Source organism: Nocardia sp. NPDC046473, assembly GCF_040645995.1.
In the GTDB taxonomy this organism is placed as follows: Bacteria; Actinomycetota; Actinomycetes; order Mycobacteriales; family Mycobacteriaceae; genus Nocardia.
Genome location: NZ_JBEYZJ010000006.1, coordinates 690,475 through 748,145 on the forward strand (window position 1 = coordinate 690,475; position 57,671 = coordinate 748,145).

Sequence of the window (57,671 nt, forward strand, 5' to 3'; positions counted from 1 at the left end):
GCCGGTGCTCGACCACGTTCGTGACGGCGCCGCCGAGCGGCTGCCGTCCTACATGGTGCCGTCGGCATTGGTGCGGCTCGAGTGGATTCCGTTGACGGTCAACGGAAAGCTCGATCGCCGTGCGCTGCCCGCGCCCGCCGTGCAGTCCCGCGCGTTCCGCGCGCCGGTCACCCCGGTGCAGGAGACGGTGGCCGCGGTGTTCGCCGAGGTGCTGGATCTGCCCCGGGTCGGCGTCGACGACGACTTCTTCGATCTCGGCGGCAACTCGCTCATCGCCACCCGGGTCGTCTCTCGCATCGGTGCCGCGCTCGGCACCACCGTCGCGGTGCGCGCGCTGTTCGAGGCGCCCACCGTGGCCGCCCTGGCCGCACGGGTGGAATCGCATGCCGACGGTGCCGCGCGGGCCAGGCTGGTCGCCCGGCCGCGCAAGGCCGACGAACTGGTACCGCTGTCGTTCGCGCAGCAGCGCATGTGGTTCCTCAACAAGTACGACACCTCCTCGGCGGCCTACAACCTGCCGGTCGCCATCCGCCTGACCGGCGCGCTCGACGTGGCCGCACTGCGGCTCGCGGTGGCCGACGTGGTGCGCAGGCACGAGTCGCTGCGCACCCGCTACCCCGAGCACGGCGGTACCCCGGTCCAGGTGATCGTGCCCGCCGAGAACATCGCCCTCGACCTGCATCCGGTGCAGGTGGATCCGGCCGAGCTGACCGCTGTGGTGACCGACTTCGTCACCACCGGATTCGATGTGGCCGAACAGGTTCCGCTGCGCACCAGGCTCTACAGCGCGGGCCCGAACGAGCACGTGCTCGTCGTCGTGGTGCACCACATCGCGGCGGACGGCTTCTCGATGGGGCCGCTGACCCGCGACGTGATGCTCGCCTACTCGGCGCGCACGCAGGACAGCGCGCCCGGCTGGGCGCCGCTGGCCGTGCAGTACGCCGACTTCGCCGTCTGGCAGCGCGAAGTCCTCGGCGCCGAAGACGATCCGGACTCGCTGATGGCGCGTCAGGTGGCGCACTGGCAGCAGGTCCTCGCCGGCGTCCCGGACGAGCTGACGCTGCCCGCGGACCGGCCGCGTCCGGCGATCGCCTCGTTCCGCGGCGCGACGCTGCACCGCGAGCTGCCCGGCGACCTGATCGCCGCGCTGGAAGACATTGCGCGCCAACGCGGTGCGTCGCTGTTCATGGTGATGCACGGCGCGCTGACGGTGCTGCTGTCGCGGCTGTCCGGCGCGGACGACATCGCGGTCGGCACGCCGATCGCGGGCCGCGGCGAGCAGGCCCTCGACGATCTGGTCGGCATGTTCGTCAACACCCTGGTGCTGCGCACCGGCATCGACGCCGCCGAATCGTTCACCGAACTGGTCGATCGGGTGCGGCGTACCGACCTCGATGCGTACGGCAATGCCGATGTGCCGTTCGAGCGACTGGTGGAACTGCTCGCACCGGAACGTTCGCAGGCGCGCAACCCGCTGTTCCAGGTGATGCTGGCCTTCCAGAACCTGGACCGCACCAGCCTCGAACTGCCCGGGCTCTCGGTGTCCGCGCTCGATCTCGAAGAGAACGTGGCGCGCTTCGACCTGCAGTTCACGCTGTCTGAGCTGGGTGAACCAGGCACGGCCGGAATGGCTTTGGCGCTCACCTACGCCACCGAACTGTTCGACGAGTCGACCGCCGCGGAGATCGCGCAGCGCTGGCAGCGGGTCCTGGAAGCCATCGCCGCGAACCCGACGATCGCGGTCGGTCAGATCGACGTACTCGATGCGGCAGAGCGGGCGGACCTGACTGCGCGCACCGGCCCGGAGGCCACGGTCGCGCGGACACTGCCCGACCTGATCGCCGAGGCCGCCGCCATCGACCCGACCGCACCCGCGGTCGTGTTCCAGGGGCGCAGTCTGTCTTACGGCGAACTCGATGAACGCTCGAACCGCTTGGCCCGCTTGCTGATCGAGCGTGGCCTCGGCACCGAGGATCTGGTCGCGGTCGCCGTGCCGCGCTCGGACGACTCCTACTTCGCCGAATGGGCGGTCGCCAAGTCCGGTGCCGCGTTCGTGCCGATCGACCCGACCTACCCGGCCGACCGCATCGCGCACATGGTCACCGACTCGGGCTCACCGGTCGGCCTGACCGTGACGTCGGTGCGCGGCGACCTGCCGGACTCGGTCGAATGGCTCGTCCTCGACGAGCTGGACCTGACCGGCGTCGACGCGGCCGCGATCACCGATGCCGAGCGCGTGCGCCCGGTACGTCCGGAACACCCGGCCTACGTCATCTACACCTCCGGTTCCACCGGCGTCCCCAAGGGCGTCGTGGTCACCCACACCGGTCTCGCCAACTTCCGAGACGAGCAGAACGCCCGTTACGACGTCGACTCATCCACGCGCGCACTGCATTTCGCGTCGCCGAGCTTCGACGCGTCGATCCTCGAGTTCCTGCTGGCGATCGGTCGCGGCGGCACCCTGGTGGTCTGCCCGCCCGGCGTGTACGGCGGCGATGAGCTGGCCGAGCTGATCCGCACCGAGCGCGTCACGCACGCGTTCATCACCCCGTCCGTGCTCGCCTCGCTGGATCCGGCCGCGCTGGCCGGCATGCGGGTGATCGTGGCCGGCGGCGAGGCGGTTCCGGCCGACCTGGTCACCAAGTGGGGTGGCGCGCCGGACGGTTCGGGCCGTCGCTTCCACAACGGTTACGGTCCGACCGAGACCACCATCATGACCAACATCAGCGACGCGCTGACGCCGGGCGATCTGGTCACCATCGGCGGCCCGACCCGCGGCATGCAGTCGCTGATCCTGGACGCCCAGCTCCGGCCCGTGCCGGTGGGTGTCGCGGGTGAGCTCTATCTGTCGGGCATTCAGCTGGCCCGCGGCTACCACGCGCGTGCCGGGTTGTCCGCGGACCGGTTCGTGGCGAATCCGTATGTCGCCGGTGCGCGGATGTACCGCACGGGTGACGTGGTCCGCTGGACGCGTACCGGCGAGGTCGAATACGTCGGCCGGTCCGACTTCCAGGTCAAGGTGCGCGGGTTCCGCATCGAGCTCGGCGAGATCGACGCGGCACTGGCCGCGCACGAGAACGTCGACTTCGCGGTCACCGTCGGGCACAAGGGATCCGCCGGCGCCACCTCGCTGGTGGCCTATGTCGTTGCGGCACCGGGCCGGACGATCGATGTGGCGGCGCTGACCGCGCACGTCGAGGACCGGTTGCCCGCGTACATGGTGCCGTCGTCGATCATGGTGATCGACCGGGTGCCGCTCACTCCGGTCGGCAAGCTGGACCGAAAGGCGTTGCCGGAGCCGGTATTCGCGACCGAGGTCGTGTTCCGGGCCCCGCGCACGCCGATCGAGCAGGCCATCGCCGAGGTCTTCGCCGAGGTGCTCGGTGTGGAGCGGGTCGGCGTCGACGATTCGTTCTTCGCGCTCGGTGGCGACAGCATCGTCTCGATTCAGCTGGTGTCGCGGGCCAAGGCGCGTGGCGTGGTGTTCACCCCGCGCAACGTCTTCGAGCAGCGCACCGTGGCCGGGCTGGCCGCGGTCGCAGGCACCGCCGACGCCGCAGCGGCCTCGGCCGTCGTGCTCGCCGAGCTGCCCGGTGGTGGCGTCGGCACGATGCCGCTGACCCCGGTCGTGCGGTTCATGGCGCAGCGGCGCGGCTCGTTCGGCCGGTTCAACCAGACCCTCGCGCTGGAGCTGCCGGTCGGTATCGACCGGGCGGGCATCGTCGCGACCGTCGGTGCGGTCATCGACCGGCACGACATGCTGCGGGCGAGCCTGCGGCAGGTGGACGGCGAGTGGATTCTCGAAACCGCCGCTGCCGGAACGGTCGACGTGGACGCGTTGGTCGATCACCGCACCTTCGACGCCGGTGTCGATGATGCCGAGCTGGTCGAGATCGCTTCCGCCGCACTGGATTCCTCGCTGGATCTGCTGGATCCCGCAGCGGGCGTTGTGGTTCGGTTCGTCTGGCTCGAACCGTCGAGCAGCGAACGCGCCGGACGGCTGATCGTGGTCGGTCATCACCTGGTGGTCGACGGTGTCTCCTGGCGCATCCTGGTGCCGGACTTCGTCGCGGCCTGGGGCCAGCGCACCGCCGGTCAGCAGCCCGAGCTGGTCGCGCCGGCCACCTCGATGCGGGCCTGGGCACACGGGCTCGAACGCGAGGCGCGCAGTGCCGAGCGGGTCGCCGAACTCGAGCACTGGCGCTCGGTGGTCGACGCGGCCGATCCGCTGCTCACCGAGCGGCCGATGGACCCGGCGATCGACACCTCGGGCGTCATCGAGAAGCTGCAGGTCGAGGTGTCCGCCGAGGTCACCAAGGCGCTGTTGACCACGGTGCCCGCGCTGTTCCACGGCGGCGTGAACGACGGCCTGCTCACCGCGCTCGCGCTGGCGACCGCGAAGTGGCGGGCGCGCCGGGCGGGTGCCCGCGGCGATTCGCTGCTGATCCGCCTGGAGGGCCACGGCCGCGAAGAGGACATCGTGCCCGGCGCGGACCTGTCCCGCACCGTCGGCTGGTTCACCGCGATCTTCCCGGTCCGCTTCGACCTGTCCGGCATCGACATCGATGCCGCGCTGGCCGGCGGACCCGCGCTCGGCCAGGCCGTCAAGGCGATCAAGGAACAGCTGCTCGCGGTGCCCGACAAGGGCGTCGGCTACGGCCTGCTGCGCTACCTGAACCCGGAGACCGCCGCCGAGCTGCCCGTCGAGTTGCCGGGCCAGGTGAGCTTCAACTACCTGGGCCGCGTCGCCGAGGGGGATGTGCCCGAGTCGCTGCGCGGCTTCGGCTGGATCCCGGCCGCCGAATTGGGCGCGCTGGGTGGGGCTTACGACGCGGACATGCCCGCGATGGCACCCCTGGACATCAACGCGATCGTCACCGGCGACAAGCTGACCGCGAATATCGGCTACCCGTCGACGCTGCTCGATGCCGCCGCCGTCCGCGAGTTCGGCGAGCTGTGGACGACCGCGCTGGAAGCGGTTGCCCGGCACGCCAATTCGACCGGCGCCGGTGGGCACACGCCGTCCGACTTCGCGCTGGTGCGCAGTACACAGGGCGATATCGACGGCTGGGAGCGGCGCTTCCCGAACCTCGCCGATATCTGGCCGCTGTCCGCGCTGCAGTCGGGTCTGCTGTTCCACGCCAGGCTCGCAGCCTCGTCGGTGGATGTGTACACCGCGCAGGCGGTGCTCACCCTTACCGGCCGGGTCGACGCGGCCCGGTTGCGTTCGGCCGCACAGGCTTTGGTGGACCGCTACGAGAACCTGCGCACCGCGTTCGTCACCGATCGGGACGGCAGCCCGGTGCAGGTGGTGCTGGACAGCGTCCGGGTCGCCTGGTCCGAGCACGACCGGATCGAGCAGGGCGACGGCGACGATCTGATCGCCGCGGACCGCACCAAGCGCTTCGATCTGACCGAGCCGCCGCTGATCCGCTTCACGCTGATCCAGGTGGCGCGCGACCGCTGGCAGTTCGTGGTGGCCAACCACCACATCCTGCTCGACGGCTGGTCCATGCCGCTGCTCATGCAGGACCTGCTGGTGCTCTATGCGGCACACGCCGACACCAGCGTGCTGCCCGCCGTGCGGTCCTACCGGCACTTCCTGGAATGGACTGCGCAGCAGGATCATTCGGCCTCGGTCGCGGTGTGGACGAACGCGCTGCGCGGGGTCACCGAGCCGACGCTGCTGGCTCGGCCGGACGCGGGGCGCGAAATCACCTCGCTCTCGGGCGAATACTTCTTCGAGCTCGACGAGACGGCGACTTCGCGGCTCACCGCGCTGGCCGGTTCGCTCGGCGTCACGCCGAACACCGTGCTGCAGACCGCGTGGGGCATCCTGGTCGGCCGGATGACCGGTCGCGACGACGTGCTGTTCGGCACCACGGTGTCCGGCCGTCCCGCGGACCTGTCCGGCGTGGAGTCGATGGTCGGCCTGTTCATCAACACCGTGCCGGTGCGGGTGCGCTTCGACCCGGCGGAGTCCGCGCAGCAGCTGCTCGCCCGCACCCAGGGGGAGCAGGCGGATCTGCTCGATCACCACTATGTCGGTCTCGCGGACATCCAGTCCGCCGCCGGCATCGGTGGCCTGTTCGACACGCTCGTGGTGTTCGAGTCCTACCCGGTCGATGCCGAGGGGCTGCAGGCGCAGGCGGCGGACATCGACGGCATGGCGGTTGTCGGCCTCGACGCGGCCGATGCCACGCACTACCCGTTGACGCTGATCGCTCAGCTCGACCGGAGCGAGGGGGAATCGGACACCGCGCGGCTGCGGATTCGCGCGGGCTACCTGCGGGATCTGTTCGACGAACAGGCCGTGCGGCGGATCGCCGATCGCCTGATCCGCGTGCTGACCGCGATCACCGTCGAACCCACTGTGCCGGTGGGTGATATCGAGCTGCTCGACACCGCTGAGCGCGAGCTCGTGGTGTCCGGCTGGAACGACACCGCGCACGAGGTGGATTCGGCCGCGACGCTCGTTTCGAAGTTCTACGAGCAGGTCGCGAGCACGCCCGACGCGACCGCGCTCTCGTTCGAGGGGACAACTCTGTCCTACGACGAGTTCGCGAGTCGAGTGAACCAGCTGGCCCGCTGGCTGATCGCTCGCGGTGTCGGCGCGGAATCGTATGTGGCGCTTGGCATGCGGCGCTCGATCGATCTCGTCGTCGGTATGTACGCGGTCACCGTCGCCGGTGGCGCGTACGTGCCGCTGGATCCGGATCACCCGGCCGAGCGCACGGAATACATTCTGGCCACGGCCGATCCGGTCTGCGTGCTGACCTCAGGTACCGATCTCGACATCGATACCGCGCAGGTGCGCATCGATCTGCTCGATCTGAGCGGACTGTCCGAAGCGGCGATCACCGACGCGGATCGCCGGGCGCCGTTGCGTCCGTCGAACACCGCGTACGTCATCTTCACCTCCGGTTCCACCGGTCGCCCCAAGGGTGTCGGCGTCTCGCACGCGGCGATCGTCAACCGCCTGGTGTGGATGCAGTCCGCGTACGAGCTGAACGCCGCGGACGCCGTGTTGCAGAAGACTCCGGCCACCTTCGACGTGTCGGTGTGGGAGTTCTTCTGGCCCTTGCAGATCGGCGCGCGGCTGGTCGTCGCGAAGCCCGATGGTCATCGGGACCCGGCGTACCTGGCCGAGATCATCAGTGCCGAGCGGATCACCGTCACTCACTTCGTGCCGTCGATGCTCGCGGTGTTCGTCGCCGATGCGGCTGCGGCGCAATGTGATTCGTTGCGGTTGGTGTTCGCCTCCGGTGAGGCGCTGCCGCCCAAGCCCGCCCATCGACTGCGCGAGCTGACCGGTGCGGCGTTGCACAACCTGTACGGCCCGACCGAAGCCGCGGTCGACGTCACCTTCCACGAGGTCGTCGAGACCGACACGGACACGGTGCCGATCGGTGCTCCGGTGTTCAACACCCAGGTGTACGTGCTGGATTCGCGGCTGCGCCCGGTTCCGGTGGGTGTCGCGGGTGAGCTGTATCTGGCGGGCACCCAGCTGGCCCGCGGGTACGTCGCGCGGCCGGATCTGACCAGTGACCGGTTCGTCGCGAACCCCTACGGTGCCACCGGTGAGCGGATGTACCGCACCGGTGACCTTGTGTCGTGGAGTTCGGCCGGTGAGCTGGAGTACTTGGGCCGCACCGACTTCCAGGTGAAGCTGCGTGGCCTGCGCATCGAGCTCGGCGAGATCGAGACGGCGCTGACCGCGCTGGACGAGGTCGCCCAGTCGGTCGTCGTGGTCCGCGGTGACCAGCACACCGGCGATCAGCTCGTCGCCTATGTCATTCCCGCGCCGAACGTCCGGGTGGACACCGAGCTGCTGCGCGAGGACCTGGCCGAGCGGTTGCCCGCGTACATGGTGCCGGCCGTGGTGCTGGTGCTCGACGAGTTCCCGCTCAACGCCTCCGGCAAGCTCGATCGCAAGGCGCTGCCCGCGCCGGTCTTCGAGGCCGCGGTGTTCCGCGCGCCGACGACGCCGGTGGAGGAGATCGTCGCGGCCACCTTCGCCGAGGTGCTCGGCGTGGAACGGGTCGGCCTGGACGACGACTTCTTCGCGCTCGGCGGCAACTCGCTGACCGCGACCCGGGTCGCCGCGCGGCTGTCCGCCGCGCTGGACGCCGATCTCGGTGTCCGGGAACTGTTCGAGGCGTCCACCGTGGTCGCGCTCGCGGCCCGCGCGGAGACGCACACCGGTGCCGGTGCCCGCGCGGCCCTGGCGCCGCAGCAGCGGCCCGAACTGGTGCCGCTGTCGCTGGCGCAGCAGCGGATGTGGTTCCTCAACCGCTTCGACCCGGACTCGGCCGTGGACAACATCCCGGCCGCGGTGCGGCTGTCCGGTCTGCTGGACCGGCAGGCGCTGCAGATCGCGGTCGCCGACGTGCTGGCCAGGCACGAGTCGCTGCGCACCTTCTACCCCGAGGTGGACGGCACCGCGCACCAGCAGACGGTGCCGACCGCCAAGGTGATTCCGGACCTCGCGCCCTTCGAGGTCACCGAAGCTCAACTGCCGCAACGGCTTTCCGAGCTGGTGCTGACCGCCTTCGACGTCACCACCGAGGTGCCGTTCCGGGCCAGGCTGTTCGAGGTCAGCCCGACCGAGCACGTGCTCGCCATTGTGGTGCACCACATCTCGGCCGATGGCTTCTCCATGGGCCCGTTGACCCGCGACGTGATGACCGCCTACGGCGCCCGCGTCGAGGGCGGCGAACCCGCCTGGCGGCCACTGGAAGTCCAGTACGCCGACTTCGCGCTGTGGCAGCGCGCGGTCCTCGGCGACGAGGACGATCCGGAATCGGTGATCGCCCAGCAGATCGCGTACTGGTCGAACTCGCTGGCCGGGCTGCCCGATCAGCTCGACCTGCCCACCGACCGGCCCCGCCCCGCCGTCGCCTCCGGTCGCGGCGCGACGCACACCTTCGAGATCGACGCCGAAACCCACGGCAGGCTCACCGAACTCGCCCGCACCAGGGGCGCGACGCTGTTCATGGTCACGCACACCGCGCTCGCGGTGCTGCTGGCTCGACTGTCCGGCGGGGACGACATCGCCATCGGCACCCCGGTCGCGGGCCGTGGCGAGCGGGCCCTCGACGACCTGATCGGCATGTTCGTCAACACCCTGGTGCTGCGGACTCCGATCGATAGCAGCGCGACGTTCACCGACCTGCTTCGTACGGTGCGCGCCACCGATATCGCGGCGTTCGGACATGCGGACCTGCCGTTCGAGCGGCTGGTCGAGATCCTGAACCCGGCGCGTTCGCAGGCACGGCACCCGCTGTTCCAGGTGCTGCTGTCGTTCCAGAACCTGGGCCAGAACAGTCTCGAGCTGCCCGGCCTGACGGTCAGCGGCGTCGAATTGCCGATCGACACGGCGAAATTCGACCTGCAGTTGACGCTGTCGGAGAAGAACGCCACTCCGGCGGCGAACGGCACGGCTGCCGCGCCGGCCGGTATCACTGCCGAATTCATCTACGCCACGGACCTTTTCGATCCCGAGACGATGGCGGAGCTCGGGCAGCGGTTCAACCGGCTGCTCGGCGCGCTTGCGGCGGAACCGGATCGGCCGATCGGCGATATCGCGCTGCTGGACGCGCGGGAGACCGAGCAGGCACTGCGCGGGTGGAACGACACCGAGCGTGACCTCGGCGCGCCGAGCACTCTGGTTGCCGAGTTCGCCGCTCAGGCACAGGCAACACCGGACGCCGTCGCTGTTGTCGATCCGGCCACCGGAAGCTCGCTCACCTACGCCGCGTTCGGTGCTCGCGTGCATCGGTTGGCGCGCAAGCTGATCGAGGCGGGCGTCGGCCCGGAGTCTTTGGTCGCCTTGGGTCTGCGGCGCTCGGTGGACCTGGTGGTTGCCGCGTACGCCGTGCACGAGGCCGGTGGCGGCTACGTGCCGCTCGACCTCGACCAGCCCGCCGACCGGGTGAACTACGTGCTCGACTCGGCCGATCCGGTGTGCGTGCTGACCACGTCCCGCGATGCGTTCGACGCGGGTCCGCGGACCACCTTGTCGATCGACGAGCTCGACCTGTCCGGCTACTCGGACGAGCCGGTGACCGACGCCGAACGCCTCGCGCCGCTGCGGCCGGAGCACCCGGCATACGTGATCTTCACGTCCGGTTCGACCGGTCGCCCGAAGGGCGTCGCGGTACCGCACGCCGCCGTGGTCAACCAGATCCGTTGGATCACAGGTGAATACGGCATCGGCGCCGATGATGTCGTGCTGTTCAAGACGCCTGCCACCTTCGACGTGTCGGTGTGGGAGCTGTTCGGTCCGATGACCACCGGCGGCCGCATCGTGGTGGCCAGTGCGGACGGTCATCGCGATCCGCAGTACCTCGCGGACGTGATCGCCGCCGAGCGCGTCACCATGACCTCGTTCGTGCCGTCGATGCTCACTGTCTTCGCCGGAAACGTCGACATCACCGAAGGCAGCGACGCGCTCGCCTCGCTGCGGACGCTGTTCATAGCCGGTGAGGCGTTCACCGCCGAAGCAGTAGACGCCATCCGCCGGGTCAGCTCGGCCGAGCTCTACAACCTATACGGCCCAACGGAATTCACCGTGCACGCCACGCACGGCCCGGTTGCCGACGACGTGACCGGCGCGGTGCCGATCGGCCTGCCGGTGTGGAACGCCCAGGCGTACGTGCTGGATGCCCGGCTCAAGCCGGTGCCGTCCGGTGTCGCAGGTGAGCTGTATCTCGCGGGCGCCCAGCTGGCGCGCGGCTACTTCGGCCGCACCGACCTGACCTCGGATCGCTTCGTGGCCAACCCGTTCGGTGCCGCGGGCGCCCGGATGTACCGCACCGGTGACCTCGTCACCCGCGACCACACCGGCGCCATCGTCTACATCGGCCGCACCGACTTCCAGGTGAAGCTGCGCGGCCTGCGCATCGAGCTCGGCGAGATCGAATCCGCGCTCGCCGCACACGATTCGGTGGCACAGTCGGTCGCCATGGTGCGCTCGGACGGGCACACCGGCGATCAGCTGGTCGGCTACGTGGTGCCGGTGAGCGGTGCGACGGTGGACGTCGACGAGCTCAGGACACACCTGGCCACCCGACTGCCGTCGTACATGGTGCCCGCCGCGCTCGTCGTGCTCGACGCCATGCCGCTCAACCCGAACGGCAAGCTGGATCGGCGCGCGCTGCCCGAACCCGCCTTCGAGGCAAGGGAATTCCGCGCACCCTCCACCCCGATCGAAGAGATCGTGGCCAACACCTTCGCCGAGGTGCTCGGCCTCATCGGCGCCGATGGCGAACGCGCCGTCGGCATCGACGACGACTTCTTCGAACTGGGCGGCAACTCGCTCATCGCCACCCAGGTGGTCGCCCGGCTCGGTGCCGCGCTCGACACCCGGGTCCCGGTGCGGATGCTGTTCGAGGCGCCGACAGTCGCCGCGCTGGCCGCGCGGATGGAAGCCCACCAGGGCACCGGACGTCGCCGCGAACTGGTCGCGGGACAGCGTCCGGCCCGGATTCCGTTGTCGCTGTCGCAGCAGCGGATGTGGTTCCTCAACCGGTTCGACACGGACTCGGCGGTCAACAACATTCCGCTGGCCGTCCGGCTCACCGGCTCGCTCGACACCGACGCACTGCGCCAGGCCGTCGCCGACGTGGTCGACCGGCACGAGGTGCTGCGCACCGTCTACCCGGAGACCGCCGACGGCCAAGGCGTCCAGGTGGTGCAGCCCGCCGGGCAGGAGACCATCGACCTGACCCCGATCGAGGTGTCCGAGACCGAAATCCAGGACCGCGTCAGCGAACTGGTGCTGACCGGCTTCGACGTCACCACCCAGGTGCCGGTCCGGGCCCAGCTGTTCCGGGTCGCCGGGTCGATGGACGGCTCACAACCGGACACCCACGTATTGGTCTTCGTGGTGCACCACATCTCCGGCGACGGCTGGTCGGTGCGCCCGTTGGCCCGCGACGTGATGATCGCCTACGCGGCCCGCTCGCGCGGCGACGCCCCGGCCTGGCCGCCACTGCCGGTGCAGTACGCCGACTACGCGCTGTGGCAGCGGGAAACCCTTGGCTCCGAAGACGATCCGACCTCGCTGATCGCCCAGCAGGTCGCCTACTGGTCCGGCAGCCTGGCCGGGCTGCCCGACCAGCTCGACCTGCCCTCGGACCGCTCGCGGCCCGCCGTCGCGTCGAATCGCGGTGGCGTGTACGAGTTCTCGCTCGACGCGCAGCTGCTGCACGATCTCAACGCGCTCGCCAGGGAACACGGTGCGAGCCTGTTCATGGTGGTGCACGCCGCGTTCGCCGCGCTGCTCGCCCGGTTGTCCGGCAGCGACGACATCGCGATCGGTACCGCGGTGGCCGGTCGTGGTGAGGCCGTGCTCGACGACGCCATCGGCATGTTCGTCAACACGCTCGTGCTGCGCAGCGAGGTCGACCCGGCCGCGCCGTTCACGGACCTGGTCGCGCACACCAAGGACCGCGACCTGGCCGCCTTCGGGCACGCGGACCTGCCGTTCGAGCGGCTGGTCGAGATCCTGAACCCGGCGCGCTCGCAGGCGCGGCATCCGCTGTTCCAGGTGATGCTGTCGTTCCAGAACACCGGGGAGGCCTCATTCGAGCTGCCCGGTCTCGAGGTCACCGGTGTTCCGCTGGACGTGGTGACGGCCAAGTTCGATCTGCACCTGAGCCTGTCCGACCGGATCGATGCCGACGGCTCCGCTGCCGGTATGACCGCGGAATTCGCTTACGCGACGGACATGTTCGATGCGGGCACCATCGCCGGAGTTGCGGATCGGCTCGTCCGGCTGTTGACCGCTGTGGTCGCGGATCCGTCCGTGGCGATCGGCGATGTCGAGCTGTTGGATTCGGTTGAACACGCGCAGGTTGTCGCGCGCTGGAACGACACCGCGCATGCGGTGGATGGTTCGGCGACGTTGGTGTCGATGTTCGAGGCGCAGGCTGTGCGGACGCCTGATGCGGTTGCGGTGACGTTCGAGGGGACGAGTCTGTCCTATGCCGAGTTCTCGGCGAGGGTGAATCGTCTTGCGCGTCATTTGATCTCGATGGGTGTCGGACCTGACTCGATGGTCGCGCTGGGTATGCGTCGGTCGATCGAATTGGTCGTCGGCATGTACGCGGTCAGCGTCGCTGGTGGTGCTTACGTGCCGCTGGATCCCGATCATCCGGCCGAGCGCACCCATTACGTGCTCGATACCGCGCGACCCGTTTGCGTGTTGACCACTGCGCGCGATGAGTTCGACGCAGGCAAGACACCCGCTGTCGAGATCGATCGCTTGAAGCTGTCGGACTACTCCGATGCACCAGTGACCGACGCGGATCGCCGTGCGCCACTGCGGCCTTCGAACACCGCGTACGTGATCTTCACGTCCGGTTCGACCGGTCGTCCGAAGGGTGTCGCGGTCAGCCACGGTTCGATCGTCAACCGTTTGGTGTGGATGCAGGCCGAGTACGGCCTGGAGCGCACCGACGTAGTGCTGCAGAAGACGCCCGCCACCTTCGACGTGTCGGTGTGGGAGTTCTTCTGGCCCTTGCAGATCGGTGCACGCCTGGTCGTCGCGAAGCCCGATGGGCATCGGGATCCGGCGTACCTGATCCAGGTGATCACCGAGGAAGACGTCACCACCGCGCACTTCGTGCCGTCGATGCTCTCGGTGTTCGTCGCCGAGCAGCGCGCGGACGAATGCACCAGCCTGGTCAACGTTTTCGCCTCCGGTGAGGCGCTGCCCGCAGCCACCGCGCAGCGGATGCAGGAACTCACCGGCGCCCGCCTGCACAACCTGTACGGCCCGACCGAGGCCGCCGTCGACGTCACCTTCCACGAGGTGGACGAGTCCGACGCGGTGTCCGTGCCGATCGGCGCCCCGGTGTTCAACACCCAGGTGTACGTGCTGGATTCGCGACTGCACCCGGTGCCGGTCGGTGTCGCGGGTGAGCTGTACCTCGCGGGTGTGCAATTGGCTCGCGGCTATGTCGCGCGTCCGGAGCTGACCGCGGATCGGTTCGTGGCCAACCCGTTCGGCACGGACGGCGAGCGCATGTACCGCACCGGTGACCTCGTCACCTGGACCGCGCGCGGCGAACTGGAGTACTTGGGCCGCACCGACTTCCAGGTGAAGCTGCGCGGCTTGCGCATAGAGCTCGGCGAGATCGAATCCGCGCTCACCGCACTGGATTCCATCGCGCAGGCCGTGGTGGTCGTGCGCTCGGACGATCGTCTCGGCGATCAGCTCGTCGGCTATGTCGTGCCGACCACCGGCCATGCCATCGACATCGACGGCGTGCGTGCCGAACTCGGCGGCGAACTGCCCGCGTACATGGTGCCCTCGGCGTTCGTGGTGCTGGAGGAGTTCCCGCTCAACGCCTCCGGCAAGCTCGACCGCAAGGCGCTGCCCGCGCCGGTGTTCGAGGCCAAGGTGTTCCGCGCACCGTCCACCCCGATCGAGGAGATCGTCGCGGGCACCTTCGGCGACGTGCTCGGCGTCGCCAGGGTCGGCCTGGACGACGACTTCTTCGAGCTCGGCGGCAACTCGCTGCTGGCCACCCAGGTGACCGCGCGACTCGGTGCCGCGCTGGACACCCGGCTGGCCGTCCGCGACCTGTTCGAGGCGTCCACGGTGTCCGCGCTGGCCACCCAGGTCGAGCGCAATGCCGGATCCGGCAGGCGGCGGCCGAAGCTGGAGACGGGGGAGCGTCCCGCGCGGATCCCGCTGTCGCCGGCCCAGCAGCGCTACTGGTTCCTCAACCAGTTCGACACGACCACTTCGGCGGTCGACAACATCCCCCTGGCCGTGCGGTTGTCGGGCGCCCTCGATGTCGCCGCGCTGGAGCAGGCGATCGGCGACGTGTTCGCTCGCCACGAGGTACTGCGCACCACCTACCCGCGTTCGGCGGAGGGCCCGCACCAGGTGATCCGGCCCGCGGCCCAGTCCGCGGCCGCGCTGACCCCGGTCGACGTCACCGAGGCCGATCTGCTCAACGCCGTCATCGCGTTCGCGCTGACCACCTTCGACGTCACCGTCGAGGTGCCGCTGGCGGTGGCGCTGTTCCGGATCGCGCCGGACGAGCACGTGCTCGCATTCACCGTGCACCACGTGGCTGCCGACGGCTCCTCGATGGGACCGCTGGCCCGCGACGTGATGGCCGCCTACGTGGCCCGCGTGCAAGGCGATGTGCCGCAGTGGCTTCCGCTGTCGGTGCAGTACGCCGACTACGCACTGTGGCAGCGCGCGGTGCTCGGCTCCGAAGAGGATCCGGAATCCCTTGCTGCCCAGCAGGTCTCCTATTGGCAGACCGCGCTGGCCGAGCTGCCCGATCAGCTGGAGCTGCCCGCCGACCGGCCGCGCCCGCCCGCGCAGTCGTTCCACGGCAAGGCGATTCGCTTCGAGATCTCCCCGGAGCGGCACGCCCGCCTGCACGAACTGGCGCGCGCCAACAACGCGTCGCTGTTCATGGTGGTGCACGCGGCGCTCGCCGTGCTGCTCTCGCGGCTGTCCGGCACCGACGACATCGCGGTCGGTACGCCGATCGCGGGTCGTGGTGAACGCGAACTCGACGACCTGATCGGTATGTTCGTCAACACCTTGGTCTTCCGGACCAGGGTGGCGCCGGGCGACCGCTTCGCCGACCTGCTCGCCGACGTCAAGGAACGCGACCTCGAGGCCTTCGCCAACGCGGACGTGCCGTTCGAGCGCCTCGTCGAGGTGCTCAACCCGGTCCGCTCCACCGCGCGCAATCCGCTGTTCCAGGTGGGTCTTTCGTTCCAGAACCTGGCCGAGACCACCTTCGAGCTGCCCGGCCTGTCGGTGAGTGCGGTCAACTTCGACTCGCAGCTGGCCAAGACCGACCTGCACGTCACGCTGTACGACCGCTACGCCGAGGACGGCACACCGGCCGAGATCATCACCGAATTCGGTTACGCCATCGACCTGTTCGACGAGGACACGGTCCAGGGCTTCGCGGACCGCTTCGTGCGGGTGCTGGACGCCGTCGTCGCCGACGCCACCATGCCGGTCGGCGAGATCGACCTGCTGGCCGAGGACGAGCACACCCGCATCCTCAGCACCTGGAACGACACCGCGCACGAGGTCGACGCGGCCGCGACGCTGGTGTCGCTGCTGGACGCATCGGTCGCGGCGAACCCGGACGCGGTCGCGCTCGTCGCCGACGAGCCGACCGGTCAGCAGCAGCTGACCTACGCCGAGCTCGATAACCGAGTGAACCGGTTGGCCCGCTACCTGATCCAGCGCGGCGTCGGCCCGGAGGACCGGGTGGCGCTGGCCATTCGCCGCTCCACCGACCTCGTGGTCGCCATGTACGCGGTCGCGAAATCCGGTGCGGCCTATGTGCCCATCGATCCGGATCAGCCTGCCGAGCGGACCGACTACATCCTCGAGACGGCGGCACCGGTCTGCGTGCTGACCACCGGTCGCGACGGGTTCCGCACCGCCGCAACCGAAACCGTGCAGATCGACGCGCTCGACCTGGCCGTGTTCGCGGCCGGGCCGGTCACCGAACGCCGCAGCACGCTGGCACCGGCGAACACCGCGTACGTGATCTTCACGTCCGGTTCGACCGGCCAGCCGAAGGGCGTCGCCGTTCCGCACGCCGCGATCGTCAACCAGTTGCAGTGGGAGATCGCGACATTCGGCCTCGGTGCCGACGACGCGATCCTGCTGAAGACCGCGGCGACGTTCGATCTTTCGGTGTGGGAGTTCTGGACCGCCGCCGCATCCGGTGGGCGCCTGGTGATCTCGGCGGCCGACGGTCACCGCGATCCGGCCTACCTCAACGAGCTGATGCGCACCACCGGGGTCACCACCCTGCATGTGGTGCCGTCGATGCTGGATTCGCTGCTCACCGAATCCGCCGGCCACCTGACGCATTCACTGCGCCGGGTGCTCGCCATCGGTGAGGCGCTGCCTGCGGCGACCGCGCAGCGGTTCCGTCGTGACAACGCCGCTGAGCTGTTCAATCTGTACGGCCCGACCGAGGCCGCGGTGTCGATCACCAGCCACCTGGTCACCGATGCCGACGAACTCTCGGTATCGATCGGCGCACCGGAATGGAACAGCCGCGTCTACGTGCTCGACGCCAGGCTGCGGCCGGTTCCGGCCGGCGTCTCCGGCGAGTTGTACCTGGCCGGTGCGCAATTGGCGCGCGGCTACTTCGGCAAGGCCGAGCTGACCGCCGACCGGTTCGTCGCCGATCCGTTTGGTGCGGCGGGCGAGCGCATGTACCGCACCGGTGACCTGGTGGCCTGGAATGCCGCCGGAGAACTGGATTACCGCGGCCGCACCGACTTCCAGGTGAAGATCCGCGGCTTCCGCATCGAGCTCGGCGAAATCGAGGCCGCGCTGCTGCGTCAGCCCGCGATCACCGCGGCCGCCGTACTCGCGCATACCGATCCGAGCATCGGCGACCGTCTGGTGGCGTACGTGGTGCCGCGGGCGGGTCAGCTCGACAAGCGCACGCTGCAGGCCGCGCTGGCCGCCGAGCTGCCGTCGTACATGGTGCCGTCGGTGCTCGTCCAGCTGGATGCGTTGCCGCTCAACGCCAATGGCAAGCTGGATCGAAAGGCGTTGCCGCAGCCCACCTTCGAGAAGGCGGTGTTCCGCGCGCCGGTCACGCCGATCGAGCAGATCGTCGCGAACACCTTCGCCGACGTGCTGCGCATCTCGGATCGCGAAGGCGCGGAATCGAAGCGGCTCGGCCTCGACGACGACTTCTTCGCCTGGGGCGGTAACTCGCTGCTGGCCACGCAGGTCGCGGCGCGTCTCGGTGAGGCGCTGAACACCCGGGTGCCGGTTCGGTTGATGTTCGAGGCGTCCACCGTTGCCGCGCTGGCGGTCCGGGTCGAGCAGCATGCCGACGCGGGGGGTCGTAAGGCACTGACCGCAGGCCCACGGCCGGAACACATTCCGCTGTCGCTCGCGCAGCAACGCATGTGGTTCCTCAACCGGTTCGACACCCAGTCGGCGGCCTACAACGTGCCGATCGCGGTGCGGCTCACCGGTGCACTCGACGTGGCCGCGCTGCGCGCCGCGATCGCGGACCTGGTCAGCAGGCACGAGATCCTGCGCACCATCTACCCGCAGACGGACAACGGTCCGGTGCAGGTGATCCTGCCGCCGGCCCAGGCCGTGCCGCGGCTGGAGGTGCGCGTGGTCGCGCCCGCCCAGATCGAATCCGCCGTGGTGGCACTGACGTCGACGATGTTCGACGTCACCACCGAGGTGCCGATGAAGGTCGCGCTGTTCCAGATCGCCGGGGAAGCAACGGAATCGGCTGAGTCTTCGGGTCGCTCCGCAGGTGCCCCTGCCGAGGTCGAATACGTCCTCGCAATGGTCGTGCACCACATCTCCGGTGACGGTTCGTCGGTCGGCCCGCTGACCCGCGACCTGATGATCGCCTACGCCGCGCGTTCGGCCGGCGAGGCGCCGAACTGGGCGCCGCTCGAGGTGCAGTACGCCGACTACAGCATCTGGCAGCGTGAGCTGCTCGGCAGCGAGGACGATCAGGAGTCGCTGGCGTCCAAGCAGGTCGCCTACTGGCGTCAGGCGCTGGCGGAGCTGCCGGATCAGTTGGATCTGCCGTCGGATCGCCCGCGTCCCGCGGTGCAGTCCTTCGCCGGCGGCAAGGTCGAGCTGCGCATCGACGCCGAGACGCATCAGGCGCTGATCGAGCTGGCCCGCACCGAGGGCGCGACGCTGTTCATGGTCGTGCACACCGCGCTCGCGGTGCTGCTCGCCCGCCTGTCGGGCACCGACGACATCGCCATCGGCACGCCGATGGCGGGCCGCGGCGAGGCCGTCCTGGACGACCTGATCGGCATGTTCGTCAACACGCTGGTGTTCCGCACCAAGATCGACGCCGGTGAGGCGTTCACCGAACTGCTTGCGCGCCAACGGGAAACCGATATCCAGGCGTTCGCCAACGCCGATGTGCCGTTCGAGCGCCTCGTCGAGGTGCTCAATCCGGTCCGGTCGACCGCGCGGCATCCGCTGTTCCAGGTGGGTCTTTCGTTCCAGAACCTGGCCCAGGCCGGGCTCGAACTGCCGGGTCTCGCGGTGTCCGGGCTCGATATCGACACGGCGCTGTCGCAGTTCGATCTGCACCTGATCGCGACCGACCGCTACAGCGACGCGGGCGAGCCCGAGGGCATCACCGGTTTCTTCACCTACGCCACCGACATGTTCGAGCGGGACACGGTGCAGGGCTTCGTCGATCGGTTCGCACGACTGATCGGTGCGATCATCGCCGCGCCGCGCACCTCGGTCGGCGACATCGAACTGCTCGACGTCGCGGAGCGCGCCCAGCTGGTGACCGGTCGCAACGCCACCGAGAACGCGGTGGATACGACGGCGACGCTGGTTTCGCTGCTCGACGCCTCGGTGGCGGCCGGGCCGAAGGAAGTCGCGCTGGTCACCGAGGACGGTGCGTCGATCACCTACGGCGACCTGGATGCTCGGGTGAATCGTCTTGCGCGGCATCTGATCTCGATCGGGGTCGGGCCGGAGTCTCGGGTCGCGCTGGCGTTCCGACGTTCGGTCGATCTGATCGTGGCGATGTACGCGGTGTCGAAGTCCGGTGGCGCGTATGTGCCGGTGGATCCGGCGCAGGCTGCCGAGCGGACCAGCTACATCCTCGAGACCGCGGCGCCGGTGTGCGTACTTACGAATGCCGATGCCGAGTTCGATACCGATGTAGCGCCTTTGGTGCGGATCGATGAGCTGGATCTGGCCGAGGTGGCCAAGACTCCGATCACCGATGCTGATCGGGTCGCGCCGTTGCGTCCGGAGAACACCGCGTATGTGATCTTTACGTCGGGTTCGACGGGTCGTCCGAAGGGTGTGGCGGTTTCGCACGCGGCGATCGCGAATCAGTTGCAGTGGAAGGTCACTGAGTTCGGTCTGGATGCGGCTGATGCGATTCTGCTGAAGACCGCTGCCACATTCGACCTTTCGGTGTGGGAGTTCTGGTCTGCGGCGGTGTGTGGTGGCCGACTGGTCATCGCCGCGCCTGACGGTCACCAGGATCCGGCTTACCTGAACGAGCTGATGGCTCGTGAATGGGTCACCACCCTCCACGTGGTGCCCTCGATGCTCGACGCGCTCACAGCCGGTGACTTCCCGAACTCACTGTGGCGGGTGCTGGCGATCGGTGAGGCACTGCCGGGTGCGCTCGCACAGCGGTTCGTGCGCGAGCACTCCCGTACCGAGCTGTTCAACCTCTACGGCCCGACCGAGGCCGCCGTCTCGATCACCAACCATCGGGTGACCAGGGCCGACGAGACCTCGGTGTCCATCGGTCTGCCGGAGTGGAACAGCCAGGTCTACGTGCTGGATTCGCGACTGCGGCCGGTGCCGGACGGTGTCGCCGGTGAGCTGTACCTCGCTGGTGCGCAGCTCGCTCGCGGCTACTTCGGGCGTGCGGACCTGACGGCGGATCGGTTCGTGGCCAACCCGTTCCAGACGGGTGCGCGGATGTACCGGACCGGTGACCTGGTGGCGTGGAACGCTTCCGGTGAGCTGGAGTACCAGGGCCGCACCGACTTCCAGGTGAAGATCCGTGGTTTCCGGATCGAGCTGGGCGAGATCGAGGCCGCGCTGCTGGCCATGCCGGAGATCGCGCAGACCGCCGTGGTCGCCAAGTCCGACCCGAAGACCGGTGATCGTCTGGTCGCGTACTTGGTGGCGTCGAACGGTGATGTCGATGTCGCACAGGTGAAGTCGGCGCTCGTCGCCGGTCTGCCGTCGTACATGGTGCCTGCGGCGTTCGTCGTGCTCGATGCGTTGCCGTTGAACGTGAACGGCAAGTTGGATCGAAAGGCGTTGCCGGAGCCGGAGTTCGAGGCGCAGGCGTTCCGTGCGCCGTCGACGCCGATCGAGGAGATCGTGGCGTCGGTGTATGCCGAGGTGCTCGGTGTCGATCAGGTCGGTGCGGATGACGACTTCTTCGGTCTCGGTGGTAACTCGCTGCTGGCGACCCAGGTCGCCGCTCGCATCGGCGCCGCGCTCGATGCCAGGGTGCCGGTGCGCGCGCTGTTCGAAGCGTCCACCGTCGCCGGTCTGGCCGTGAAGGTCGAACAGCATGCCGGTGCCGGTGGCCGTCGCGCCCTGGTGGCGGGCCCACGCCCGGAACAGGTTCCGCTGTCGCTGGCTCAGCAGCGCATGTGGTTCCTCAACCAGTTCGACACCGCCTCGGCCGTCAACAACATCCCGGTCGCCGTGCGGCTCACCGGCGATCTCGACGTCGCCGCGCTGCAGGACGCCGTCGCCGATGTCATCGCCAGGCACGAGACGCTGCGCACGGTGTACCCGGAGCAGGGGCGCGCCGCAAGCCAGGTGATCATGCCCGCCGAGCGGTCGGTGCCGGATCTGACGCCGGAAACCGTTGGCGTCGAAGACATTCAGCAGCGGATCGTGGACGTGATCACCGCGGGCTTCGATGTCACCACGGAGATTCCGTTGCGGGCCAAGCTGTTCCGGGTCACCGACGGCGAATACGTGCTCGTCTTCGTTGTGCACCACATCAGCGCGGACGGCTGGTCGATGGGCCCGCTGACCCGCGATGTGATGCTCGCCTACGCGGCCCGCTCGAACGGCGTGCCGCCGGGCTGGGCGCCGCTGCCGGTGCAGTACGCGGACTTCAGCCTCTGGCAGCGTGACGTGCTCGGCTCGGAGGCCGATCCGGGCAGCCTGATCTCGCAGCAGGCCGAATACTGGCGGGCCGCGCTGGCCGGGCTGCCGGACGAGCTCAACCTGCCCGCCGACCGGACCAGGCCGACGACCCAGTCGTTCGCCGGTGGACGCGTGGTGTTCCCGATCGAGGGCGAGCTGCATCGCAAGCTCACCGAGATCGCGCGGGAGCAGAACGCGACCATGTTCATGCTGGTGCACGCCGCGCTCGCGCTGTTCCTGGCGCGGATGTCGGGCACCGACGACATCGCTATCGGCACCCCGATCGCGGGTCGTGGCGAGGCCGAACTCGACGACGTGATCGGCATGTTCGTCAACACGCTGGTGCTGCGCTCGCACGTCGAAGGCGACCTCACCTTCGGCGAGCTGCTGGCCCGGACGAAGGATGCGGACCTGCAGGCGTTCGCGCATGCCGACCTGCCGTTCGAGCGGCTCGTCGAGCTGCTCAACCCGGAGCGCTCGACCGCGCGGCACCCGCTGTTCCAGGTGGCGCTGTCGTTCGAGAACCTGCCGGAGACCAGTTTCGAGCTGCCCGGATTGCACGTCGGCGCGGTCGATTTCGAGGTCGACACGGCGAAGTTCGATCTGTCGCTGACGATTCGGGAGGCGGCGGCCGGCGACGACGCGGGCATGTACGCCGAGTTCTCCTTCGCCCGTGACCTGTTCGACGACGCCACGGTCGAGGTCTTCGCGCAGCGATTCACCAGGCTGCTCGACGCCATCGCCACCGAACGCGACCTGCCGATCGGCGACCTGCCGCTGCTCGACGCGGACGAGTACGAGCTGCTCACGCACGTGCACGGCGAAGACGTGATGGCCACCGGGCTGCTGCCGGATCTGTTGCAGCGCGGCGCGAAGCTGAACCCGGAGCAGATCGCGGTCCGCTACCAGGGCCGCTCGATCACCTACCGCGAGCTCGACGAGTACTCGTCGCGGCTGGCGCGAGTGCTGATCGAACGCGGGGTCGGTCCGGAACGCATTGTGGCGCTGTCCTTCCCGCGCTCCTACGAGATGGTCGCGGCGTTCTGGGCGGTGGCGAAGGCCGGTGGCGCGCACGTGCCGGTCGACCCGACCTACCCCGAAGACCGCATGCGGCACATGATCAACGACTCCGGCGCGGTCATCGGTATCACCGCGACCGAGCACGTGGATCGCCTGCCGCGCGATGTCGAATGGCTGCGGCTGGACGATCCGGCGCTCGATGCGCTGATCGAGGCCAAGTCGCCGGATTCGGTGACCGACGCCGATCGCCTCTCGTCGCTGGCCATGCGGCATCCGGTGTATGTCATCTACACGTCGGGTTCGACGGGTATGCCCAAGGGCGTCACCGTGACTCACGCGGGCATGGGTGGCCTGGTCGGTGTCGCCACCGACCTGTACCAGCTCGAGGCGCACCACCGGTTCCTGCACATCTGCTCGCCGAGCTTCGACCCGTCGGTGCTCGAATGGCTGTGTGCCGCTTACACCGGCGCGACGCTGGTGATCGTGCCGTCCACTATCATCGGTGGCCCGGACCTGGCCGAGCTGCTGCGCACCGAGCGGGTCACGCACACGATCATCACCCCCGCGGTGCTCGGCACGGTCGATCCGGCGGGCATGGAGGCACTCGAAGTCGCTTCCGTCGGTGGCGATGTCACCACGCCGGAGCTGCTGGCCAAGTGGTACCCGGGCCGGAAGTACTTCAACGCCTACGGTCCGACCGAGACGACGATCATCTCGTCCTACGCGAGCCTGACGCCGGGACGGCACGTCACCATCGGTCTGCCGGTGCGCGGCATGTCGGCGCTGGTGCTCGACAACCGGCTCAACCCGGTGCCGCCGGGCGTCGCCGGCGAGCTCTACCTCGCCGGTGGCGCGGTGGCGCGTGGCTACCACAACCGCCCCGACCTCACCGCGGAACGATTCGTCGCCAACCCGTGGAGCAATGAGGGCGCGCGGATGTACCGCACCGGTGACGTGGTGCGCTGGTTCGCCGAACCGGGCGAGCGGGCGGGTAATGCCGCCGTCCCCGAGGTGCGCTGGGAGCTGGACTACGTCGGGCGCTCGGACTTCCAGGTGAAGATCCGCGGCTTCCGCATCGAACTCGGCGAGATCGACACTGTCCTCGCGGCCCATCCCGACGTCGAGTTCGCGATCACGCTCGGCAAGGAGACCACGGCGGGCGCGACGATTCTCGTGTCGTATGTGCTCGCGGTGCCCGGCCACGAGATCGACCCGGTCCGGCTCAGCGAGCACGCCTCGCGCAGCCTGCCGCCGCATATGGTGCCGTCGGCGATCGTGGTGCTCGACGAGATCCCGCTGACTCCGGTCGGCAAGCTGGACCGCAAGGCGCTGCCCGAGCCGGTGCTCGCGCCACGCGAGTTCCGGGCACCCGCCAGCGAGGTCGAGGCGATCATCGCCGAGGTGTTCGCCGAGGTGCTCGGGGTCGAGCAGATCGGTTTGGACGACTCGTTCTTCGCGCTCGGCGGCGACAGCATCCTGTCCATCCAGCTGGTGTCGCGGGCCAAGGCGCGCGGCGTGGTGTTCTCCCCGCGCGAGGTGTTCGAGCGGCGCAGTGTGGCCTCGCTGGCCGAAATCGCCACGCTCGGTGCGGGTTCGGAGCAGGTGAAGCTGGAAGAGCTGCCGGGTGGCGGGGTCGGCGAGATTCCGCTGACGCCGATCATGACGCAGATCCTCGCGAGTGGCTCGGCCTACGACCGGTTCTCGCAGACGATGGCGCTGCGGCTGCCGGACGGTATCGATCGGGCGACGCTCGTCGGAACCATCGCCGCGGTGTTCGACCACCACGATGTGCTGCGTACTCGGTTGCGCCGCAACGAGGATCGGTGGGCGTTCGAGGCGCTGGCGACCGGTGCGGTCGACGTGGATGCCATGGTGCATCGGGTCGAGCTGGCCGCCGACGTCGACGACGCGGAGCTGAAGCGGGTCGGCAGCGAGGCGTTCGACGCCGCGCTCGGCCGACTGGATCCGGCGAATGCCGTGATGGCGCAGTTCATCTGGTTCGCGTTCGAGGGCGAGCGGCGCGATGTGCTGCTCATCGTCGCGCATCACTTCGTGGTCGACGGTGTGTCCTGGCGCATCCTGATTCCGGACTTCGCGGTGGCGTGGTCGCAGCTGGCCGCCGGTCAGCAGGTGGCGTTGCCCGCCAACGGCACGTCGATGCGGCGCTGGGCGCACAGCCTGGTCGAGGCGGCTTCGTCGGCCGAGCGGGTCGCGGAACTGCCGTTCTGGCAGCAGGTTTCGACCACACCGGATCCGCTGCTCGGTGCGCGGCCGTTCGACCCCGCGGTCGATACGTTCGCCACGGTCGAGCGGGTCGAGGTCACCTTGCCCGCCGAGGTCACCGACGCGGTGCTCACCGCGATCCCCGGCCTCTACCGCGGCGGTGTGAACGACGGGCTGCTGTCCGCGCTGGCAATGGCCGTCGCGCGCTGGCGTGGTGACGGCGCGGCCGCGCTGGTCAAGCTCGAGGGTCACGGTCGTGAAGAGGAAGTCGTTCCGGGCGCGGATCTTTCGCGCACCGTCGGCTGGTTCACCACGGCCTACCCGGTCCGGCTCGACCTCGGCGGCGCCGACCTCACCGACGCGTTCGCCGGTGGCGCTGCGCTCGGCGAGATCGTGAAGTCGATCAAGGAGCAGCTGCTCGCAGTGCCGGACAAGGGCCTCGGTTACGGGCTGCTGCGGCACCTGAACGCGGCGACCGGGCAGCGACTCGGTGCCCCGGGGCAGATCAGCTTCAACTACCTGGGTCGCATGTCGGCCGGGGAGATCCCCGAGCAGCTCGCCGAAATCGGCTGGGTGCCGGTGGGCGATCTCGGTCAGCTCGACGGCGACATGGACCTGGACATGCCCGCCAACGCGACGATCGACATCAACGCGATCGTCACCGACGGTGCGGACGGTCCGGAGCTGGGCGCGGCGTTCGCGTTCCCGACCGGGCTGCTGACCAAGGAACAGGTGCAGGAGTTCGCCGACCACTGGGTCGCCGCGCTCACCGCGCTGGCCACGCACGCACGCAGGCCGGATGCGGGTGGCTTCACGCCGTCCGACATGTCGCTGGTGCGGGTCGAGCAGACCGATATCGAGCTGTGGGAACGTAACTACCCGGCGCTGGCCGAGGTGTGGCCGCTCTCGCCGCTGCAGTCCGGTCTGCTGTTCCACGCGATGATGACCCAGGCCACCGTCGACGTGTACACCATGCAGGCCGTGGTCGATCTCGGCGGCACGCTGGATGTCGAGCGGCTGCACGCGGCCGCGCAGGGCATCATCGACCGCTACCCGAACCTGCGCACCGCGTTCGTCACCGACTCCGACGGGCAGGCCGTGCAGGTCGTGCTCGATCGGATCGAGGCGCCGTGGCGCGAGGTGGATCTCACCGGGTTGCCCGCCGACGAGCGGACCGTGGAACTGCGCAGGCAGGTCGCGGCCGATCAGGCGACGCACTTCGACATGGCGGTGCCGCCGCTGCTGCGGTTCACCCTGTTCCGCACCGACGAGAGCCAGTGGCATCTGGCGATCACCACCCATCACATCCTGTTGGATGGTTGGTCGATGCCGCTGCTGATGCGGGATCTGCTGGTGCTGTACGCGGTTCGCGGTGATCAGACGGCGCTGCCCAGGGTGGCCTCGTACCGTAACTTCCTCGGCTGGCTGGCCGGGCGGGACCGCGAGGCCTCGCTGCGGGCCTGGGCGACCGCGCTCGACGGCGTCAGCGAGCCGACTCAGCTTGCGCCGCAACCGCGTTCGGCCGAGCAGTACGAGATCGGCAAGCTGGTCACCGAGCTCGACACCGACCGCACCCGCCAACTCACCAAGCACGCCGCCGAATTGGGCGTCACGGTGAACACACTGGTGCAGGCGGCCTGGGGCATCCTGCTCGGACGGCTCACCGGCCGAGGCGATGTGGTGTTCGGCGCCACCGTCTCCGGGCGGCCCGCCGAACTGCCCGGCGTCGAATCGATGGTCGGCCTGTTCATCAACACGCTGCCGGTGCGGCTGCGGATCGATGACCGGCAGACGATCGGCAAGTTGCTGGAGCGGTTGCAGCACGATCAGGCCGACCTGCTCGAGCACCACTACGTGGGGCTCACCGACATCCAGCGGGTGGCGGGCACCGGATCGCTGTTCGACACGCTGCTGGTGTTCGAGTCGTATCCGATGGACAAGGAGGCCATTTCGGCCGCCAGCTCCATCGACGGCATGTCGGTGACCGGTGTCGGCGTCAACGACGCCACGCACTATCCGCTGACGCTGCTGGTGACCGCCGAGGCGACGATCGAGCTGACGCTCAAGTACCTGGGCAGCCGGTTCACCGCGGACGAGGTGGAGATCATGTCCGCGCGGCTGGTCCGGGTGCTCGAGGCGCTGCTCGGCGATCCGGACGGACTCGTCGGCGACATCGACATCCTCGATGCCGGTGAGCGCGCTCGCCTGCTCGTCGAATCCGGTATCACGGCAACCACTTCCACGCCGGAACCGGCAGGCCGGGTCGGCGCGCACACGGTCGCCAAGGTGCTCGCCGAGGTGGTCGAGGAGGATCCGGAGGCGCCCGCGCTGCTCGCCGACGGCGACGAAATCGCTTACCACGTCCTGGATCGACGCTCCTCGCAGTTGGCGCGGGTGCTCATCGATCGGGGTGCGGGGCCGGGCGATATCGTCGCGCTGGCGCTGCCGCGTTCACTGGACGCGGTCGTCGCGGCCTGGGCGGTGCAGAAGGCCGGTGCCGCACTGTTGTTCGCCGGTGACCTCTCCGTCGACGAGATGGCAAGCGCCGGAGCCACCTTCGGCATCACGCCGAATGCGGTGCCGGACAGCTCGATTCAATGGTTGGTCCCGTCCGAGCCACGGATGCAGGCCGATCTGGTCGCCGCCCCGTCGCACCCGGTCTCCTACGCGGATCGGGTCCGCCCACTCGGCGAAGACCACCCGGCCTTCGTCGTCCCGACCGCCGACGGCGTCCTCGCCATCACCCAGACCGAGGCCCTGGCCCGAGCCGAACACGTCCGCGAGGAGTACGGCATCGACTACGAGTCGACCACGTACACCACCACCCCCTCCGGCCGCGTCGCCATGCTCGAGTTCCTGGCCTCCGCCACCGCAGGCGCCCTCTCGGTCCTCCCGACCGGCGAAGTAGCCAACGACCTCGCCGACGGCGAAGTAACCCACTGGTTCGTCACCCCGAGTGAGGTAACCGATGTCGCGGACCCCGAGGTCAAGATCGTGATCGCGGAGTAGGACGGAATGACAATCCGCCGGTGCGGAGCACAGCCAAGTGCTCCGCACCGGCGGTTTCGTCGAGTCTCGGTGAACTGGATTCGTCCGAGATCGGCGGACTCTGGTTCGCATCCTTCGTACAGGAGGTTGTCCCGGTAATGATGCCGGTTCCGCGCGGTAACCGTTGGACAGCGACAGATCTCGACCACTTGCCTGAAAACGGACTGCGATACGAAGTGCTGAACGGCCTGCTGGTAGTGACCGCAGCGCCGAATCTTCGGCACCAGTTGCTGATCCAGGGCTTAGGACGTGCCCTCGACACAGCTCTGCCTCCCGGTCACCTCACGCTGCCCGGTGTCGGTGTCCTGATCGGTGCGGACGAACCGATTCCCGACCTCGTTGCGGCCAGCGGCCCGATCGATTGGGATGCTCGAGGGATCCCAGCTGACCAGGTGAAACTGGTTGTCGAGGTGGTTTCCAGGTCGACCACTCTGCAAGACCGAATGGTCAAGCCCGTTGTCTATGCCGAGGCAGGCATCCCCAACTACTGGCGATTCGAGATCAACTCGTTCAAGGGCCAGCTGCCGGGTGAGTCGTTGCCGGTCTTGTTCGCCCACGAACTCGGCGACGACCAGGCCTACGAGCTGACCCATCGGGTCTCGGCCGGCGACACCGTCACCCTGCACAGCCCTTTCGAATTCGCCATCGATCCGGGGGCTTTGTTGCCCTGATGGGCAAGCTGTCAGGCGGGTCGGTGAGCTGCCGGATCCGAGGTGGCAGCCGGGGCGAGGAGTTCGTCTACTGACAGGCGGGTGATGTCGATGGTTTCGGCCATGGCGCGGTGGCCCGCGTCGTTGAGGTGCATGCCGTCGCCGCAGTCGTAGTGCGGGGCGATGAAGCCGGGGCGGGCGGGGTCTTCGACGGCGCGAGCTACGTCGAAGACCGAGTCGAAAACGGTGGTGGTGCGCAGCCATTCGTTTACTTCGCGGCGGGTCTGCTGGGTTTCCTCGAGTGGCATGCCGGGGTAGATGCAGCCTGCGTAGGGGCCGATGGTGGCGGCGTGGATGGTCAGGTCTGCTTCATGGGCGCGGCGGGCGATCTCGGTGAAGCCGGCGATCAGTTCGTCGGTGGTGGCGGGTGGTTCGCCGGACATGCCGCCGAGGATCAGGTCGTTGATGCCGAAGTTGATCAGGACGGTGCGCGCGCCGGGGACGCTGAGGACGTCTCGGTCGAAGCGGTCCAGTCCGGGCACGCCGATCTCGTTGGCCAGCAGGCGATTTCCGCCGATGCCCTGATTGACGGCCCAGCCGTGGTCGAGGCGGGCGTTGAGGGCGTCCACCGAACGGAGGTTCGCGCTCATCGTCGAGCCGACGCCTTCGAACCATGAGTCGCCGAGTGCGACGGCGATCGGTGTGCCAACGGGCGCAAGCACATCGACGCCCGTGACGAAGAAGCGCGCGGGAACTTCTTCGGGATCTGCGAGATTCGGCTCCGCCGTGACGTTTCCGGTTGCGACGTAGGCGGTTTCGCTCGGCTGATGGGAGAGAGTGGCGAGACCGGTCGGCTCGGGCAGGTAAAGGCTCAGCATGAGATCGGTGCCCGCATTCACGGCCAGCTCGACCGGGTCGCTGACCACGGCTCCGCCCACCGGGATGGTGATCTGGTCCGCGCCGTCGAACCGCAGCACGGCGTCGGTCTCCGTGACGATCTCGCTGCCGTTCTTGCGCAGCGCGACGCGCGCGGCGCCGATGACCAGCGGGGTCTGCCCGAAGAGGTTGGTCAACCGGATCCGGAACTGCTCGCCGCCACCGGCCAGGTGCAGCACCTGACGCACGGTCTCGTCGGCGAACGCCCGCGATTCGGTGAGCTTGACCTGCTCGTACGGGCTGATGACCGCGGAACGGAAACCGGCGACCCAGGCGGTGGTGTCAGACATCGAAAGCTCCAGTAGTTGTCGTGCGGAATATTGCGCTGGCATATTTCTACAGCGGAGTATTCCGCGTGTCAACTATCCTCGAAGCAACTACTTCGGGTAGGTTGGTGGCATGGATGCGACCGAACTGTTCGAGGACCCCCGGCTGACCACGATGGGTCTGCTGTTCGAGGCGTTCGAAGGGGTGGTCACCAAGCTGGAACCGGTCTGGAAGTCACACGGCCTGTCCGGTCTGGACCTGAATGCGCTGATGCGCCTGAGTCGTTCGCCGAATCGCCGGCTGCGGATGACCGATCTCGCCGCGCAGACCACGCTGTCCACCAGCGGCGTCACCCGGCTGGTCGATCGGCTGGCCCGGGCCGGGCTGGTCGAGCGGGAACTCGACCCTGGCGATCGGCGCAGTGCGTACGCGGTGTTGACCGAACCGGGTGCGGCGCGGCTCGAAGAGGTGCTGCCCGACTATCTGGACGCGGTCGAGCGCTGGTTCACCGGGCTGCTGACCCCCGCGCAGCTCGACGGGCTGATCGCCGCACTGCGGGTGGTTCGCGATGTCACCAATCCGGAGGCGACGGTAGGCATCGACCGGTCGGCCGAGGTGTGACGCTCAGTCGGAGGATTCCTCTAGGAGCCGTTCGAGCCCGTCGAGGATCAAGTTCAGTCCGAAGGTGAAATCGGCGATGCCCGTGTGCTTTCCGTCGATCACCAACTGCGACAGCGCGTTCATGTACGGAAACCGATCCGCCGGGATGAGCGGCAGGAACTGCTTTGCGGCCGAAGCGTATTCGTCCGGCTGCAGCGGGAAGTTGACCTGCTGCAAGGTGAATCCGTAGATGTGGCTGTCCATCGCATTCCACGCCCGATCGGCCAGCTGATAGGAGAACCCCGCGGCGCGCAGGCAGCCGACGGTGGCGTCGATGTAGCGCAGCATGGCCGGGCCGACGTTGAGTCTGGTGCCGATCAGTCCGTTGGCCCACGGGTGGCGCAGCAGTGCCTCGTGCGCGGCGGTCGCCCGCGCGCGCATGGTCGCCTTCCAGTCGCCGCCGATCTCGGGCACGCCCATCTCGGCGACCACCAGATCGGCGACGCCGTCGAGTAGGTCGTCCTTGTTGGTGACGTGGTTGTACAGCGACATCGCCTCGACGCCGAGCGTCTGTGCCAGTCGGCGCATGGACAGGGCCGCGAGGCCGTGCTCGTCGGCGAACCGAACGGCGGTGTGCAGCACCTTTTCCCGGTTGAGCGGCGCGCGTGCGGCACCGTTGGCGGACGTTTTGGGCATCGGCCCCTCTCTTGACGGACTTACGGTGTAAGCGTACCGTCTGCGGTGAGTGACTTACGCTGTAAGTATCAGTTTTCAGGCGAGGAAATCCCATGTCCGAGGCCAAGAGTCCGCAATCAACGGTCGATGTCAGCACGATGACGGCGGTGGTCGCGCCGCAGTACGGTGACAGTTCGGTGCTCCGGACCGAGGTGGTGGACCGGCCCGATCCGCGCCCCGGCGAGGTGCTGGTCCGGGTCCGCGCCGCGTCGGTCTGCCAGGGCGATGCGCACCTGCTCACCGGCACGCCCTACCTGCTGCGGCTCGGCTTCGGCCTGCGGCGACCCAAGGATCCGATCATCGGGCACGACCTGGCCGGGGACGTGGTGGCGGTCGGCGGCGACGTGACCGGATTTCGGCCCGGTGACACGGTTTTCGGCTCGGTCAACTCGGGCGCCTTCGCGGAGTACGCCTGCGTCTCGGAGCGGCGGCTTGCCCTCGCGTCGACCGGGCTCGCCATCGAAGAGGCTGCGGCCCTTCCTGATTCGGGCATGACCGCGCTGCAGGGGCTGCGCGACGTCGGTCAGCTGCAGGCCGGACAGACCGTGTTGATCAACGGCGCATCCGGTGGCGTCGGCACCGCTGCGATCCAACTTGCCAAAGCGCTCGGCGCCGAGGTCACCGCCGTGTGCAGCACCCGCCACCTCGAGATTATGCGATCACTGGGTGCTGACCATGTAATCGACTACACCACTGACGATTTCACCGCGACCGGACGGCGCTACGACGTCATGCTCGACCTGATCGGCAACCGATCGCTGCGGGACTGCCGACGGATACTCACCCCGAAGGGCATCTTCGTCTCGTCGGCCGGTGCACCCGGCGGCAATTGGGCGGGCCCGATCACCTGGATGGGAAAGATGGTGCTGGCCAACCTGTTCGTCGGCCAGCAGATCGGCATTCTGCTCATGCGTCCGCGTCGCACCGATCTGGAGTTCCTCGCCGGGCTGACCGCAGCGGGCAAACTCCGGCCACTGATCGAAGAGCGCTATCCGTTGGCTCGTGCGGCCGAGGCGGTGCAGCACATTCTGGACGGGCACGCCCAGGGCAAGACCGTCATCGTCGTCTGAGCCCGACTCTTCCTGTCGAGGGATAGGGAGTCGAAGCGATTGCCGCCGTGCCGGTTTCCTAATCGACCGATTGGGCGAGCCGAGCTGTCAGCTCGCGAATGTGCGCGATGAGTTCCGGCGGCTCGTGCACGCGGAACGGAAAGCCAAAAGTGGCGAGATAGACGGCCAATTCATCGAGTGAGTCCGATCCTGTTCGCAGCAAGCAGGTTTCGTCATCGACGGCTTCGAGGGCGCCGATGGTGGGTGCGATGCGATCGGCGGCGATCTCGGCAGGCACGCCGAGGGTGACGCGGGCGGAATAGCGGTACGGCGAGCTCGCCACTCCGCGGGAGAGATAGCCGGACAGGTCGACGTCGGGTGCTTCGCGCGGGGTGAAGCGGGGACCGGTCGGGATGCGGGGTTGCAGGCGGTCGCAACGGTAGGTGCGCCAGTCGGCGCGGTCGACGTCCCAGCCGATGAGGTACCAGCGGCGGCCGATGTGCGCCAAGCGATGTGGCTCGGTGGTGCGCAAAGATGTTGTGCCGTCATGGCTTCGGTAGTCGAAGCGAAGGCGGTGACTGTCGCGGATGGCGCCCGCGATCGCGGTGAGCGTGTCCGGGTCGACGGTCGGCCCACCGGCCCGGACCGTGACGGTGACCGACTGCAGCAGGCTGACGCGGTGGCGTAGCCGGGACGGCAGCACCTGTTCGAGCTTGGTGAGCGCACGCAGCGAGCTGTCCTCGATTCCGGTGATGGTGCCGCCCGCCGCGGTGCGCAGGCCGATCGCGACCGCCACCGCCTCGTCGTCGTCCAGCAGCAATGGCGGCAGCTTCGCGCCCGCGCCGAGCCGATAACCCGCGACGCCCGGCGTGGCATCCACCGGGTAACCGAGGTTGCGCAGCTTGTCGATGTCGCGGCGCACCGTGCGGACATCGACCTCGAGGCGTTCGGCCAGGTCGGTGCCGGTCCAGTCGCGGGGAGTCTGTAGCAGCGACAGCAGGCGCAGCAGTCGCGCGGAGGTTTCCAACATGGTTTTCAGTCTGCCGGAAAGCTAGGGCAGAAGCTGTCCTAGATGGGTCATAACGTCTATTTCATGAGCAATGAAATCCACGAATTCCGCATCGACATCCCGCAGCAGCAGCTCGATGACCTGCGCACTCGGCTCGACGCGGCGCGCTGGCCCGCCCCACTACCCGGCGACGGCTGGGACACCGGCGTGCCGACTACCTGGTTGCGCGAGCTGGTCGACTACTGGCGCACCGAGTACGACTGGCGGGTGGCCGAGGCGCAGCTCAACGCCTACCCGCAGTATCTGACGGAGATCGACGGGCAGAACATCCACTTCCTGCATGTCCGCTCGCCGGAGGCGGACGCGCTGCCGTTGCTACTGACGCACGGCTGGCCGGGTTCGGTGGTCGAGTTCCTGGACGTGATCGGGCCGCTGACCGATCCGCGTGCGCACGGCGGCGACCCGAAAGACGCTTTCCACCTCGTGATTCCGTCGCTGCCGGGCTTCGGCTTCTCCGGTCCGGTCACGGAGTCGGGCTGGCGGATCGAGCGAACCGCGCAAGCCTGGGTCGAACTCATGCGCAGGCTCGGGTACCAGCGCTACGGCGTGCAGGGCGGTGACGTCGGTGCCGGGGTGAGCCCGGAGGTCGGCCGGATCGTGCCGGAAAGCGTGGTGGGCGTGCACGTCAACGGCGGACCCGGGCCGATGCCGCAGCTGCCGCTGTCCGAGGCGGAACTGGCGAGCCTGAACGAGGTCGAGCGCGATCGGGTTCGCCGGATCGAGGCGTTCATGCGGGAAGAGTTCGGCTACATCGCGATTCAGTCCACCCGTCCGCAGACACTGGCCTACGGGCTGGTGGATTCGCCGGTGGGACAGCTCGCCTGGATCATGGACAAGTTCCGGGAGTGGACGTATCCGCGAAACGTCGACCCGGACAAGATCATTGATCGAGATCGGTTGCTGACCAACGTGATGTTGTACTGGCTCACCGGAACTGCGGGGTCGGCGGCGTATGTCGGCTATGCCCACTCCGATGCGTGGGGAGCGCCGAAGACGAACTCCGGAGTGCCCACCGCCGCACTGATTCTCGCCCATGACGTCGGCATCCGTCGCTACTCCGAACCCGAGAACACCATCACCCGATGGACCGAGGCGGATCGCGGCGGTCACTTCGCCGCGCTGGAGGAGCCCGAGCTGCTCACCGCGGACGTCCGCGAGTTCTTCCGCGACCTGCGCTGAAAACCGAAGCTCGTGGGCCTGTTCCGGCATGTCGCAGTCGGAGCAGGCCCATCATGGGAACAGGACCGTCGGCGAGGTGCAGCCCATGGATAAACCCAAACCGTTCACCCAGGAACACCGGGAAGACTTCTGGCGCCGCTGCGGGTGGTCGCCCGAACTCCCGGAGGCCGAGCGCGCGGCGATCGAACGCGCGTGGGACGACGAGGCGATCGACATGGCAGAGCTGTTCGGCTGGTGAATTCGGGGCTTGCCGTGGCCCGACCGGTGGCGCACCATCAGGTCGGGAGGAATGTCATGGATACATTGGGGTTGCCGAGTCGTAGGAATCGCACGATGGTTTCGTCGCGTGTGGATCCGGTCCTGAACTATTTCGGCAAGTGCCCGCTGTGCGGCTATCCCGCACACGCGGCGCGGATCACCGCGCAGTTCGACGACGACGAGACCGAGCAGTTGGTCGTCGCCACGTGCGGATTGCCTTGTGGCTGGAGCGGACCCGTCGTTGCGACGACGATGACCTGACCGCCGCTATCCTGCGGCGAGTTCACCGGCGAGCTGCCACGAGTTACGCTCGGCGGCAAAGGCTGCTGCCTGTACGGCGCGGAATTCGGTGATGGCCGTGTCATTCTCGGCGAGGAACCTGCGATAGTCGGCGAGCCGGAATTCCCCGTCCTCGGCCCGCACCTCGACGTTGCCCGCGGCGAAATCTGCGCGTAGATCGAGCAATTCGTCGGCCTCGACCGGATACCAGCAGATTCGATCGAAATAGCGCAACAGCCAAGGTGTTTCGTCGCCGGAGGGGTGCCGGTCCGCACCAGGGCGACCGGCGAGCGGACCCGCGTGGTGATTCCACACCTGGGTGGTGCGGCCGACGAACTGATAGCCGCCGGGGCCCTCCATGCCGTAGATGCACAGGTAGGCGCCGCCGATGCCGACCGCGTTCTGCGGGGTCCAGGTGCGGGCGGGGTTGTATTTGGTGGTGACCAAGCGGTGGCGCGGGTCCGTCGGGGTGGCGACCGGGGCGCCGAGGTACACGTCGCCCAGGCCGAGGACGAGGTACTCGGCACCGAAGACGGTGTCGTAAACGTCTGCTACCGAGGCCAATCCGTTCATACGGCGGATGAATTCGATGTTCCACGGGCACCAGGGAGCGTCGGCGCGGACGCCGTGCATGTAGCGGGTGATCGCCTCGCGAGTGGCGGGGTCGTCCCAGGACAGGGGGAGGTGCACGGTGCGGCTGGGGACGACGAGCTGATCGGCGGCGGGCAGGTGCTGTTCGGCTTCGGCCAGCAGATCCAGCAGGGACGGCACGGACAGGAGGTGGGGGTCGACTCGGATCTGCAGCGAGCGGATACCGGGGGTCAGCTCGGTCACGCCGCGCACGCTTGCGGCGAGCAGGTGCTGATGCAGGGCGTGCACGCGGGCGCGTAGCGCGAGATCCAGTGTCATGGCGCCGTATTCGACGAGCACGGCGTCGTCGCCCGCGCGGCGATAGGTCACGCCGGTCTCGTCGTCGACCTCGGTGCGCCGCAGTACGCCGTCGTCACCGTCGCCGCCGGCGGACAGCACGGTCGGCCAGGCGGCTCTGCGCCCGGCGCCCAGGTCGCGAATCGAGGCGGCGCGATCGCTGCGGATCGGCACGAAACGCACTGCGTCGCCAGGGGATAACTGCCCGAGCTTCCAGCGGTCGGCGGCGACCACGGTGACCGGGCAGACAAAGCCGCCGAGGCTCGGTCCGTCGGGGCCGAGCAGGATCGGGGTGTCGCCCGTGAAGTCCAGCGCGCCAACCGAATACGGAGTGTCGTGGATGTTGGACGGATGCAGGCCCGCCTCGCCGCCGTCGGTGCGGGCCCAGTCGGGTTTCGGTCCGATCAGCCGGACGCCGGTGCGGTCGGAATTGAAGTGCACCTCGTAGTCGGTGCCGATGATGGTGTCGAAGTCGGCGCGGGTGAAGAACTCCGGTGCGCCGTGCGGGCCTTCGGTCACCGCCAGCTCCCAGCGGTTGGCCAGCACCGGCTGGTCGTCCATCGGGACGGCCGTCGCGATCGGGTCGCGGAACGGCCCGAGCGGCAATGCTTCCCCGACCCGCAGCGCGTTGCCCGCACTGCCGCCGAATCGACCGAGCGTGAAGGTCGCTGTGCTGCCCAGGTATTCGGATAGCTGGATGCCGCCCGCGAGCAGGACATAGCAGCGCATCCCCGGCCCGCGCACCGCACCGACATCGAGCACGGCACCCGCGGGGATCTGGATGGTCCGCCACTGTTCCACGCGAACGCCGTTCACCGTGACGTCCGTCGGTGCGCCGGTGACACACACCCAAGTAGGTGCCGAAAACCTCAGCGCCGGACCGCCGAGCGCGCACTCCAGCCCGGCCGCGCCCTCGGCATTGCCGAGCACCCGGTTGCCGAGCCGGAACGACAGATCGTCCATCGGACCGGACGGCGGCACGCCGACGTGCCAGTATCCGGTCCGCCCCGGCCAATCCTGCACTGTCGTCAGCATTCCGGGCCGGACGACTTCGACGGACGGGTACCCGGGTGCGGGGTCGGTCGAAGGTTCGCTGGTAGCGGATAGCTCGGTGATGGTCACTTCGACACCACCATCCGCACCGGCGTGGGGTCGAAACCGTTGCAGGGGTTGTTGATCTGCGGGCAGTTGGAGACCAACACCAGGGTGTCGACCTCGGCGCGCAGGGTGACTTTCTTTCCCGGAGCGGACAATCCGTCGACGATTCCGAGCGTCCCGTCGGCCTCCACCGGAACGTTCATGAACCAGTTGATGTTCGACACCAGGTCGCGTTTACCGAGGCCCCATCGCAGCGCCGCGGTGAGGAAGTTCTCCACACAGGCATGCTGGTGCCGGGTGTGCTGGCCGTAGCGGAGCGTGTTCGACTCCTGGGAGCAGGCGCCCGCGATGGTGTCGTGATTGCCCACCTCGTCGGCGACGACGGTCATCAAGGCGGTGCCCGCGTCCGTCAGCAGCACGCTGCCGGTGGTCAGGAAGATATTGCGCTGCGCGGCGATGGTGGCCTGCGCGCTGTAGCGATCGGTGTGGTCCGCCGCCGAATACAACAGGCAGTCCACCGCTTGATTGCCGTGCAGATCGATGATCTCCCACTGCTCGCCGGCCTTGACCACTGCCGACCAGGGGGCACGGGCCGGGACGGTCTCGTCGAGTACGACAGTGCTCATTGCCTTACCTCCAAGGTTAGTGCGGCCGTCCAGGCGCGTTCGGTGTTGTCCACGGCCCGTTGATATTCCGGGTCGGTGTTGTGGATGACGGCGAGATCCTCCGGTGCGGCCCAGGCGACGACATCGAGATCCGTGGTGGCGCGGTCGTCGAGCGGGTGCGCGGCGTTGGCGACGAGCAGGAGCACCGGGAGGTGCGCCAGTAGGTCGACCGAGGAACCGGGGGCCGCGCTGCCGGTGGCGGTCAGCGCGCCGTCGGATTCCACTCGAACCCCGCGGAAGAACGACACCGTCGGCCCGATATCGCGCGGCTCCAGACCGTGCTTGGCGCCGGCCAGATGCAGCAGCTGCCGTGCCTCGGCGGTCGGACCGCACAGGGTGTCGTGGCGGCTCGAGGTATCGGCAAGCACGGTGGCCAGAATGCGACCCTGGTCGGACAGCAGTGGATGGCCGTCGCCGAGATAGGCCTGCCACGGAACCTTCACGGTGTCGGCGACATTCAGCCGCTCCCACGGCGCATCGGGGCGCACCAGCAGCAGATGCGCACAGGCGGCGCCTGCCGGGTCGGTCAATCGGATCCGAGTTCCGCGCCCCAGCACGATATTCACGTAACCGTCCGGCGGAATACGCTGGGCGAAGCTGATTCTGGCCCGCTCGATGCCCGCGGGCAGTTCGGGTCCCTCGATGGTCGCCGCGGCGGCCTGGGATCGCGCGTGTGCCCTTGCGCTTTCGGTGGATGCGGTGCTGCTGGTCATTCGTTGCCCCCTTCGCTGGGTGCGGCCTCGGTCATTCGTCTGGCAAGCGCTTCTCGGCCGGCCGGTCGGATACGAACGGGTGCGCGGTGGCGGTCTGCGCCACCGCGCCACCGATCAGGCGGATTGTGTTGCGGATTCTTGGTTTTCGGTGATACTCGGCGTGCGCAGGACGAACCGGTGCACGACCACACCGGCGGCGATCACCAGCAGCACGAACAGCGGTGCGGCCCAGAGCATCCACCAGTCGCCGCCGTTCGGGGTGTAGACCTCGGCGCGCGGCCAGGCCAGGTTCACCGCCATCGCGACGCCCCACAGCACGGCGAGCACGTTCACCGGAATCCCCAAGCGGCCCAAGCTGAACAGTCCTGCGTCCGCTGCTTCGTCCGCGGGCATCCCCTTGATCCGCCGCACCAGCAGCGGCACGGTAACCAGCAGATACGCCAGGTACAGCGTCACGATGCACACGCTGGCCAACGTCGCGAAGATCGCGGCATTGCCGAGATTGAGCACCAGCAGACCGATGCCGAGCACGCCGATGATGACCGACGGCAATACCGGGGTGCCGAAGCGCGGATGCACCGCGGCGAGCCGCCGGGCGAACGGCAACTTCCCGTCCCGGGCCATCGAGAACATCAGCCGCGACCCGGCCGTCTGAATCGCCAAGGTGCACACCATGATCGCTACCGCGACGCAGCCGAGCAGCACCTTGCCCGCCGGGCTGTCCAGCTTCGAGGTGAGCACGTAGGCCAGGCCCTCGGAGGCCAGCGAGCCGTCGGACAGGCTCGGCGCGGCCATCAGCGCGCCGATCAGCAGCAGCCCGCCGCCGAGCGCGGACACCGCGAGCGCGGTCAGGATGGTGCGCGGCGCCACCCGGCGCGGATTCTTGGTCTCCTCGGAAAGCTCACCGGCGGAATCGAAGCCGACCATCACGTAGGCGGCCATCAGTCCGGACACCAGGAACGCGGCCCAATACGAGCCTGGCACGGCCTGCTCGGTCTGCAGCACCACCCCGGGCCCGCGCTCGGTGTGCGTGAAGAACAGCGCGATGATCGCCAGCACGCCGACGATCTCGACGGTGACGCCGATCGAGTTGATCCGCGACATCAGGTCGATGCCGATCACGTTGACGATCGTGGTGATCACCAGCAGGACGCTGCCGAGCAGTACCGCGTTCGTCGCACCGGAGGACGAGGTGAGCGCGGTGTCGTCGCCGACCAACTGGAAGCCGCTCCAGATCGACGGCAGCACCACCTGCAGTGCGATCGCCGCCGCGGCGGCGGTGACGATCTGCGCGATCACCATCATCCAGCCCGCGAACCAGCCGACGAGCTCACCGCCGAGGCGGCGCGACCACTGGTAGATACAGCCCGAAATCGGGTAGCGCGCGGCCAGTTCGGCGAAGTTCAGCGCGACCAGGAACTGCCCGGCGAACACGATCGGCCAGGTCCAGAAGAAGGCGGCGCCGCCGAACGAATAGCCGAAGCCGAAGAACTGGAAGATCGTGGTGAGGATGGAGACGAACGAGAAGCCCGCCGCGAACGAGGCGTAGCGGCCGAGCTTGCGATGCAGCACGGGCTGGTAGCCGAAGCGGGCCAGATCGGCGCCGTCGCGGCTGGTGTCGGGCGGAGGGGCGGGGGCGAACGTTGTGGCCATGAGGGTCCTTCGGCGAGCGGCCAATACCTATCAGATGACAGTTTTGCGGTGACGATCGCGCTTTCGGTGACCCGCGTGTATCGCTTGCGGTAACCCCGGTAACTTCTGCGTTGCCGAGGTTTCTGTCGAGTGACAGAAACCTCGCCACCGGCTATCGGGGGACCGACCGTAGCGGATCGGCCCAGCGGAGACCTGCCAGAATGGGCCCTGTGGCAAACCTCGGCCCCGGCCGTCCTCGGGTAGAGCAACGACGTCGTCGCGGCCAGACGCCGCGCGCCGAGATCCTCGACGCCGCCGGGGAGCTGTTCACCACCAATGGCTACGCGAACACCTCCACCCGTGTGGTCGCCGACGCGGTCGGCATCCGTCAGGCATCGCTCTATCACCACTTCGCCGCCAAGGATGACATCCTCGATGCGCTGCTTGCCGAAACCATAGCTGCCCCACTGGAACTCGCCGAGCGACTGGGGAATGTGTCGGCGCCGGTGCCAACACGGCTTTACGCACTCGCCGCCTTCGACGTGCGTCAACTGTGTGCGGCGCGCTGGAATCTCGGTGCGCTGTATCTGCTTCCGGAGCTGCGCACCGAGCGGTTTGCGGCGTTCCGGCTGCGGCGTGACGATCTGCGCGGGCACTACGAGACGTTGGCGGCCGCGGTGCTGGCCGAGGCGGGTGGCGCGGGCATCGTCGGTGCCGAGGCGCTGCCGTTCCGGCTGGTCGAGATGGTGATCAGTATGCGCTCGGATGAGGGCGCAGCGCCTGCCGACGCGGAGCGGACCATCCCGGAGGCGGCGTTGCGCGTGCTCGGCTGGCCCGGTGATCTGAACGCGCTACGCGTTGCGGCGCAGCGATTGCTCGATCAACTCGACCCGGCCTGAGCCCTACTTGCCCGCGCTACGTCCCCACTTGAGACCCCAGCCGTAAGCCTGGTCGACTTCCATCTTGCCCCACATCGGACGTCCCGCGGGCGGCCTGATGAAGACGCCCTGGCGGTGAACTACGAACTCGCCGTTGATGTTCTCGATCAACGCGAGCACCATTTCGCGCGAATTGTCGGTGCACCCGCCGACCAGCATCTCGATCGGCGGTGAGCCGACCGGGTACAGCGTGGCGGTGGCATTTACGCCACGGAAGTCGTCCGCGCCGGCGTACAGCGAGGCGAACACCAGGATTCTGCGGAACTTCGCGGTGTGGTCGAGGTTGATGTCGAGGTTCTCGCCTGCGGCGACGGCACCGGTCCGGTCGTCCTGATCGAGCTGGATGAAGGGGGCTTTGCGCAACGAGCCGAAGCTGTCGAGTGGGCCGATCGCGCCCTTGGTACCGTCGGTCATCTCCCAGAAACAGCACAGGTCCAGGTCCAGGCCCGCGCTCTTGCGTTTTCCGAACTTGCGCGGGGCGGCGGAGGCACCGGTCCAGTTCAGGTTGACCCGCATCACGCCGCCCGTGGCGCCCTGCTTGGTCAGTGAGATCGAGGGTGACTCTTTGGTCAGCGAGATCTTGCTGAGGTTGACCGGAGCGCCGGGCTGCTGTGAAAACTGTTGTGGCGGAGCCATGTTCGGTGGTGGCGAACCGTAAGCGCCGGGTGGCGGCGGGTATCCGGACGTCGGCGGGTACTGGGTCGGTGGTGAGAACTGCGCCTGCGGCGGCGCGTACTGCGGTGCGGGCGGAGCCGGAGGCGGCGGCGCGGTGAACTGATGCGGTGGCGCGGCGGGCGGTGGCGGCGGGGTGAACTGGTGCGGCGGCGCGGCCGGTGCCGGAACGTCGTCCACCGAGATGCCGTAATCGGTGGCCAGACCGGCCAATCCGGAGGCGTACCCCTGCCCGACCGCACGGAACTTCCACGCGCCCTGACGGCGATAGAGCTCACCGAGCACGAACGCCGTCTCGGTGGTCGCGCCGACACTGTCGAACCGCGCCACCTCGGCGCCGCTGCCCGGATCCACCAAACGCACATAGAGGCCACGGAATTGGCCGAAGGTGCCGCCGTCCGCGGAAGCCGCGATCACGATGGTGTCGATCTGCGGTTCCACCTGCGCCAGGTTCGCCGACAGCACGTCGAGCACGGTCGGTCCCTGCTGCTTACCCTCGTGCCGGACCGCGCCGGACGGATGGACGGGCTGGTTGTAGAAGACGAAGTCGTTGTCGCTGCGCACCTTCCCGGTGACCAGCAGCAGCGCCGAGGCGTCGGCGTCGGGCACACCGGGCCCGCTCTGCCAGCCCAGTTCGATCCGGACGGCGGACATCGGCACCGCAACGTTGGCGCCCTTCGTCATCGACACACTTGCCAACGTATCGCCAAACGCGCCGAATGGGTACCTGATCAGCGCGTCGGCGGCGCGATCTCCCAGTGCTGCTGCAGCGCGCCCGCGATTTCGGGGAGCACGGTGATCGGAATCCGCTTGCGCCGCAACAGCGCCCGGATCTCGTTCACCTGCTCGCGCTTGCGCAGGTCGTAGGCACCGGAGACCGGGCGCAGCACCGGCGGAATGGACAGCAGCACCAATTCGCCGTGCTGTTCGTCGCCGCCGGACAGGTCGAGCGCCAGCGACCAGCGGGATCGTTCGTCGAGGGTGAAGCGGCCTGCGACCACCCGGTCCCAGTCGATGCTGGATTCGGTCCACGGGGTGCGCCGGTAGATCGCCCGTTCGGTGAGTACGACGGCATCCCTGGTGAACAGCGCCACCACCACCGCGATGCCGGCGACCGAGCCGGCCAGCAGACCGGTGAACACCCGGTTCACGCCGAACAGGCCGACCACCACCGCGCACACCGCGACGGTCGCCAGGATCCCGAGGGCGCTGTACAACGTCGCGCGCCGTGTCGGCACCACACCCGCCCGCACCATTGCTATCTCACCTACCTACTTCCGGCGTGCTGCGGCACACGCTACCGCGCGCCGTAAAGCCGCACACCTGCTGACTTCCCCACACTGATCCGGCCCGGGAAATCAGCAGGTGTGCGGGTTGATCAAGCTTCGAGCGCGACCGCGGCCTCGGCCGTGTACACCAGGAACGTCAGGCTCTGCTGGAAATACAACTCCACCGACTCGGCGTCGTGGGACAGGTAGCCGATGGACAGGTCCTGGCCGATCCGCAGATCGAAATCGCCGCCGCGGCAGGTCAGCACGAACGCGCCGTCGATGGCGGGCGCCCAGATGATCTCGCCGTCCGGGATGAGCCGCTCGATATGGGTGCGGATCGGGTGCCCGTGATCGGAGGTCTCGCTGACGGCGGTGAACAGCTCCGCGCTCAGCAGCACCGAGTACGGTCCGTCGACGCCAGCCAGCCGCAGCGCGGTGAGGGCCTGGGTGACCGCCTCCGGCACCAGCCGGGGATCATTCGGCAGCGCGATCGCCTGGTTGGTCGTACTCGCCCGGATGCCGGTGATATTCGCGGCCGGATAGCCCTCGAAGATGGCCCGGTCCTCGGCGAACGCGATCTTCTTCGCGGCGTCCTTCACCGGATCGAGGTCGGGGTCCAGCGCGCCGCGTTCGACGTTGTCGAGCTCCTCGCGCGACAGCCGGAACGGCACTCGCAGCTCGACCAGCGGCGCGACCACCCGCTGCCGGGCCTGCACGCCCTCGTCGGGCGCGGTGATCGGGGTGGTGTGCCCGGTGCCGACCGCGGAGTAGTCGGCGCCGTGCGGGCCGGACAGATCGACGACGCGGCGCCCGGCGATGTGCCGCTTGAAGGTGCGCGTCGCCTCTTCCTCGATCGCCGACCATGCCTCGGCGGTGATCGGCGCGAGTTCGCGATAGAGGTTGTTCATGCCTGCGTGCTCCTTTTCAACGTGCCGATACCGAGTGAGCCCGAGCCGATGTCGTTGGGCTGCACAGCTTCCGCTGCGCCGGCGTCGTCCGGTGGCGGGGGAAGTTCATCGAAGAAATCGAGGGACGGCGCGAAGAACGACGTGCCGGTGACCGCGAGGGAGAAGTCGAGGATGCGGTCGTAGGCCGCCGCTTCGGTGCCGACGAACATCCGGGTGAGCATCAACTCGGTGACGCTCGGTGTCGCGGCGTAAGCGATGTAGTACGTACCGAATTCGCCGTCCTTGACGCTGCCGAACGGCATGTTGGCGCGCAGGATCTCGCGCTCGGTGCCGTCGGCGTCCACGATGGTGTTCACCGCGACGTGGGAGTCGGCGGGCTTGTCGGCATCGGACAGCTCGAAATCGTCGAGCTTGGTGCGCCCGATCACCTTCTCCTGCTCCTCGACCGACAGCGCCCGCCAATCCGCCATCGGATGCAGGTACTTCTGCACGATGACGTAACTGCCGTCGCGGAATTCGGGATCCTCGTCGCCGACCAGCGCGGCCGAATACGCGCCCTGGCCCTCCGGGTTCTCGGTGCCGTCCACGAAGCCGAGCAGGTCGCGCTGTTCGAAGTAGCGGAACCCGACGGTCTCATCGATGATCGTGGCCGCGCCGACCAGCCGGTCGCCGATGGTCATGGCCAGCTCGAAGCAGGCGTCCTGATTTTCCGCCCTGATGTGGAACAGCAGATCGCCCGGCGTCGCAGGGGCGGTGTGGTGCTTGCCGACGAAGCCGGGGAAGTCGTGCAGTTCGGCGGGCCGTGGTCCGGTGAAGAGCCGGTCCCAGGCCGCGGAGCCGATCGAGGTGACGCAGGTGAGGCCCGCGCCGGGAATGCGGAAGCCTACCGAGCGGCGCAGACCCTGGATATCGGCGAGGGTGTCCCGGACAACCGCCTCGCCGCCCTCATCGATGGTGGCGACGAGAAAAATGGCGGCCGGGGTGAGCGGATCAAGGATCGGCTGCGGCTCACTCATGCCTGCGCTTCGCTGGCGCTCAGCTCCGGCACGCGCGATGCACGCTGTGACATGATTCGCTCGCTGCGCTCACTCATGATCTTCAGCCTAGTGCCCGGCACCGACACGTCGGCCGGGTGGCACGGGCACCAGGGCTACTACTTCGCGACCGTCAGCAGGAACGCCACGTCGTCCACGGCCATCACGCTGTGCCGCGCCTTGGGCACCACGAGCAGATCGCCCGTCGAACCCTTCCATTCGTTGTCGCCACTGATCAGTGTCAGCGTGCCGCTGAGGACCAGCAGGGTGGCCTCGCCCGCGTTGTCGTGCTCGGCCAGGCTCTGGCCCGCGCTGAGGCCGACCACGGTCTGGCGCAGCGAATTCGCGTGGCCACCGTAGATAGTTTGCGAACTCCGCCCGCTGGTGGCGGTGCTCGCGATCTTGAGCTGTTGTCGAGCAACCGCAGTCAGCGATTTCTTGTCCATGGACCGCCTTTCGCAAATGACAACAGCCGGTGCGGGGGCTGGTCGCACCGGCTCGGGACCCGGACGGACGCAGGTCCGGCCCCACTTACCAGGAAGTATGCCCGACGGTGCGTGGTCTCGAGTCGGGTTTGCGCGGCCGTCGTGTTCTGTGATCGAACGGTGTTGTGCGGCTGCGATGATCGATGCGGAGAGTTTGCCGACTAGTCGGATTCGCGGCGGGTGTAGCGGCGGATCCGGTACCGCAGCCCGGAGCTCGACTCGTGCCACGGCTCGTTCTCGTCGGCTGCCCATTCGGGACCGATCTGTGGGGCGTAGGCATCGCCCGCGACGGTGGTGTCCACCTCGGTGACAAGCAGGTCGGTCGCGAAATCCATAGCGGCGCGGTAGATCTCGCCGCCACCGGCGATCCACACGGTGTCCGGCCCGCTCAACGTGAGTGCCTCGTCGACCGACGCGGCGCGTTCGGCGCCCGCGGCCGACCAGTCCGGCTGCCTGGTCACCACGATGTTGCGGCGGCCGACCAGCGGGCGGAACTTCGGTGGTAGCGAGTCCCAGGTACGCCTGCCCATCACCACGGGATGTCCCATGGTGACCGCCTTGAAGTTCGCCATGTCCTCGCGCACGCGCCACGGGATGGTGTTCTCGAAACCGATCACCCCGTCGGGGGTCTGTGCCCAGATCAGCCCGATGGTGCGATTCACACGGCCACCGGTGCCTTGATAGCCGGATGATGTTGGTAGTCAACCACTTCCACGTCCTCGTAGACGTAGTCGAACAGCGACGTCGCGGGGCGCAGCTGCAACGTCGGGAACGGGAGCGGATCGCGGGTGAGCTGTTCACCGACCTGCTCGAGATGGTTGTCGTAGATGTGGCAGTCGCCGCCGGTCCAGATGAAATCGCCGAGTTCCAGTTCGGTCTGCTGCGCGACCATCTGGGTGAGTAGTGCGTAGCTGGCGATATTGAACGGCACGCCGAGGAAGAGGTCGGCGCTGCGCTGGTACAGCTGGCAGGACAGTTTTCCGTCGGCCACATAGAACTGGAAGAACGCGTGGCACGGGGCGAGTGCCATCTTGTCCAGCTCGGAAACATTCCAGGCGGACACCAGCATGCGCCGGGAGTCGGGGTTGGTGCGCAGCGTGTGCAGCACCTCGGAGATCTGGTCGATGTGCATGCCGTCCGGCGTCGGCCACGACCGCCATTGCACGCCGTAGACCGGGCCGAGTTCGCCGTCGGCGCCCGCCCATTCGTCCCAGATGGAGACGCCGTGGTCCTGCAGCCAGCGCACGTTGGAATCGCCGCGCAAGAACCAGAGCAACTCGTAGACGATCGACTTCAGATGCACCTTTTTCGTGGTGATCAGAGGGAAGCCTGCCGCGAGGTCATAGCGCAGCTGATGACCGAAGATGCTGCGCGTTCCGGTGCCGGTGCGGTCCGACTTCTTCGTGCCGGACTCCAGCACCAGCCGGAGCAGATCCTCGTACTGGGTATCGGTCGCCACGCCTGGCCACTCTAGTCTTCGCGCGGCCTGGCAAGCTCGCCGCATGCGCAAGCTCTATGTGATCGGCATCGGCGCGGGCGACCCGGACCAGGTGACGGTGCAGGCCATCAAGGCGATGCGGCAGGTCGAGGTGTTCTTCGTCATCGGCAAGGGCGCCGAGAAGCGGGAGCTGGTCGAGGTGCGGACCGCGATCCTGGCCGAGCACGTCGATCGGCCGTATCGGATCGTGGAGATCGCGGACCCGCCACGGGATCGGGCGCCCACCGACTATCAGGGCGTCGTCGAGGACTGGCACGAGCGGCGCTCCGCGGCGCTGGAAGCGGCTTTCGCGCAGGCCGACGGGGTCGGCGGCATTCTGGTGTGGGGCGATCCGTCGCTCTACGACAGCACCCTGCGGATGATCGAACGGGTGCTCGCGCGCGGGACGACGCAGTTCGATTACGCGGTGATCCCCGGCGTGACCAGCGTGCAAGCGCTGGCCGCGCGGCATCGGATCGTGCTGCATCGCATCGGCGAACCGGTGCACATCACCACCGGCAGGCGGCTGCGCGAGGAGGGGCTCGCCGATGCCGCGGTGGTGATGCTGGACGGCGACTGCTCATTCACGGAGGTCCCCGGCACGGATGTGCACATCTGGTGGGGCGCCTATCTCGGCATGCCGGACGAAACGCTGATCGAGGGCCCGCTGCGCGAAGTGGAGCAGCAGATCGTCGAACGCCGCGCCGGGCTGCGCGCCGAAAAAGGCTGGATCATGGACATCTACCTGCTCAGTCGGAGCTGACTGCCCTGCTCTTGTCGGTATCGGCCGGTAGCCTGAGCAGGTGCCCGAACTACCGGAAGTAGCGGCGCTGGCGCAGTTTCTGCGGGAACACGCGGTCGGCGCGGTGGTGGGGCGCGTGGACGTAGCGGCGTTGAGCGCCGTGAAGACCTTCGATCCGCCGGTGACCGCGCTGTCCGGCCGGGACGTGACCGGGGCCGGGCGCTGGGGAAAGTTTCTCGGAATGGACTGCGGCGGGTTGTGGCTGATCACGCACCTGTCCCGGGGTGGCTGGCTGCGCTGGATCGACGAGCCGAGCCAGACACCGCCGAAGCCGGGCGGCAAGAGCCCGCTGGCATTGCGGGTGCATTTCTTCACCCCGGAGGGTGCGACGCCCGCCTTCGATCTCACCGAGGCGGGCACCAAGAAGCGGCTCGCGGTCTACATCGTCGACGACCCGAAGCTGGTGCCCGGCATCGCGCGGCTCGGGCCGGACGCACTCGAGGTGACCGAGGCGGAGTTCATCGCGATCCTGGGCGGCACCTCGCAGCGGATCAAGACCGCGATCGTCGACCAGACGCTGCTGGCCGGCATCGGCAACGCCTACTCCGACGAAATCCTGCACACGGCGAAGATCTCCCCGTTCGCCAACACGAAAACCCTTGCCGCGAACAAAGGCCCCGAGCTGTACGCGGTCATGCGCAGTGTGCTCGCCGATGCCGTGCAGCGTTCGTCAGGTCAGGACGCCGCCCGGCTCAAGGGCGAAAAGCGTTCCGGCATGCAGGTACACGCACGCACCGGACTGCCGTGCCCGGTCTGCGGCGACACCGTGCGTGAGGTGTCCTACGCCGAGCGTTCCTTCCAGTACTGCCCGACCTGTCAGACCGGTGGCAAGATCCTGGCCGACCGGCGGATGTCGCGGCTGCTCAAGTAGGACTGCCGACGTCAGGTCATGGTCGGTACGCGGATACCTTGCCAAGCAAGACGTTTCGCCTTGTCCGGGTCGTGTTCCAGCCGGGTGGTGGCATCGATGATCAGGGTGCTGCGGCGGGATTCGGAGTAGGCGGGCCACGAGGGCAGCGGTGCGCCGGTGCGGGCGAATTCGAGCCAGTTGTCCTGGAATTGGCTGGTGACGGACTGCAGCCCGCGACGGCCGCCCGCGGCGGTGATGGCCCGGCCGAACGTCGAATCGCCGCCGCCGAAGACCGGAATGAGGTCGGCGGCGTGGGTGGCGCCGAGACCCGCGAGACGCATTGCACGCGGGGCGAAGTCGTAGCGGTAGGCGTAGGTGGGGGCGTGTCGGCTGTGCCCCGCCATGACGGTGACCGACGGGCGCCAGAAGACGAAGTCGCCACCGGCGCGCACGGCGGCCTTCGCGTCCGGATAGCCGGGATAGGCTGCGGCGATCCGGGATTCGGATTCGTCGTCGGATAGTGCGGCGCGCAGCCGGTCCGGCGTGGTCGGCAGCGAATCCGCGAACTTCGCGAACAGCGTGCCTTCGTCGCGGTTCGTGCCGATGATGAGCGGTACCCGGTGGGCGTTGCCGTCGGTGATCGCATCGATCGGGGCCTGCGGCAGCACGACACCGTCGACCACCGGGGAAATCGGGAACAGGCCGCGCCGTTCGCGCAGTACCCGGTTGCTGGTGCGGTCGACGGCGCGCCGAATGTCGTTGGCGCTCGCGGTGCGCAGTGCGTTCGCGGCCTGGTCCGGTGTGCTGCCGAGCGCCTCGACGCAGCGCCGGGCAAACAGGCGCGCATCGTCGGCGGTCATCGCCCAGTCCGCGGGTGGGCTTTGCGAAATAGCCTGGTGGAAAAGACCTTTCGCGGCGGGCGTGGCGAGCAGGCTGAGTACGGCGTGTGCGCCCGCTGATTCGCCGAAGATGGTGACGTTGCCGGGATCGCCGCCGAACGCGGCGATATTGGTGCGCACCCACTCTAGCGCGGCCACCTGATCGCGCAAACCCAGGTTCGACTCGAAAATATGTTCCGGCGTGGAGAATTCACCGAAATCGACATAGCCGAACGCGCCGAGCCGATAGTTCAGCGACACCAGCACCGCGTCCCCGCGTACCGCAAGGCGTGCGCCGGAGTACAGCCCGAGCGCCGACGTACCGGTGAGGTAGCCGCCGCCGTGGATGAACACCAGCACCGGGCGCGGCTTGTCCGACGGCGTCACCGGCGCGGTGACATTCAGTGTCAGCGAGTCCTCGTTGGTCGGCTGGTACTCGCGCGGGCCGATGCGTGCGCCCGCCCGATGCTGCATCGCGGCGAAACCGAACTCGGTGCTCTCCCGCACCCCGGCCCACGGCGTCACCGGTTGCGGTGCCCGAAAACGCAAGTCACCCACCGGCGCGGCCGCGTAGGGCAGGGACCGCCAGCGCGATACGCGGCGGCCGCGACGACCGCGAACGACTCCGTCGGCGGTTTGGATATCTGTCGATGCCACCATCCGCCAATGGTACTTACGCGCGCCGTGTCTCCAACAGGCGTAACCAGAACTCGCTCACCGCGGGAAACGCGGGTACCGCGTGCCACAGGGTTGCCAACGGCACCTTGCCGACCACCGCGATGGTGGCCGCGTGCAGCTGTTCGCCCGCCTCCGGGCCGACGAAGGTGGCGCCGAGCAACGTGTCGGTGGCGGTGTCGATGACCAGCTTCGCGTGGCCAGCGAAGTCATTGCGCGCCAACGAGGAACCGGCCACCGCGATGTCGAGCTCCACTGTTTCCACGGTATGGCCCGCGTCCCGGGCCGCCGCCTCGGTCAGTCCGACGGACGCGACCTCCGGCGCGGTGTACACCACCTGCGGGACCTGCCCGTGGTCCGCGCTTGCGGTGAACCTGGCATCGGTGAGTGGCCTGCCCTCCGCGCGGGCTGCGATCACGTCGCCGCACACCCTGGCCTGGTATTTGCCCATATGGGTAAGGGCGGCACGGTGATTCAGATCGCCGACGCAGTACAGCCAGTCGCCGTCCACGTCACGCGCGGTCAGCTGATCGTCGACCTGCACATAGCCGTCCTTCAGACCGACGGAGTCCAGGCCGAGGCCCGCGGTCGCCGGTGTGCGCCCGGCGGCCACGATGATCTCGTCGGCCTCGATCTCGGTGTCGCCCGCCGCGCTGCGCAGTTGCACGGTGACCGCGCCGCCGTGGATCCGTCCCTCGCCGGTGTCCTTGGCGTCGGGTCGGTGCACGCTTGTCGGTTCGGTGTTGAGCAGGACGTGCACGCCACTGCCCCGCAGCCCTGCGAGCACGCGTTCGCTCGCGAACGGTTCGGCGTTGGCGAGCACCGCTTTGCCGCGCACAATCATGCTGACGTCCGCGCCGAGCGTGGCCAACCAGGTCGCCGCCTCGCAGGCCACCACGCCGCCGCCGATGATCACCACGCGGCCGGGCACCTCGTGCAGGTTGGTGGCGTCGCGGGAAATCCACGGCAGCGCGTCGCGCAGGCCGGGCACGTCCGGGATGCTCGCCTTGGTGCCGGTGGCCAGCACCACCGCGTGCCTGGCGCGCAGCACCTGACCGTCGACCGCCACCTGACGCTCGCCGACGAGCCGCCCGGTACCGCGGACGACGTCGATGCGATGGTCGCGGGCCCATTTCACCTGCGACGCGTCGTCGTGGTTGCTGACGAAGTAGTCGCGTCGCCGCAGCACCGCCTCGACGTCGAGGCCGGTCGCGTTGAGTCCGTCCATCCCCTGCGCGGCGGCGAGCACGTGGCCGGGCCGCAGCAGCGCTTTGCTCGGAACGCAGGCCCAATAGGAGCATTCGCCGCCGACGAGTTCGCGTTCCACGATCACGGCGGTGCGTTCGCTCCCGGCGATGGCGTAGTCGGCGGCGTTCTCGCCGGCCGGGCCGCCACCGATCACGATGACGTCGTATTCGGTAGGTGAGCTCGGCATGGTGGTTATTGCAGGTAGCCCTCGACCTGACCGGCGGAGCTCGGTTCGGCGGTATCCGGCGACTGGCCCTGATCGATCCGCGCCCTGCGGTGCCGCAGCAGGTCCCAGGCCTGGTCCAGCATCACCTCGAGCTCGGCGAGCTGCTGGCGTTCGGCCTTGGGGTCGAGCTCGCCTTTGGCGGCCTGCGCGCGCAGCTCGTGCTCCTGGTCGACCAGTGCCTTGATGCGGGCCAACACGTCCTGTTCGGTCATGGCGACCATGCTACGGCCGCGCGAGGCACGCGGCGGCGATCGGCACCGCCGTGGCCAGGTCGGGCCAGGACAGCGCGGTGTAACCGAGCGTGACGCCGAAATGCCTGCGCTGCGGGCCGAGGTGGTAGCGGGCGAGCGGGTCGAGCGCTACGCCCTGGGCGCGGGCCGCGTCGACGCTGCGTTGCTCCGCTTCGGCCGAGGCGAGCGGCACCACCACGTGTGAGCCCGCGTCGTCGCCGAGTACGTCGAGCCCGCGGCGGCGCAGCTCGGTCACCATGAGTGCCCGGCGCGGCGGTAACTCGCGGCGCAGTCGGCGCAGGTGCCTGGCCAGGTCGCCGTGCGCGGCGAAGGAAACGAACACCTGTTGGCCCGCCGGGCTGGGACTGGTCCCGGTCCGTAGCCGATGCGCGACGACCGCGTCGGCGATCTCCGGCGCGGCGACCAGCCAGCCGACGCCGAGGCTCGGCGAGAGGATCTTGCTGGTGGTGCCGAGATGCACGACCACGTCCGGCGCCATCGCGGCCAGCAACGGCAACGGCGCTGTGTCGTAACGCAATTCGCCGTCGTAGTCGTCCTCGATGATCAGCAGTCCGGCGCGCCGGGCGTGCTCGACGAGCGCGACCCGGCGCGCGGCGGGCAACCGGGCGCCGAGCGGAAACTGGTGTGCCGGTGTGCAGAACACGGCCTTGATGTGCGGTGGCAGCAGGTCGACGCGCAGGCCGTGCGCGTCGACCTGTACAGGCAGCACCCGGACACCGGCCGCCGCGAAAGCCCCTGCGGCACGCTGATATCCGGGGTCCTCGATGGCGACGGCGTCGCCGGGGGACAGCAGTGCAGCGGCGAGTTCGCCTATGGCGGAACTGGTTCCGGCCGTAGCGAGGACCGTGGTTTCACTGCCCGCGCCGAGACCGCGATGCCGGAGCAGGTGTTCGATGATCGCCGCCCGGAACTCCGGCTCGCCCGCGCGGTCTCGGCGCACCAGCGGGGACAGGTCGGCGGCGGCCCGCCAGGCGCGCCGCCAGGCGGGCCGGTCGATCGCGTCGACACACGGCGCGCCGGGCTGCAGGTCCAGCAGTGCCGGACCGGCGCCCGTGCCGTGCGGGTGCAGCGTGCGCAGTGGCGCGGCGGGCGGTGTGGTCGTCAAGTAGGTACCCGAACCGCGTTTGCCGCTGATCCAGCCCTCGGCGTGCAGCTGATCGAAGGCGGCGGCCACCACGGTGCGGCTCACGCCGAGCCGCTCGGCGAGGGAGCGCGACGACGGCAACCGGTCGCCGCCGCGCAGCAGCCCATTGCTTGCCGCCGCCCGTAAACCGTCGGCGACCTGCACCGACAGCGGCTCGGGCAGCTCGCGGTCGAGGAGGAGGGGTAGTTCATCGAGCAACGGTCACCTCGCGAATGGACTGTACGAATTTCCTTGAATTGGCACTTTCATAATGCCACTCGCGACCCGATCCTGGTCATATGACCCAATCGGCCGACCCCAGGACCCCGCTCTCGCCGACCCCGCGCAGCACACTGACGCGGTCGAAGGAACGAGCGCGCACTGAGCGCGCGGACCTGGACGCGGTCCTCGACGCAGGCCTGGTCTGCCACCTCGGCGTGCTGCTCGGCGGCGCGCCGGTCGTGCTGCCGACCATCTACGGACGCGACGGCGACACCCTCTACGTGCACGGTTCGACCGGCGCTGGCAATCTGCGCGCCGCGCTGGCCGGGGACATCTCGGTCGCGGTCACTCTGGTCGACGGCGTCGTCTATGCCCGCTCGGCGTTCCACTTCTCGATGAACTTCCGCTCGGCAGTGGTGCACGGCCGAGCGGTGGAGGTCACCGACCCCGCGGAGCGGCTGCACGCGCTCGAGGTGATCACCGAGCATGCCGCGCCGGGTGCCTGGTCGCGGGTGCGGTCGCCGAACAAGAAGGAGTTGGCCGCCACCATCGTGCTCGCGCTCGACCTGACCGAGGCCTCGGTGAAGGTCAGGGATGGCGGTCCCAAGGACGATCCGGCGGACATCGAGCACGGGGGTGTGTGGGCGGGTGTGCTGCCGATGCGCCAGGTGTGGGGCGAGCCGATCGATTCGGCGGACCTCGAGCCGGGGCTCGCGGTACCGAACGACGTGCTCGCGCGGACGGCGCCCAGCCGCATCCCGGTGCAGTGAGTTCGACACGGAATCTGGTTACCCGGGTGTAGCCGGATAGGTGCTGGTCGGCTATCGGCACGAGATCGGCAAGGGGCGTGCGGAGACGTAAGACGGTGCGGTCAAGGTTCGGGCGCAACGGAATTCGGCCGGTTCTTTGTGCATCCGACGGGGCTGAGTCTTGGGCGCATGCACTAAATATGTTGGCCGGAACTGCCTATTGTGCGGAACGGTTTGTTTATGCAAACAATGTGCGGGTGACTGCTGCCTCCGATCCTGCTCCGCTGGCCGACTTCTCCGACTATGTGCGGGAATCGTTGCCGGAGGTCGCCCGCGACATCCTGGCCGGGGTGTTCGGTGAGGTGCCCTCGTATCGGGAGCTGTCCGCCGACAAGGGCGGCCGGGACCTACCGCTGGCCGCCGAGGCGAATCTGCGGTTGTTCCTGCGGTCGCTGGCCGAGGGCCGGGCGCCGCGGGCGGACGAGTTGACCGAACTGATCGACATCGCCGTCCGGCGAGCCAGGGCCGGGATCCCGCTCGACACCGTGCTTTCGGTCTATCACCACGGCGCGATCGCCGCGTGGAACTCGGTGTCCGCGCAGGCGACGACACCCGAACAGCGCGAACAGCTCTTGGCGGCAGTGCCTTACGTGCTCGGCTATCTCGGGGCGGTGACACCCGGCGTCGCGGGTGCGTACCTGCGCGAGCGCCAGGATCTGCACTGGGAACAGCGCGAGGCCAAACGCGCGGTGGCGCAGGCGCTGGTGCGCGGCACGCCCGTGGATCTGCTTGCCGAGCGGTTCGGGATCTCGCTGGAGGGCGGGTTCGACGTGCTCGTTTTCCGGGTGGCCGAGGCGGATTCGGCGGGTGGAAATCGTCCGGTGCTGCGGATTGTGCAGACCGAGATCGATGCGGTGTCCAGCCGGGTGCTGAGCACGGTCGAGCGCGGCGGTGGGGTGTTGCTCGTGCCGGGTGGAGAGGGTGAATTCGGCACTGCCCTGGACGTTTTCGTCAGCCGGGTCGCGCAGGGTACCGGTGTGCGGACGGTCGCCGGATTCGCGACGGCGGCCGGTGTGGCCGACGTGCCCGCGGCGGCCGAGGAAGCGGGTGAAATCGCCAGGCTCGCTTATCAACTCCGTCGTCCGACGGCGGTGTATCGGATGGCCGATTTGGCGCTGCAATACCAACTCGCGCGGCCAGGTCCCGCGCGCACCTGGTTGCTCACGTTGTTGAACCCGCTGCGGGACCAGCCGCACCTGCTGGAGGCGCTGCGGGCGCTCATCGACAACGACTACAACCGGCAGCAGGCTGCCGCTGCCCTTGTCGTGCACCGCAATACGCTCAACTACCGGCTCAACCGGATCGGCAAGGTGACCGGTTACGATCCCAACCGGCCGGACCATGCCCAGCTCTTTGCGGCCGCCCTCACGGCCAGCGATATCGACGCGATGGAGTAACGGTGTGATGTCACCAAGCACGAACGCGAAGGTCGGCGTTCAGTAGGGTCTGCTGCGCTAAACCTGTTAGTTCGGTGGGGGATTCGATCCGCTTCGGGTCGAGGCTGACCAGGGACAGGATGTAGTCGTCGGCGATACGGCACAGGTAGCCGGACAGACGGGTCCTTGGGAGCTGTGCGACGGTGATGCCGGGATGAATGGCGCGAGCGGCGACGCCGAGGCAGCGGTGCGGCCCCAGGGTGCGCAGGGCGGCGGGCAGGGTTCCGATGTTGGAGCACAGGATGTCTCGTTCACCGGCGCCTTTGGACAACGCGTAGGCCCAGCGGTCCGGGATCACCTGGAGCAGTTCCTCGGGCATGCCGCCAGGGCTGGACATGCGGCGTTCGTAAGCGGCGCGTGACTTCTCGCGGATCGTCGAGGGGGTGTCGGTGCGGTCGATGGTGATGTCGGTCATCGCGAGATCGTTGTCGACGCGGGGTTCGTCGCGAGTGTCGACCGGCAGGCTGGCGTCGATCGCGTCGGGCTGGAAACCGCTGGACCACAGCATATTTGCTATCAGTGAGATGAACAGGCTGTTGGCGGTGCCGTCTTGTGTGGCAGCCACGCGGTCCCAATCGGCCACGGTGCATTGGAGTATCGCGCCGTGCGTCTGCACCGGAGCCGGCGCATCGGTGCGGTCGCGACCCGTCGCTTGGTGCGGTTGGTCGGGAATCCCACGGCGCAACGCCTTTGCGGTACCGCGCAATACGATCGACCACTGCCTGCTCGCGTCAGCCCAGTCCGATTCGGGTGTGGTCGAAGCTGAGCGGGATGTGGTGTCGCGATGTGCTGAGTTTTCCCGGGCTGTGCTCGGTGCCGTGGCATCGGCGGTCAAGGATGTACCGCCGAGTGCGTCATCCGCCGCAAGTACTAATGCCCGCCCATCTGCTAGAGCATGCGAACAGGTAAGGGAGACAAGGAAACCGCCATCGTCCAGCGCGATGGCGGCCAGTCGCCAACCGGGACCGAACTCAGGGTCGAGGTCGGTGCCTTGTGCATCGGCCCATGCCATGAGTGCTGTAGTGGCGATCGGCTGATCGGTGAATGAGAGCGGATAAGCGCGGGTGTTGCGCTGCCACGAACGTCTGGAGCCCGGCACCCGTGGTCGAATTACCCGCCGCCCCAACGGCCCGGTGCTCAGTGCCGTGTGTACCTCGTGCAGTAGCGCCGGGTCGATGCGGTCGGCCGTACGCCACAAACCTTGCAGCGCAATGGGAGTGCCGAGGCCACGGTGGGTACGCAGGAAGATCTCGTCGACGACGCTCAACCGGCCCATCGGGCGCACGACTACCCCTCGCTCTCGACTACGCTCGGTTGCGCTGCGCCCGTGGTTGTTTCATCGAGCGCACGCACGACTCGGTACCATCGTGCCCCATGGCCCGCCGTGTCGTCGGCTCGCCCGGTCACGCCCGCGCGCCGTGCCGACCCGCACCGGAGGCGAAGCGCTGGGCTCCGTCGAGTGCACCGTTGGTCAGTGCGGTCATGCCGTGCCGGAGTTCGTTGCGCAGCGCGGTCTCCTCGTCCATGCCGTCCTGTTCCAGCAGCGACATGCGGTCCGAGCGCAGACACGCTTGCGGCAGCGCGGCCAGTTCGGCGGCGAGTTGTTCTGCGGCACTGCGAGCTTCGCCGGTCGGAACGACGCGGTTCGCCAGGCCGATCTGCAGCGCCTCGGCGGCGTCGACGGGACGGCCGGTGAGTACCAGGTCCATGGCGCGGCTGCTGCCGATGAGCCGAGGCAGGCGCAACGTGCCGCCGTCGATGAGCGGCACGCCCCAGCGGCGGCAGAACACGCCGAAGACGCTGTCCTGCTCGGCAACTCGCAGATCACACCACAGCGCGAGCTCGAGCCCGCCCGCGACCGCGTACCCGGAGACCGCCGCGATCACCGGCTTGGACAGCCGCATCCTGGTGGGCCCCATCGGGCCGTCGCCCTCCTCGGTGACCACGTTGGACCGCTCGGTGCCGAGGCCCTTGAGGTCGGCGCCCGCGCAGAAGGTGCCGCCGTCACCCCAGAGCACGGCCACCGCCGCGTCGGGATCGGCATCGAACTCACGGAAGGCGTCGGCCAACGCGGCCGCGGTCGGCCCGTCTACCGCGTTGCGTGCTTCGGGCCGGTGCAGGATCACGGTGGTCACCGGTCCATTGCGCTCGATTCGTACACTCATGACTCCACCTTCACTGGTCCACTCTGACACGACCCGACCATACGCCGTAAAACCCCCCTTGTGGCAAGAAATGAATTCATGATTCACTTCTTGTATGGCCTACCGCAGAACCCCCGCCGTGCAGGCCCGCCTGGACGCGCAGGCGGGGCTGATCGTGCAGGCCGCGACCAAGGTGCT

Annotated in this window: 33 protein-coding genes (2 of these 33 only partly in view); 13 read left to right on the plus strand and 20 right to left on the minus strand. The window is 68.4% G+C overall.

Annotation, left to right across the window (positions count from 1 at the left end; genetic code table 11):
* Both ABZ942_RS24815 and ABZ942_RS24820 read left to right on the plus strand, forming a co-directional pair.
* Window positions 1–27,928: the 3' portion of a non-ribosomal peptide synthase/polyketide synthase gene (locus ABZ942_RS24815; protein ID WP_357385768.1), read on the plus strand. 15,704 nt of this gene lie to the left of the window's left edge; 27,928 of the gene's 43,632 nt are visible here — the last part of the coding sequence; the start codon falls outside the window, past its left edge; its stop codon occupies window positions 27,926–27,928.
* A gap of 20 nt (window positions 27,929–27,948) precedes the next feature.
* On the plus strand, window positions 27,949–28,638 hold the full coding sequence (locus ABZ942_RS24820; RefSeq protein ID WP_357385770.1) for a Uma2 family endonuclease: 690 nt from the start codon (window positions 27,949–27,951) through the stop codon (window positions 28,636–28,638).
* An 11-nt stretch (window positions 28,639–28,649) separates the two neighbouring features.
* Here the strand turns inward: ABZ942_RS24820 and ABZ942_RS24825 are convergent, their stop codons facing one another.
* Entirely contained in the window at window positions 28,650–29,843 is a 1,194-nt protein-coding gene (locus tag ABZ942_RS24825) for a GDSL-type esterase/lipase family protein (protein ID WP_357385772.1), read from the minus strand.
* Window positions 29,844–29,952: 109 nt separating this feature from the next.
* On the opposite strand from ABZ942_RS24825, the gene ABZ942_RS24830 reads away from it, so the two are divergent.
* Window positions 29,953–30,441, plus strand: a complete 489-nt coding sequence (locus ABZ942_RS24830) for a MarR family transcriptional regulator (protein WP_357385774.1) — start codon at window positions 29,953–29,955, stop codon at window positions 30,439–30,441.
* Between the two features lie 3 nt (window positions 30,442–30,444).
* Here ABZ942_RS24830 and ABZ942_RS24835 read toward each other — a convergent pair whose 3' ends face one another.
* Complete coding sequence (locus tag ABZ942_RS24835) at window positions 30,445–31,116, minus strand: TetR/AcrR family transcriptional regulator C-terminal domain-containing protein (protein ID WP_357385776.1); 672 nt, start codon at window positions 31,114–31,116, stop codon at window positions 30,445–30,447.
* 92 nt (window positions 31,117–31,208) lie between these two features.
* On the opposite strand from ABZ942_RS24835, the gene ABZ942_RS24840 reads away from it, so the two are divergent.
* Complete coding sequence (locus ABZ942_RS24840; RefSeq protein WP_357385778.1) at window positions 31,209–32,225, plus strand: NAD(P)-dependent alcohol dehydrogenase; 1,017 nt, start codon at window positions 31,209–31,211, stop codon at window positions 32,223–32,225.
* Between the two features lie 58 nt (window positions 32,226–32,283).
* Here the strand turns inward: ABZ942_RS24840 and ABZ942_RS24845 are convergent, their stop codons facing one another.
* A complete protein-coding gene (locus ABZ942_RS24845) occupies window positions 32,284–33,234 on the minus strand; it encodes a YafY family protein (RefSeq protein ID WP_357385780.1) in 951 nt (316 codons plus the stop codon).
* A 63-nt stretch (window positions 33,235–33,297) separates the two neighbouring features.
* Here ABZ942_RS24845 and ABZ942_RS24850 point away from each other — a divergent pair, with 63 nt between their 5' ends.
* The 3 genes from ABZ942_RS24850 to ABZ942_RS24860 all read left to right on the plus strand — a co-directional run bounded on the left by ABZ942_RS24850 (window position 33,298) and on the right by ABZ942_RS24860 (window position 34,971).
* A complete protein-coding gene (locus ABZ942_RS24850; RefSeq protein WP_357385782.1) occupies window positions 33,298–34,452 on the plus strand; it encodes an epoxide hydrolase family protein in 1,155 nt (384 codons plus the stop codon).
* 85 nt (window positions 34,453–34,537) lie between these two features.
* Window positions 34,538–34,690, plus strand: coding sequence for a hypothetical protein (locus ABZ942_RS24855; protein ID WP_357385784.1), 153 nt, complete (start codon window positions 34,538–34,540; stop codon window positions 34,688–34,690).
* A 95-nt stretch (window positions 34,691–34,785) separates the two neighbouring features.
* Window positions 34,786–34,971 (plus strand): hypothetical protein, encoded by a 186-nt coding sequence (locus tag ABZ942_RS24860; RefSeq protein ID WP_357385786.1) that lies wholly within the window; start codon window positions 34,786–34,788, stop codon window positions 34,969–34,971.
* A 6-nt stretch (window positions 34,972–34,977) separates the two neighbouring features.
* Here ABZ942_RS24860 and ABZ942_RS24865 read toward each other — a convergent pair whose 3' ends face one another.
* From ABZ942_RS24865 to ABZ942_RS24880, 4 genes are all read right to left on the minus strand, one after another.
* Window positions 34,978–37,032, minus strand: a complete 2,055-nt coding sequence (locus tag ABZ942_RS24865) for a 5-oxoprolinase/urea amidolyase family protein (RefSeq protein ID WP_357385912.1) — start codon at window positions 37,030–37,032, stop codon at window positions 34,978–34,980.
* 2 nt (window positions 37,033–37,034) lie between these two features.
* On the minus strand, window positions 37,035–37,640 hold the full coding sequence (locus ABZ942_RS24870; RefSeq protein WP_357385788.1) for an urea amidolyase associated protein UAAP2: 606 nt from the start codon (window positions 37,638–37,640) through the stop codon (window positions 37,035–37,037).
* Window positions 37,637–38,392, minus strand: coding sequence for a DUF1989 domain-containing protein (locus tag ABZ942_RS24875; protein ID WP_357385790.1), 756 nt, complete (start codon window positions 38,390–38,392; stop codon window positions 37,637–37,639). The genes ABZ942_RS24870 and ABZ942_RS24875 overlap by 4 nt, the downstream gene beginning before the upstream one ends.
* Before the next feature lie 114 nt (window positions 38,393–38,506).
* The gene (locus tag ABZ942_RS24880) at window positions 38,507–40,045 is read right to left on the minus strand and encodes an amino acid permease (protein WP_357385792.1); all 1,539 of its coding nucleotides are present in this window, start codon (window positions 40,043–40,045) and stop codon (window positions 38,507–38,509) included.
* 209 nt (window positions 40,046–40,254) lie between these two features.
* On the opposite strand from ABZ942_RS24880, the gene ABZ942_RS24885 reads away from it, so the two are divergent.
* Entirely contained in the window at window positions 40,255–40,923 is a 669-nt protein-coding gene (locus ABZ942_RS24885; protein WP_357385794.1) for a TetR/AcrR family transcriptional regulator, read from the plus strand.
* 3 nt (window positions 40,924–40,926) lie between these two features.
* On the opposite strand, the gene ABZ942_RS24890 is transcribed toward ABZ942_RS24885, so the two are convergent.
* The 7 genes from ABZ942_RS24890 to ABZ942_RS24920 form a co-directional block, all read right to left on the minus strand.
* A complete protein-coding gene (locus ABZ942_RS24890; RefSeq protein ID WP_357385914.1) occupies window positions 40,927–42,318 on the minus strand; it encodes a TerD family protein in 1,392 nt (463 codons plus the stop codon).
* Between the two features lie 47 nt (window positions 42,319–42,365).
* Window positions 42,366–42,890, minus strand: coding sequence for a hypothetical protein (locus ABZ942_RS24895; RefSeq protein ID WP_357385796.1), 525 nt, complete (start codon window positions 42,888–42,890; stop codon window positions 42,366–42,368).
* 122 nt (window positions 42,891–43,012) lie between these two features.
* Window positions 43,013–43,813, minus strand: a complete 801-nt coding sequence (locus ABZ942_RS24900) for a family 1 encapsulin nanocompartment shell protein (protein ID WP_357385798.1) — start codon at window positions 43,811–43,813, stop codon at window positions 43,013–43,015.
* On the minus strand, window positions 43,810–44,829 hold the full coding sequence (locus tag ABZ942_RS24905) for a Dyp-type peroxidase (protein WP_357385800.1): 1,020 nt from the start codon (window positions 44,827–44,829) through the stop codon (window positions 43,810–43,812). The genes ABZ942_RS24900 and ABZ942_RS24905 overlap by 4 nt, the downstream gene beginning before the upstream one ends.
* 137 nt (window positions 44,830–44,966) lie before the next feature.
* Entirely contained in the window at window positions 44,967–45,293 is a 327-nt protein-coding gene (locus ABZ942_RS24910; protein ID WP_357385802.1) for a cupin domain-containing protein, read from the minus strand.
* Window positions 45,294–45,493: 200 nt separating this feature from the next.
* On the minus strand, window positions 45,494–45,994 hold the full coding sequence (locus ABZ942_RS24915; RefSeq protein WP_357385804.1) for a dihydrofolate reductase: 501 nt from the start codon (window positions 45,992–45,994) through the stop codon (window positions 45,494–45,496).
* Complete coding sequence (locus tag ABZ942_RS24920; protein ID WP_357385806.1) at window positions 45,991–46,791, minus strand: thymidylate synthase; 801 nt, start codon at window positions 46,789–46,791, stop codon at window positions 45,991–45,993. Before ABZ942_RS24920 ends, ABZ942_RS24915 begins: the two co-directional genes overlap by 4 nt.
* Before the next feature lie 43 nt (window positions 46,792–46,834).
* Here ABZ942_RS24920 and cobF point away from each other — a divergent pair, with 43 nt between their 5' ends.
* On the plus strand, window positions 46,835–47,572 hold the full coding sequence (gene cobF, locus ABZ942_RS24925; RefSeq protein WP_357385808.1) for a precorrin-6A synthase (deacetylating): 738 nt from the start codon (window positions 46,835–46,837) through the stop codon (window positions 47,570–47,572).
* A gap of 40 nt (window positions 47,573–47,612) precedes the next feature.
* Window positions 47,613–48,482: a DNA-formamidopyrimidine glycosylase family protein gene (locus ABZ942_RS24930; protein ID WP_357385810.1), complete on the plus strand. Its 870-nt coding sequence runs from the start codon at window positions 47,613–47,615 to the stop codon at window positions 48,480–48,482.
* An 11-nt stretch (window positions 48,483–48,493) separates the two neighbouring features.
* On the opposite strand, the gene ABZ942_RS24935 is transcribed toward ABZ942_RS24930, so the two are convergent.
* From ABZ942_RS24935 to ABZ942_RS24950, 4 genes are read right to left on the minus strand one after another with little or no spacing between them, the layout of a single operon-like run.
* Entirely contained in the window at window positions 48,494–49,999 is a 1,506-nt protein-coding gene (locus ABZ942_RS24935) for a carboxylesterase/lipase family protein (RefSeq protein WP_357385812.1), read from the minus strand.
* 13 nt (window positions 50,000–50,012) lie between these two features.
* On the minus strand, window positions 50,013–51,449 hold the full coding sequence (locus ABZ942_RS24940; RefSeq protein ID WP_357385814.1) for an NAD(P)/FAD-dependent oxidoreductase: 1,437 nt from the start codon (window positions 51,447–51,449) through the stop codon (window positions 50,013–50,015).
* Between the two features lie 5 nt (window positions 51,450–51,454).
* On the minus strand, window positions 51,455–51,700 hold the full coding sequence (locus ABZ942_RS24945) for a DUF2630 family protein (protein ID WP_357385816.1): 246 nt from the start codon (window positions 51,698–51,700) through the stop codon (window positions 51,455–51,457).
* A 10-nt stretch (window positions 51,701–51,710) separates the two neighbouring features.
* Window positions 51,711–53,081: a PLP-dependent aminotransferase family protein gene (locus ABZ942_RS24950; protein ID WP_357385818.1), complete on the minus strand. Its 1,371-nt coding sequence runs from the start codon at window positions 53,079–53,081 to the stop codon at window positions 51,711–51,713.
* Window positions 53,082–53,161: 80 nt separating this feature from the next.
* Here ABZ942_RS24950 and ABZ942_RS24955 point away from each other — a divergent pair, with 80 nt between their 5' ends.
* Window positions 53,162–53,854, plus strand: a complete 693-nt coding sequence (locus tag ABZ942_RS24955) for a pyridoxamine 5'-phosphate oxidase family protein (RefSeq protein WP_357385820.1) — start codon at window positions 53,162–53,164, stop codon at window positions 53,852–53,854.
* Window positions 53,855–54,090: 236 nt separating this feature from the next.
* Entirely contained in the window at window positions 54,091–55,290 is a 1,200-nt protein-coding gene (locus ABZ942_RS24960; protein WP_357385822.1) for a helix-turn-helix domain-containing protein, read from the plus strand.
* A 10-nt stretch (window positions 55,291–55,300) separates the two neighbouring features.
* On the opposite strand, the gene ABZ942_RS24965 is transcribed toward ABZ942_RS24960, so the two are convergent.
* Together ABZ942_RS24965 and ABZ942_RS24970 are read right to left on the minus strand one after the other, a co-directional pair.
* Entirely contained in the window at window positions 55,301–56,605 is a 1,305-nt protein-coding gene (locus ABZ942_RS24965; protein WP_357385916.1) for a hypothetical protein, read from the minus strand.
* 127 nt (window positions 56,606–56,732) lie between these two features.
* Window positions 56,733–57,494 (minus strand): crotonase/enoyl-CoA hydratase family protein, encoded by a 762-nt coding sequence (locus ABZ942_RS24970; RefSeq protein ID WP_357385824.1) that lies wholly within the window; start codon window positions 57,492–57,494, stop codon window positions 56,733–56,735.
* Window positions 57,495–57,588: 94 nt separating this feature from the next.
* Here ABZ942_RS24970 and ABZ942_RS24975 point away from each other — a divergent pair, with 94 nt between their 5' ends.
* Window positions 57,589–57,671: the 5' end (the start) of a TetR/AcrR family transcriptional regulator gene (locus ABZ942_RS24975; RefSeq protein WP_357385826.1), read on the plus strand. Its footprint extends 565 nt past the window's final position; 83 of the gene's 648 nt are visible here — the first part of the coding sequence; it begins with the start codon at window positions 57,589–57,591; its stop codon lies off the right edge, out of view.

What these genes read in the sequence shown, in the direction of transcription:
- ABZ942_RS24825 (WP_357385772.1), bottom strand. Translation starts at nt 29,843, where the DNA reads ATGTCTGACACCACCGCCTGGGTCGCCGGTTTCCGTTCCGCGGTCATC.
- ABZ942_RS24830 (WP_357385774.1), top strand. Translation starts at nt 29,953, where the DNA reads ATGGATGCGACCGAACTGTTCGAGGACCCCCGGCTGACCACGATGGGT.
- ABZ942_RS24835 (WP_357385776.1), bottom strand. Translation starts at nt 31,116, where the DNA reads ATGCCCAAAACGTCCGCCAACGGTGCCGCACGCGCGCCGCTCAACCGG.
- ABZ942_RS24840 (WP_357385778.1), top strand. Translation starts at nt 31,209, where the DNA reads ATGTCCGAGGCCAAGAGTCCGCAATCAACGGTCGATGTCAGCACGATG.
- ABZ942_RS24845 (WP_357385780.1), bottom strand. Translation starts at nt 33,234, where the DNA reads ATGTTGGAAACCTCCGCGCGACTGCTGCGCCTGCTGTCGCTGCTACAG.
- ABZ942_RS24850 (WP_357385782.1), top strand. Translation starts at nt 33,298, where the DNA reads ATGAGCAATGAAATCCACGAATTCCGCATCGACATCCCGCAGCAGCAG.
- ABZ942_RS24855 (WP_357385784.1), top strand. Translation starts at nt 34,538, where the DNA reads ATGGATAAACCCAAACCGTTCACCCAGGAACACCGGGAAGACTTCTGG.
- ABZ942_RS24860 (WP_357385786.1), top strand. Translation starts at nt 34,786, where the DNA reads ATGGTTTCGTCGCGTGTGGATCCGGTCCTGAACTATTTCGGCAAGTGC.
- ABZ942_RS24870 (WP_357385788.1), bottom strand. Translation starts at nt 37,640, where the DNA reads ATGAGCACTGTCGTACTCGACGAGACCGTCCCGGCCCGTGCCCCCTGG.
- ABZ942_RS24875 (WP_357385790.1), bottom strand. Translation starts at nt 38,392, where the DNA reads ATGACCAGCAGCACCGCATCCACCGAAAGCGCAAGGGCACACGCGCGA.
- ABZ942_RS24880 (WP_357385792.1), bottom strand. Translation starts at nt 40,045, where the DNA reads ATGGCCACAACGTTCGCCCCCGCCCCTCCGCCCGACACCAGCCGCGAC.
- ABZ942_RS24890 (WP_357385914.1), bottom strand. Translation starts at nt 42,318, where the DNA reads ATGACGAAGGGCGCCAACGTTGCGGTGCCGATGTCCGCCGTCCGGATC.
- ABZ942_RS24895 (WP_357385796.1), bottom strand. Translation starts at nt 42,890, where the DNA reads ATGGTGCGGGCGGGTGTGGTGCCGACACGGCGCGCGACGTTGTACAGC.
- ABZ942_RS24900 (WP_357385798.1), bottom strand. Translation starts at nt 43,813, where the DNA reads ATGAACAACCTCTATCGCGAACTCGCGCCGATCACCGCCGAGGCATGG.
- ABZ942_RS24905 (WP_357385800.1), bottom strand. Translation starts at nt 44,829, where the DNA reads ATGAGTGAGCCGCAGCCGATCCTTGATCCGCTCACCCCGGCCGCCATT.
- ABZ942_RS24910 (WP_357385802.1), bottom strand. Translation starts at nt 45,293, where the DNA reads ATGGACAAGAAATCGCTGACTGCGGTTGCTCGACAACAGCTCAAGATC.
- cobF (WP_357385808.1), top strand. Translation starts at nt 46,835, where the DNA reads ATGCGCAAGCTCTATGTGATCGGCATCGGCGCGGGCGACCCGGACCAG.
- ABZ942_RS24935 (WP_357385812.1), bottom strand. Translation starts at nt 49,999, where the DNA reads ATGGTGGCATCGACAGATATCCAAACCGCCGACGGAGTCGTTCGCGGT.
- ABZ942_RS24940 (WP_357385814.1), bottom strand. Translation starts at nt 51,449, where the DNA reads ATGCCGAGCTCACCTACCGAATACGACGTCATCGTGATCGGTGGCGGC.
- ABZ942_RS24945 (WP_357385816.1), bottom strand. Translation starts at nt 51,700, where the DNA reads ATGACCGAACAGGACGTGTTGGCCCGCATCAAGGCACTGGTCGACCAG.
- ABZ942_RS24955 (WP_357385820.1), top strand. Translation starts at nt 53,162, where the DNA reads ATGACCCAATCGGCCGACCCCAGGACCCCGCTCTCGCCGACCCCGCGC.
- ABZ942_RS24965 (WP_357385916.1), bottom strand. Translation starts at nt 56,605, where the DNA reads ATGGGCCGGTTGAGCGTCGTCGACGAGATCTTCCTGCGTACCCACCGT.
- ABZ942_RS24970 (WP_357385824.1), bottom strand. Translation starts at nt 57,494, where the DNA reads ATGAGTGTACGAATCGAGCGCAATGGACCGGTGACCACCGTGATCCTG.